This is a genomic window from Arenibacter catalasegens, assembly GCF_002909235.1.
Taxonomy (GTDB): Bacteria; Bacteroidota; Bacteroidia; order Flavobacteriales; family Flavobacteriaceae; genus Arenibacter; species Arenibacter catalasegens.
The window spans coordinates 1-57,671 of record NZ_PHQQ01000004.1 but is presented as its reverse complement, the minus strand read 5'-3'; the positions used below and the strand labels follow the sequence as shown (position 1 = coordinate 57,671).

The window sequence follows — 57,671 nt, the reverse complement described above, 5'->3', positions numbered from 1 at the left end:
AAGGAACAGGCCGTGTTTGCAGACCGTATTGTTGGTAAGCCCTATTTACTTATAGATATCGATCGTGATCAACTTGCGCGATATGGCATATCTGTAATGGACGTACAGGAAATTCTTCAGGTAGCGGTAGGAGGTATGCCCTTGACACAAACCGTTGAAGGCAGGGAACGATACGCTATAAGGGTACGTTATCCTCGGGAATTACGGGAAAATCCAACAGACCTTGAAAACATCTATGTCCCAGTTGAAAATGGTAGTCCAGTTCATTTGGGACAATTGGTAAATATTAGATACGAACAGGGGCCACAAGTCATCAAAAGTGAAGATACTTTTTTGGTAGGGTATGTATTGTTCGACAAAATTGATGGCTTCGCGGAAGTAAACGTTGTGGAAAATGCACAAGCTATTATCAAGGGAAAAATAGATAGCGGTGAACTAGTGGTTCCCAAGGGCATTAATTATCAATTTACAGGGACCTACGAAAACCAATTAAGGGCAGAAAAAACACTTTCTATTGTAGTTCCCTTGGCATTAATGATCATCTTTTTGATACTTTATTTTCAGTTTAGATCCGTGGCAACCTCCCTAATGGTATTTACTGGAATTACGGTTGCTTTTGCTGGTGGATTCATCATGATATGGCTCTATGGGCAAGACTGGTTTTTAAACTTTAGCTTTTTGGGAGAAAATCTAAGGGATCTTTTCAACATGAAAACTATCAATTTAAGTGTGGCCGTATGGGTTGGATTTATTGCGCTGTTCGGTATTGCTACAGATGATGGAGTAGTTATGGCCACTTACCTAACACAAACTTTTGACCGAGAAAATCCAACCGATATTAAGGGGATTCGAATTGCGGCTCTAGAAGCAGCGGAAAAGCGTATTAGACCCTGTTTAATGACAACTGTAACTACTATCCTTGCGCTCCTACCTGTAATGACCTCTACCGGAAAGGGTAGTGATATCATGATCCCAATGGCAATCCCCATATTCGGTGGGATGGTCATTGATGTTACCTCCTACTTTATTGTGCCGGTGCTGTATAGCTGGAAAAAAGAATTTCAATTAAAACGAGCAAGCAAATGAAAAATATAATATTCATCATCTGTCTTTTAATGGTTTCCACTTATGTGAAAGCACAGGATCTGCAAGCTTATATTCAGGAAGCGGAAACGAATAACCCACAGATACAGGCCTTTGATTTGAAATTCAACATAGCCAAAGAAAAGGTAAACGAAGTAAATACCCTCCCCAACACCTCGGTAAGTGCAGGCTATTTTCTAATTGAACCTGAAACACGTACAGGTGCGCAGCGCGCTAGGTTTTCTGTTTCACAAATGTTGCCATGGTTCGGGACCATAACGGCCCGTCAGAACTATGCTGTTTCCATGGCCAATGTGGATTATGTTGAAATAGTTATTGCCAAACGTAAATTGGCTCTTGCTGTTGCCCAATCCTATTACCAATTGTATGCCATTGGTAATAAGCAAAAGGTTTTGGACCAGAACATACAGTTACTGAAGACCTATGAGCGTCTGGCTTTGACCTCTGTGGAAGTGGGTAAGGCCTCGGCCGTTGATGTGCTGAAATTACAAATACGTCAAAATGAAATGCATCAACAAAGGGTGGTTTTGGAGCAAGATTATAATTCGGAAAAGACTAATTTCAATAATCTTTTAAATAGGAATGAGACCATATCTATTGATGTTATTACAGAATTGACCATTCCTCAGGAAGACCCAATTCATTTAGGGAATGGATTGGAACTTAACCCTGAGATTCTGAAATATAATGAAATGTATGAATCCATAGTTCAATCAGAATTGCTCAATAAAAAAGATGGTGCTCCCAACATTGGTTTTGGCCTGGATTACATTCCTATCCAGGAAAGACCGGACATGAGTTTTGATGATAATGGGAAGGATATTGTGATGCCCATGGTGAATTTCTCCATCCCTATTTTCAACAATCGGATTAAATCGATTTCCAAGCAGAACGAAATGCGTTTGAAGGAAACGGAATTGCAGAAAAACGAGCGCTTTAATCTTCTTCAAACGGCATTGGCAAAAGCAGAGTCGGGACGCAATGGGGCACGCATAAAATATGATACCCAACAGCTTAATTTAGGACAGGCCAAAAATGCTGAAGAAATCCTAATGAAAAACTATGAAACGGGTACCATTGATTTTAATGATGTGCTGGACATTCAGGAATTGCAACTAAAATTTGAAATGGCCACAATTGAATCCGTGCAAATGTATTATGTACAATCATCGGTGATCAATTATCTGATCAACTAAATATAAATAGTATCAATTTATAGAATCATTTAAGTAACCATAAACCAATAAATACAATTCCAGAAAATAACCTAGGATCGAATTGGCCACAATAGAATAATTATAGAGAAGAAAGAGTAAATGATAAGAATGGGTAATAACTATAATAAAATGAAAACATTTAAAACAAAGAATATACTAACAATGTGGATGGTCTTGCTAACGGCAATAAACCTTCAAGCTCAAACAGAACATTCCCCAAAACACAATAAGGCAAATGATCCTGTTCATGAATACACCATAACCATTCGACAGGAAATGGTAGACAAAGCAGGGAAGAGCGTTAAAGCGATGACGGTAAATGGAAGTATTCCTGGTCCAATATTGGAGTTCACAGAGGGTGAGTATGCTGTCATAAAAGTAAAAAATGAAATGTCGGTAGAGACTTCAGTCCATTGGCATGGTATTTTATTGCCCAATTTTTTCGACGGCGTACCTTATCTTACAACTCCACCTATAGAACCTGGAGAAACTTTTACCTATGAATTTCCCCTCAAGCAATCGGGCACCTATTGGTACCATTCGCATACCATGCTCCAAGAACAAAGCGGCGTATTTGGTTCGTTGGTAATTCATCCAAAGGAGAAAACATTGGATTATGACAATGAATTGGTACTAATGTTGTCTGACTGGACCAATGAAAAACCCATGAATGTTCTGCGAAATCTAAAACGTGGCAACGAATGGTATGGTATGAAAAAAGGTACTTCCACTCCCTTAAATAAGGTTATCGCCCGGAGAGCTTTAGGTGCTCAATTTAATTTCTGGAGACAGCGCATGGAAGGTGCAGATATAGCAGATGTTTACTATCCTGCTTTTTTGATTAATGGGCAACAATCTATAGAATATCCAGCGTTTAAACCAGGAGAAAAAATAAGGCTCCGTATTATTGATGGTGCTGCATCCACTTCGTTTTGGATGACTTTTGGGGGTAAAAAACCACTCCTTGTTTCAGCTGACGGGCTAGACGTTGTTCCAGTTGAAAAAAACAAAACATTTATAGGCGTGGCGGAAACCTATGACTTTATTGTAACTGTTCCTGAGAACGGGAAAATGGAATTTAGGATTACTGCTCAAGATGGATCTGGTCAAGCCTCGGCCTTTATAGGTTCTGGAAAGCCTATGCCGGCAATGAATATCCCAAAACCGGATAAAATCGAAATGATGCAAGAGATGGCAGAAATGGATATGAAAATGGGTGCTCACGCCTTAAAATTTCGACCCAATAAAGATGAACGCCATGAATTGATGAAGGAATACGGCATGCAGATGGAAGGGATGAAGATGAATGAAGAACCCATGAATATGCCAATGACTCCTGATTCCTTACATAAAAAGAAGGACCACTCTAAAATGGCAGAAGACAGTTTGGTCATGAATAAGGATTCCATTGCAAAAATGAATGAAGAAGAAATGGACCATTCCAAAATGGATCATTCCAGAATGGCTGCCGACGGTATAGCCATGAAGGAAGATTCCATATCAAAAATTGATGGGTCGGACATGAACCATTCCGCTATGGAGGGAATGGATATGCCCGGTATGAAAATGTTTTCTGAATACAATTACGATTATCTAAAATCGCCTGAAAAAACAACCTATGACTCTTCTGTACCCGTGAATGATGTTCTATTGAATCTCACAGGAAATATGAACCGTTATATATGGAGTATGAACGGAGTGCCCTTATCTGAAACGGATAAGATTAAAATTAAAAGCAACGAGGTAACTCGAATAACTTTTAACAACTTAACCATGATGCACCATCCTATGCACTTGCACGGACATTTTTTTAGAGTGCTTAATGAAAATGGTGATTACTCCCCTTTGAAGCACACGGTTAATGTACCTCCAATGCAAAAATTAACTATTGAATTTTATGGGGATGAAGTCGGTGACTGGTTTTTTCATTGTCATATTCTTTATCACATGATGGGTGGTATGGCGCGTATAATGAGCTATGATACACCAAGAAACCCAGAGATGGATGATTTTCCAGTTTCTAAACTTGTAGAAGAAACCAATATGTGGTATTCCTGGGGAATGATAGATGCAGCATCACATATGTCCGAATTCAATTTTGTCACTTCCAATATCAGGAATCAATTCAATATTATGGCCGAATATGGCTGGAATGAAAATTTAGAGGCCGAAATTACCTACGAGCGATACTTGCATGATTATCTCCGAATTTTTGGAGGGGTTAACATCGAAAATGAATTTGAGGACAGCTTGGATAAGCTAACTACCACTGCCATGGTTGGTCTTAGATATTTAACTCCCTATTTATTCAATTTAGATGTACGCATCGATAATAAATTGCGCCCCAGAATCTCATTAAGTCGTGAAATTCTTATTTTTCCTAGAACCGCTATTTTCGGCAGTTATGAATATCAGGCCGATTTTGGATGGGTATCTGATTTTCCAAATGCCATAGATTTTGAAAAGGAAATTACTTGGAATGTTGAACTGGAATACTTCCTTTCCAGAGACTTTTCACTTATGGGTAGCTATGATAATAGATTTGGTGCCGGTGGTGGGGTATCTCTTAGATTTTAAAATGAACATAATCCATAACAACAATTAAATTAATAATTAAAACAAGTAAACATGAAAAATTTAAAAGTAACAACAGGGATTCTAACAATTGCATTTGTAGCCCTATCAGCAATGTCATGTAAAGATGCTAAAAAAGAAAGCAATGAAGGCGACAGTCACCATACTGAAATGAGTGCTGATGGCGATCATTCAGAAATGAAACACAATAACGGCGATGGGCATCATGATGGTGATAAAAAAGAAATGGTGATGAGCGGAAAGCAAGATGGTAATTCAGAATTGGTGCTAAACGATTACTTTAATCTTAAAAATGCTTTAGTTGGAGATGCTAATGCAAAAGCTAAGGAATTGGGAGCATCAATGGCACAAAGGTTAAGAAATTTTAATATTTCAGCATATACTGAAGCTCAAAAATCCGAATTAAATGACATCATCGAAGATGCTGTTGAACACGCAGAACATATTTCAGAAAGTGAGATTGCTCACCAAAGAGAACATTTTAAAATTTTAAGTAAAGATGTTACTGATATGGTAGCTATTACAGGAACAAAAAATAAGCTATATGAGCAATTTTGCCCAATGTATGATGGTGGTTCTGCCTGGTTAAGTATGAGTGATGAGGTACTTAATCCTTATTATGGAAGTAAAATGTTGAACTGCGGTAAAGTACAGAAAGAAATTAACTAAGTGAAAATAATTAAAATTATAGTATTATTTGTTTTGGTAGCGTTTGTAGGCATACAGTTGGTGCCTACAACACGCAACCAGAGCGACTTTGTACCTGTAACCGACTTTATGTTGGTTACCGATGTTCCAAAAGCAATTAGTGAAAAGTTACAAATTTCATGTTATGATTGCCATAGTAATAATACCCAATACCCTTGGTACAATAAAATTCAACCCGTAGCTTGGCTTTTAGAAAATCATATTAAAGAAGGCAAGACAGAGTTAAACTTTAGTGAATGGGACTCCTTATCTAACCGAAGGAAATCAAGTAAACTTCGGTCTATTATCAAACAGATAGAAAGTGACGAAATGCCGCTTGATTCCTATACAATGATTCATAAAGACTCGAAATTATCTGAAAAAGATAAAACAGAAATCATACAGTGGATAAGGCAATTAAAGACCAGTCTATAAAATGAAGGAAACTATCTATATAAAAAACATGGTTTGTAACCGTTGCATAGCTTCGGTCTTGTCCATTTTTAATGCCGAAGATTATATTGTTGAGTCGGTGGAATTAGGAAAAGTAGTTGCTAATAAAGGACCAGAAAGTAAGGTTGAAAGTCTAAATAATGCACTTGCTAAAATAGGTTTTGAAATCATTGAAAATGAAACAGATACTTTAGTAGAACTAATAAAAGTGAAACTTATTCATAAAATTGAATTAGGTGATACAGCGGATTTGTTCAAAATTTTGGCAGTAGAATTAGGTAAAACAGAAACAGCAATAAGTAAACTATTTAGCAGACATGAGGGAGTTACCTTAGAAAAATACACCATCAACCTGAAAATCGAAAAAGTGAAAGAATTTATACAATTAGGACAATTAAATTTTTCTGAAATAGCCTATAGTCTTAATTATAAAAATAGTAGTCATTTGTCCAAACAATTTAAAAGCAGCACCGGCATGTCTATGTCTGAATATAAAAGCCTCCAAGATTGGGATAGGAAACCATTAGACGGAATTGTATAAAAATGAATCAGGATTGTAAAGAAGAAACATACAACAGCGGGTTAATTTTGATATATAAAATTAAATAATTATGAAACACAGCTATCACATACACGGAATGACTTGTAACGGATGTAGAAGTCACGTTGAAGAAACACTTTCTAAAATTGCAGGTGTTTCAAAAGTAACTGTCAATTTAGAAAAGGCAGAAGCTACAATTGAAATGGAAACACATATTCCTATTGAAACCTTTCAAGCTGCTTTAAAAAATGATGGCGGGCGATACAGCATCCATAAACTAGGAGAGCATCACCATAACGAAGAAAAAAAGGAAGAAAAACCTAAAGGAAAAGGAACGGGGACATTCTATTGTCCAATGCATTGTGAGGGTGACAAGACCTATGACCAAGCGGGCGACTGTCCTGTGTGTGGTATGGATCTCGTAGAGGAGCAGAAACTAACTACAAATTCGGGAACCCAGTTTACTTGTCCTATGCATCCTGAAATTATTAGTGATGAACCTGGGAGCTGCCCGATTTGCGGGATGGATTTGGTTCCCATGGCAGCCGACATATCCGCCGAGGAAAAGTCGTATAAAAAATTATTGAAGAAGTTCTGGATCGCAACTGTATTTACGCTTCCCATATTCTTAATTGCTATGGGAGAAATGTGGCACAATAATCCACTATACGATATTCTGGAGATGAAATATTGGAACTGGATACAGTTCGCCTTATCCTTACCGGTGGTTTTTTACGCCACTTGGATGTTTTTTGAAAGGGCATATAGAAGTATCAATACATGGAATCTAAATATGTTTACTCTCATTGGCATAGGTGCCGGCGTAGCCTGGCTGTTCAGTGTATTTGGAATGCTGGTCCCTGATTTTTTTCCAGAGCAATTTAAGACAGGGGCAGGTACGGTACATGTTTACTTTGAAGCCGCTACAGTTATCCTTACCCTAGTTTTAATGGGACAGATGTTGGAAGCCCGTGCCCATAGCAAGACAAATTCGGCCGTAAAGGAACTTTTGAAACTTGCTCCCAACAAGGCCATTAAAGTTGTTGATGGGGAAGAGCAAGAAGTTTCCATTGATAAAATACAAATAGGGGATATCCTTAGAGTGAAACCAGGGGATAAAATACCTGTTGACGGAATGATTGCTGAGGGACAAACTTCCATTGATGAATCCATGATTACCGGGGAACCAATTCCCGTCAATAAAGTGGAAGGAGATAAGATCAGTAGTGGAACCATTAACGGTAATCAATCTTTTTTAATGAAAGCCCAAAAAGTGGGTTCGGATACTTTATTATCACAAATAATACAAATGGTTAACAATGCCAGTAGAAGTCGGGCACCTATACAAAAATTGGCCGATACCGTTTCTGGGTATTTTGTACCTATAGTTGTTATAATTGCCCTTATCACTTTTGTAGCCTGGGCTATATGGGGTCCAGAACCCGCCTATGTTTATGCTTTAGTAAATGCAATTGCCGTTCTAATAATTGCATGTCCCTGTGCTTTGGGCTTGGCCACACCAATGTCCGTAATGGTAGGTGTTGGTAAAGGTGCCCAAAACGGAGTGCTCATAAAGAATGCCGAAGCCCTGGAAAAAATGGACAAGGTAGATGTTCTTATTGTAGACAAAACAGGAACCATCACAGAAGGAAAGCCTACTGTTGAAAAAGTAGGTGCCTTTGGAGATTCGCTTTCCGAGAAAGAGGTGCTTCAATACATCGTTTCACTAAATAGTCTTAGTGAACACCCACTTGCCGAAGCCACAGTAAAGTATGGTAAGGAGCAGAAAACTGAATTTCTTAAAGCAGATAGTTTCAATGCCATTACCGGCAAGGGAGTGGAAGGAAATGTAAACGGCAAAAATACGGCACTTGGTAATGAAAAAATGATGGAAAAAGCCAATGCCAAACTATCGACTGAAATGGTGAACGAAGTGCAGACCTTTCAAAAGCAGGGTAAAACAGTGTCGTATCTATCCATAGAAGGAGAAACCGTTGGTTTTGTGGTCATAAGTGATAAAATAAAAGCAACCAGTGCCAAAGCCATAAAAGAATTACAGGATAGGGGCATAGCGGTTATTATGCTTACCGGAGATAACCACGACACAGCACAAGCGGTAGCCAGTGAGCTAAAATTAACCGACTTTAAGGCCGGGATGCTTCCTGAAAATAAAATGCATGAAGTAGAGAAATTACAAAAACAAGGTAAGGTAGTGGCCATGGCGGGCGATGGTATTAATGATGCCCCTGCCTTGGCCAAAAGTGATGTAGGTATTGCCATGGGAACAGGCACGGACGTGGCCATTGAAAGTGCTGCCATTACATTGGTACAGGGAGATTTACATGGAATTGTAAAGGCCCGTAACCTAAGTGATGTCGTAATGAAGAATATTAAGCAAAACTTATTCTTTGCCCTTATTTATAACACTTTGGGAATCCCTATTGCGGCCGGCTTACTATATCCATTCTTTGGAATTCTTCTTTCTCCCATGATAGCGGCATTGGCCATGAGCTTTAGCTCAGTTTCGGTAATTGCAAATGCACTGCGGTTAAGGACTAAATCTATTTCATAAATAATATTAATTATTAGAAAAAAATTGAAAGGTGAATTTAATTATTAATCTTAAAATCTATAACAATGGAAAATAAAGACAGGAATGGTGATAACCATTACACAAAATTTGTTTTAATGTTGGCTGCATCATTTGTAGCTATGTACCTTACAATGTATTTAAACTCCTACCAAATAGATCATGTATATTTTAGTCTTACACGGTTCTATATGAGCTGTTTAGGCATTTCTGCAATGGCTATAATTATGTTTGTTGCCATGCGCAGTATGTACAGGAATAATAAGAAAAACATAGCCATTGTACTGGGGAGTATAGTGCTTTTTACCACAGCACTGACGTTGGTAAGAGCCCAAGCACCCATAATTGGAGATGTACTTTGGATGAAAGCCATGATACCCCATCATTCCATAGCCATTTTAACAAGTGAGCGGACAAATATTGAGGATCCTGAAGTCAAAAAATTGGCCGAAAACATCATCAAAGCTCAGAAAAAGGAAATTGAAGAAATGAAGACAATGATCAACAGATTGGAAAAAAATAAATAAAACCCTGAAATAAATATTATGAAAAAGAATGTTTTATACATGGGGATAGCTGTGATTGCAGGTTTACTTGCCGGGTATCTCATTTTCGGTGGATCATCAGAAAAATCCCAAACAAATACAGAGAATTCCAATATTTCAGAGGAGCACGACCATACCGGAGAATCCCTTTCACAAATGTGGACCTGCTCCATGCACCCACAGATAATGCAACCGGAACCAGGGGATTGTCCTATTTGTGGTATGGAACTGATCCCTGCCGAAACAAGCGCGGACGGTCTTGCTATGAACGAAATAAAAATGACCAAAAATGCCATGGCCTTAGCCAACGTTCAAACAGTAAAGGTTGGTAATGCTACTTCTGATAGTACAAATGATATATCCCTATCCGGAAAAATAAAAATGAACGAAGAGGCAAATGCAATTCAGGCCAGTTATTTTGATGGCAGGATAGAACGTCTCAATGTAGACTATGTTGGACAAGAAGTTAAAAAAGGTCAATTGTTGGCCACCATTTATGCCCCCAACCTAGTTGCAGCTCAGCAAGAATTGATTACAGCAGCCTCGTTGAAGGAATCACAGCCTCAATTATATAAAGCTGTGCGTAATAAAATGCAACTTTGGAAGCTTACTGAAAAACAAATTAATAGTATTGAGGATACAGGAAAAGTACTTGAAAACTTTCCGATTTATGCAACCGTTTCGGGCACGGTGTCTGAGAAACTGACTTCGGAGGGAGATTATGTTAAACAAGGACAACCTATTTTAAAGGTTAGTAACTTAAATTCTGTTTGGGCGGAATTTGACGCTTACGAGAACCAAATAGCACAATTCAAGCTAGGTCAAAATATAAAAATAATTTCCAATGCTTATCCCAATAGACTGGTTAATGCAAGAATTTCCTTTATAGATCCTGTTCTGAATACCAGAACAAGAATAGTTGCCATCCGTGCCGTATTAAAAAATAATGAAGGATTGTTTAAACCCGGAATGTTCATATCTGGAAAAATTGAAAGTTCGAAAAGCAGTCCATCTGGACAATTAACTATCCCTGCTACTGCAGTGATGTGGACTGGAGAACGTTCATTGGTTTACATTAAGACCAACCCCAATGAACCTGTATTTGAAATGCGGGAAATTATCCTAGGCAATAGAATTGGAGATGATTTTACGGTTGTTTCCGGTTTGGAGAATGGCGACGAAATTGTAACCAATGGAACATTTACCGTAGATGCAGCTGCACAATTGCAAGGTAAAAATTCCATGATGAATAAGGAAAAGGGAGCAATTGAGGCCGAAACGGCAGTAATGAAAATGACATTGCCAAAATCATTTCAGGTAAGTTTTAAAGCTGCCATTGATCATTATATTGATATGAAGGATGCCTTTGTAGCAAGTAATTCAAAGCAGGTTTCTGATTATGCAAAATCTACTTCCCAAAAACTAAGAACGATAAACTTGGATGGATTGGGCAAAATGGAAAAATCCCACCTCTCCAAAAGTATTGAAATGCTAGATGCCATAGGGAACAACCCTAATTTGGAGAACCAACGTTCACACTTTGTTATACTTAATGAAAATTTCGTTCCCCTGGCCAAAAATACAGAGGCGTTAACAGAAAAATTATACATAAAAAAGTGCCCGATGGCCAATAACAATAAAGGAGCATTTTGGCTTAGCAATCAAAAAGAAATTCGCAATCCGTACTATGGCGAGCAAATGATAAGCTGTGGAAGTATAATAGACTCGATCCCTTAAATGAAAGAAAGAAGAAAATCTATCCATAGGGTTTTATTCTCCTGGCTTAGCTCTTTAAAAGGATAGCTATTTTATATTTTGCCGTACAGTACAGAATAGCGATATATACTAATTATTTTAAATTGTGCTTTGTTAAAATTTTTGGGGCTGTGGAACATGTGATGAAACAATTGAAAAAAACTCCATTTATAAGATGGTATCATTAGATTAATTATTTTACTGTTGACTGCCCAACACCAATTAATTAATTAATTAATTAATTGGTATTAGCCATATGTTCGGCTTAGATAAGAATCAAAAAAAACAGTTGAAATAAAACTTAAACTTATGAAGAAATTTATGACAGTTAAAAGAAAAAGGATTTTAAGTCTATCCGAAAAATTGATTTTTCACTTAGCTACTTTGTTACTATTCCTGAGTAGCAGTACCTCGTTTGCACAGGTATACACCACCACGGAGGGCAATGCCAATTTCAAGGCAAAAATGCCCTTTAATTCCTATATGGGCATGTCGGACCGGTTACAAGGGACCATTAATTTTGTAACGGGAAAAGTGGCTTTTAAGGTGCCTGTAAAATCCATAAAGACAGATAAAGATAAACGTGATGAACACATGTACGAGCTGCTTGAAGCGAAAAAAAATCCCGATGTTGTTTTTGATGGGAAACTTATCGATGATTTTAACTTTGACAAAAAGGCTAATCAGACAGTACGGGTTAAGGGCGATTTTTCCTTAGCTGGAACTACTAGACAAATAACCATTCCCATAAATTTAGAACTTGTTTCAGAAGGTACAATCCAATTAAATGCTTCCTGGTCGCTGTTAATTACCGACTATGGTCTAGAGCGCCCAAGCATAGTATTTATACAAGTTAATGACAAACATGACTTGAGTGTGGATGCTGTGCTCAAAGAAAAATAAAATTCAAAAATAATATGACCCTGCAATAGACTATCAAGGCAGGGATAAATTAAATAAGCTTGTTTTGAGGGATTTTTCAATTACGGGATTAATTACCATAGAGATTGGGTTTACATTATGGAACATATCCTCGCCGACCATTCCGAAAAATTAAAGAAAAAACATAATTATTCACTGCAATATCTACTAAAGTAAAAAAATAAAAACAATTGGGATCACAACATTAAGGACAAATACAATTATGGTAATTGAGCGAAGTAAGTATTATAAATTACTAATAATCCGAAATAAAATTCGAAATGGGCTTTTCGTTTTTACTTTAAGTAATTTTTTAACCCGATTTGGTCTGGAAATCTATCCTTATTACTGGGATAAGGAAGAATTTACCCGTACCACTGAACCACAGATTAAGGATAATCCTGACGACTATAGGGTCGTGCATATTACAATAGATGAAGTAGGAATCATGAATAAAGCCATGGGAATAGCATCAGGAAAATTAGAGAATGACATTCAGGAAGGACATTTGTGTATGGGCCTAAAGCACAAGGGTGAAATTGTGGCTATGGTATTCGCTAAAAGTCAAAACTTAATCTATAAACAGCGAACCTTTAAACTAAATAAAGATCAGGCATATATTTACAATCTTTACACTTTTGAAGCACACAGGGGCAAAAATCTTGCGCCCTATCTGCGGTACCAATGTTACAAGACATTAGAAGAAATGGGAGTCAAGGAAATATATTGCATAACAGGGTATTTTAATAAACCATCTCTTAAGTCCAACAGAAAATTGTCCATATGGCATAAGACATTGTTTTTATACATTGGGCTTTTCAAAAAATATTACTGGAACTTTACATTGAAACATTATTGATCAAAATACACCAAATCTCATAATTGATACTACGAACCTGCTTAACCAACCTAATTGAAAAAGGGTTTTAGATCCAGAAAGATTGCGTTTAAAATGTTGGCGATGAATCGCGGGGATTAATCCTCCAACCTAAGACCACATCTGCAAAACTAAAAGTAGTATGGAAAAACCATTTTGATCAAACCTAGATTACCAAAACCTGCCAAAATAGATAGGGTTAAATTTTTGTTTTCATTCCAATAAAAGGATTCACTGCGTGCATCCCAGAAGGCAATCCCTGGCAAGCATGGAATACCAAAACAAGCTAGCGCTTGTTAGGTTTTTTGTTTTCCTCCGCCTCCTTGAAGTAAACTTCAGAGGCTACAAAAAACAAAAAACCCACAACTTTCGTTGTGGGTTTCCTTTTGCGGAGAAAGAGGGATTCGAACCCCCGGAGGTGTGACCCTCAACAGTTTTCAAGACTGCCGCATTCGACCACTCTGCCATTTCTCCAGTCAATGCTTTGGAGGCGTTCTTGCCGCTTCGACCTCCCGATAGCTATCGGGACTGCCATTTCTCCTTAGCGGGTGCAAATATAGAAACCTTTTTATTCTTTTTAAAAGAAAATCGAATTTTTATTTAATTATTTTAATAATGATAGATTCTATTGAAGGCCTTATTTTTTTTTAAACCACCTAAGAAACTATTTTGAAGGGTTTATAGCATCAAAATAGCATTTCTTTCAGGTGGTTTCATTTTTATTTATTGGTATATACAGTGGCTTTCTAATGTCTATAACCTTATTTTTGCATTGTTGGCACTTTCTTCCATCACCCAACGATGGGTCAAAAGATAGCTTGTAGACAAAGGAGACGGAATTGTGAGAATTCTATTGATTATAGTGGTCATTTGTATGTCCATTAAACTGTGGTATTTTAACTAAAAGAAAATTAGCTTTGGATATTATTAAGAAATTGGAATGGCGTTATGCGGTAAAGAAATTTAATCCTGATAAGCTCTTGACAAAGGAAAAGCTCGATAAATTGAAGCTGGCCTTTAATTTAACGGCCACTTCATATGGCTTACAGCCCATTAAATTATTGGTTGTAGACAACAAACAGCTACAAAAGAAATTGGTGAAGTTCTCTTTTGACCAAAACCAAGTGGCTGAAGCATCCCATGTTTTTGTTATTTGTATTGAAAAACAAATTGACAAAAAATTTATTCATGACTATTTCGCTAGGGTACAACAAATAAGAAATACTTCAGATGAGATACTTGACCCCTTCAAAGGTGCCTTGGTAGAAAGTTTTTCCAAAAAAGAAAGAGAAGAGGTCAAGGGTTGGGCTACCAATCAGGCTTATTTGGCCTTGGGCACCCTATTGACCGTTTGTGCCTTGGAAGATATTGATGCCTGTCCTATGGAAGGATTTCAGCCAAAGTTCTACGATGAGTTGTTAGGGCTGGACAAACTAAAATTAACTTCAGTCTTAGTGCTTCCGGTTGGATATAGAGCAATGGATGATATGTTTGCAACCCTTAAAAAAGTGCGAAGAGATCTAGAGGATAGCATCATCCACATACCCTAGTATAGCTATAAAATTCAATCAATCATAAATCATAAATCACAAATACATTTTAAAATATGCCAGGATTTGAGCTTTTTGGAGATAAGGAACGTGAACAGTTAAATGACGTTTTGGATTCAGGAGTATTAATGCGCTATGGTTTTGATGGCATGAGGAAAGGTCATTGGAAAGCAAAGGAATTGGAAAAGGCACTGGAAAAACGCATGCAGGTGAATCACGCACAACTGCTAAGCAGTGGTACCGCTGCCTTGACCGTAGCCTTGGCCTGTGGAAAGGTAGGGGCAGGGGACGAAGTTATTTTGCCCACCTTTACCTTTGTTGCGAGTTTTGAAGCAGTCCTTTCCGTTGGTGCTATTCCTATTTTGGTAGATGTTGACGATACCCTTACATTAGACCCCGCTGCAGTTGAAAATGCTGTTACCAGTAAAACCAAAGCCGTGATGCCTGTACATATGTGCGGGTCTATGGCAGATTTGGCAGCTTTAAAAAGCATATGTGACAAACATAATCTATTGCTCTTGGAAGACGCCTGTCAAGCCATTGGTGGCAGCTATGAAGGTAAACCCCTGGGCAGCTATGGAGATTTGGGATGTTTTTCATTCGACTATGTAAAGACCATTACCTGCGGGGAAGGTGGAGCTATTATTACCAATAACAAAGAATATTATATCAGTGCCGACCAATATTCCGATCATGGTCATGACCATATTGGAAAGGATAGGGGAGCGGAGGGCCATCCTGTCCTGGGCTATAACTATAGGATCTCAGAATTACATGCCGCCGTTGGTCTGGCGCAAATTGAACGTCTGGACGATTTTATAGCCACCCAGAAGAAAAATTATTCTGTCTTACGTTCTGCTCTGGAAAAAATCCCTGAAATTAGCTTTAGACGTGTCCCAGAAAATGGTATAGAGAATTATTCATTTCTAAGTTTTTATCTCCCAACAGAAGAAATGGCCAGAAAGACGATCAAGGCTTTTTCTGAAAATAGTGTAGATGCCTGCTTCTATTGGTTCAATAATAATTGGCATTATTATAGAAAATGGGAACACCTTAGAGACCTTAAAAGCCTGAATGGTTTCTCCAAAGAAATTACAAACGGACTTCCCAATTATAAAGATTCAGATTTCTCAAAATCGGATCATTGGGTAAGTAGAAATATATCCTGTCTAATCAAATTGGGATGGACCGATGAGGAGGTTACCAAAAGAGCCAAAAAAATGGTAAGTGCTCTCCAAAATATTGTCGTTACTAAGGCGCTATAACTCTTAAAATTTTAACATTTCAGCTTCGAAATAGGAAAAATACTTTAAGAAAAAGATCAAAACAACATTCAATTAACACCTAAAAAGGGGGCCAATGGCCCCCTTTTGTTGGTTTTGACCAATTCCTCCATGTATTTGGGAAATATGTCCATTCTTTCACATTTTGTTAACATTAGCTTAGCACTAGAAAAATAACAAACTCAAGTAAAACATGAAGAAACTTAAACTTTTGATACTAGTCTTTCTGATGGGTATCACAACTGTTTCCTGGGCTCAGACCAATGTGACGGGAACAGTATTGGATGAGCAAAATGTTCCGCTCCCAGGGGCGAACGTAGTAGTAAAAGGCACTACCAATGGAGTAGTGGCCGACTTTGATGGGAATTTTACCATTTCAGTAAAAAATACCAATGCGCGGTTGGTGGTATCCTATATAGGATATGTGGCTAAAGAAATTACCCTGGATGGTTCTTCCAGTTACACCGTGACCCTTGCCGAAGATGCCACCGGTCTTGAAGAAGTGGTGGTCATTGGATATGGTTCAGTAAAGAAAAGCGATCTAACAGGAGCGGTTGCCTCTTTAAATACCGAGGCACTGACAGAACAGAAAAAAACTGATATAGGTCAGGCAATGCAAGGTCGTGTTGCAGGTGTAGATGTTAGGGCCCTAAGCTCAAAACCTGGTGCCCCACTATCAATAAAAATTCGTGGTAATACGGTTATTACCAACAATAACGCCGGTAGAGATGGCGTAAGTGACAACCTGGAAGACGATTTATCCAAACCTTTATATGTTGTTGATGGTGTATTTTTTGAAGATATCAATATTCTTAATCCAGCGGATATAGAACAAATGGATATTTTAAAGGATGCGTCCGCAACCGCAATATATGGTTCACGTGGCGCCAATGGTGTTGTTATAATTACCACCAAAAGTGGTGTAGAAGGAAAGACCGTATTCTCCTATGAATCTACTTTTGGATTACGTTCCGCCACTAATATTCCAGATATGTATTCCGGTGATGAATATGTAGCTTTTATAGATGACCTATTAAAGGCCAGAGCATGGCGTGGACTTTTCTCCAATGGTAATTTTGGAACGGTAGATGACTATAACAATGCTGTTATTGATCGTTCTACAGAATTCCAGTCATCCAATGAAGAAGCTAATAACGTGGCTACTGGGCGGTATACCGATTGGTTGGGCGACTATAGAAAAACAGGTGTCCAAACAAGTCACACCCTTGGAATGTCCGGAGGTAGTAATGGATTAACCTATAACGGATCTCTTGGGTACCTTAGTGATGAAGGTGTAATGGGCATTGAAGGGTACGAACGCTATAATATAAGTGCCTCACTTTCAAAAAAGGTGACCGATCAACTTACAGTTGGTATAAAAACCTATTTGGCGTTTTCCGAAAGGGAGGAAGGAAGTAGGGAACTATTTAGAAGTACTTTTAGATTGGCACCTACCGTGAATTCTTTTGACCAAGAAGGGGAAGTAATCTTATTCCCCGATGATCAGGATCAACGTTTTGCCAATCCTTATTATGATGCAAACGGTGCTTGGAGGGTAAACACTAAATCCTTGGATGTAATTGCCAATGTCTTTTTAAATTACAAACCTGCAAGTTGGATCAATTTTAAAACGCAATTTGCACCCAATATTAGCACTACTAGATTTGGAGAATACAGAGGTTTATATACAAAATCCTCTAGAAATGATGCTAGCCGAATTCAATCCCACTATGATTCCCGATTTAGAACTTCCTATACTTGGGATAATATTGTAGATTTTGATTTTGATCTCTTCAATGGACACAACTTAAAAACCACCCTTATTTCTTCCTTATATTATAACCAGAATGAAGGTAGTGATACTCAAACAAGAAATTTTGATACCGATGCCTACTTGTTCTACAACACACAAGCCGGTACCGATATACGGGATTATGGTAGTTTTTACGGTAAACAATCCCTGGCTTCTTTTGCAGGGCGATTAAACTACAATATCCAAGATAAATATCTTTTTACCTTCACTGGTAGATATGATGGCTCATCAAAACTTTCAGTAGGCAACAAATGGAACTTTTTCCCATCTGCAGCATTTGCCTGGAGAGTTAGCGAAGAAAATTTCATGGAGTCCGTAGACTGGATCAACGATCTAAAATTGCGGCTTAGTTATGGTGAATCCGGTAATGACACCACGGTTCAACCTTATAGTTCACTTTCTTTCTTAAATAACACCAACTACTTGTTCGGTGATGCCCAAGGTAACGGAAAGTCAGTAGCTGGATTATCGAATAGTAATTTAACATGGGAGATTTCTAAGGAATATAACTTTGGATTGGATTTTGCCATGATCAATAACCGTGTTCGACTCGGGTTTGAATATTATAATAAAGAAACCGAAGGAAGTATTCTTGATAGACAATTGTCATCTATAACCGGATTTGGTAGTGCGGTAGGTAATTTTGGATCTGTCCGCAACAAGGGGATAGAGCTTACCTTAAATACCGTAAATGTAAGAACAGATGACTTTTCTTGGAAATCCAGTATCAACTTTTCCAAGAACACCAACGAAATCTTAAAATTGGATGGCGATTTGGATGAGATACCTTTCGGAAGTCATGGAGTCCTTAAAATTGGAGAAGCCGTTGATGCCATCTACGCATATGACAAAGTAGGCATTTGGCAATTGAACGAGGCCGCTGATGCAGCGGTTTATAATGCAGTCCCTGGGCAGTACAAGTATGTAGACCAAAACAATGACAACTTGATAAATCAAGATGATCAGGTCGTTTTAGGTTCCATTTCACCAGAATGGACCGGAGGTATGACCAATACCTTTGCCTATAAGAATTTGGACTTTAGTGTACAAATGTACACAAGACAAGGAGTACTGGGACATTCTGAATTTTATCAACATTTTGCCCCCTTTCAAGGTGACGATGGTAAATTTAATAAAGTGGATTTAGATTATTGGACTCCTAATAATCCCGATGCAAAATACCCAGCTCCTGAATACGGGCACCCTGGAGAGTGGTATTTTGAAAACTTCGATTTTGTTCGTATAAGTAACATTGGTCTGGGATATAATTTTTCGGATAGCTTAATGGACCAGTTTAATATGTCTAGCCTACGTTTGTCATTGGACGTTCAAAACCCCTTTACATTTACAGATTACAAGGGACCAGACCCAGAAACGGGCTTACAAAACTCCTATAACATGACATACTCGGTTAAAACCGTATTGTTTGGCTTAAAACTTACCTTTTAACTTATAAAATATTTAAGATGAAACTGATAAAAAACAAAATATACGTTCTGGTTTTACTGGGGGTATTCATAGGACTCGGTGCCTGTGAGAGTTATATTGAAGAAGATATTTTTTCCGATATAACCAGTGAGAACTTTATAGATGAAGATACGGCAGATCAATTGGTAGTAGGTATTTACGCCAATTTGCGCAATGTATACAAGGATTACGGTCTTCAATTTTTAGGTACCGATATTTTTACGAGTAAGGGAGAAGTATTCTCTTTTTCTTCGACCAATGATTATTTCGACCTAAACTCTGGCGTTGGAGGAAGTATGTGGTCCCGTAATTACAATGTTATTGCCAAGGCCAATACAGCTATAAATCGATATGAGAATCAAATTAACTTTAGCGATTCCAGACTGGACGATAAAGCTTATGGCATTGCTCAGGCGAAAGCATTAAGGGCCTTGTCCTTTTTTAATCTAGCTCAGCAATACGGCGGTGTTGTATTGGATTTGGAGGAGCCTAATAGTATTCGTTCCGATTATGCCAGAAGCACGGAACAGGAAACCTATGTCCAGATTATAGCTGACCTGGAAGCCGCTATTCCAAATTTAATGGATGCTCCAACAACAGGAAGATTCTCAAAAAGGGCAGCGCAACATTTATTGGCGGAAGTATATTTAACAAGAGCTTATTCTTCTTTTGCCGGTTCTTCGGATTTCACAACGGCTGCGACCTTGGCAGAACAGGCCATTGGCAGTTATGATATAAGAAGTCAGACTTTTGACCAGGTTTTTGATTATGGAAACCAAGTAAACCCAGAGGTCCTATTTGCCATACAATATGGCACGTCTGGCGATGCAGCGGACAGAAATAATAATAAGCACTCCATTTTTCTGAACAGTGTTAACGACTATCCTGGTATTGCCAGAACCAATCCTTATGGACGTAGTGATTTTGGTGCGATGCCCACCCCGTTCTTTTACTCCTTATTCGAAGATAATGATACTAGAGAGCAGGCTACCATGCATAGAGCCTTAATCGCTAATGAAAGTGTAACCTATAATTCAGATTTTGGAACCGACCCAATTATCCCAGGTGATACAGTGATCTATTATCCAAAGGTTGCCCTTGATGCGGTAGATTTGGCAGACAAATTGAACAGATATTATGTATACCAACCCGATCAATACTTATACGGTGTACCCGCAAATGTTGATGGTGCAATTTACCAATACAGTTCAAATCTAAACCGAACCAACTTCCCAATATTCAAGAAGTTTGGTGATGTTGATTTTGATGAATCGGAAGGTGGTTCGCGCGATACTTTTGTATTTAGGGTGGCAGGAACTCATTTGTTGGCCGCAGAGGCACATCTGGGAGCAGGTAATTCTACCCAAGCCCTATTCCATATCAACCGTGTTCGTGAAAGAGCTACGGGTGTTGCCAATGTGTATGCCACAGTTACCATAGACGATATTTTAAACGAACGTGCATTGGAATTGGCTGGTGAGGCAAATCGCTGGGCGGTATTAAAGCGTACTGGGAAACTTCAGGAACGCATTGGACTATACAATCCACATGTAATAGATCATGGAGCCTTTGACCCAAGCATACATTTATTGAGACCTATTCCTTCAGGGGAATTGGAACTTTCAGATGGGTCTTTGATACAGAACCCAGGTTACTAAAATTTTACACATTAGTTAGTTAGTTAGTTTTTTTGAGTTAGTTCCCCCTTCAAAAATGGGCAGGTTAATTCGCCTGTCCATTTTTTTTTAAAAAATCAAAGTACAATAAACTTAGGGATAGTATATTTAACAGCAGAATTGAAATGATCAAAACCTTCCATATAATACCAAGAAAAATTTGGGGCCTATTTTTAGGGATTCTAATGCTTGCATCTTGCTCCAGTCAACAAACGGAGTACTATTATTTGGTGATGGGAAATGAAGCAAACGAGGTAGAGATAAGTACTGCCGAAGATTTAAAGTCAGACCTATCAAAAGTACTGGGACTAGAAGGCCGTATGATTTCCGACAATGACAATATTCCAAAAGGTTCCCTGACCTTTGTTTTAGGTACTCCCAAATCCAATAACCTTATCGCCAGCATGGTTAAAAAGAAAGCCATAGTACTTTCTGGTGATAATCCAGGACCAAGGGGAGGCTTATGGCACAAAACAAAATTGGAAAATAATCAGGATGCCATTGTTCTTGCTGGATCGGATGTACAAGGTTTTCAGTACGCCGTCTATGACTATTCAAAAGAAATTTTAGGTGTTGACCCTCTTGAATATTGGACAGGGAAGAAGGCTTTAAAGAAAACGAACTTGGATTTGGTCAATTTTGAAAATCGAAGAATTGAACCACCAAAGGTACCCATTCTCTGCTATTTCGAAAACGATGTGGATGAACTTGCCAATTACAGAGGCAAATTACTGGAGTACGACTGGGAAAGCTATACCCAAATGATCAACTCCCTAGTGCGTTTGCGTTACAACGCTATTCAATTTTTTGATATGTTGGGACGTCCCGAATTTTTTAACCGTCCTGAATACAAAGCATTAAAACCAGACTATCAAATTGATACCGCTTATGTGGGAAAGATGATAGATTATGCACACGAGAAAGGAATGAAAGTCGCCATTGACTTTGCTTTAGGGTATCAAATTCACCCCATGGATGCCAGTAAAGCGGATTGTTGGAAAACTTATAGAGAAGATTGGTTACAAGCATGGCGCTATTATTTAGAAAAAACGCCTTTGGCTAAGACCGACATTTTTATTTTGCGCCCACGTCATCAAATTTGGGATTGGGAATATAAAAGTAGTTGCGGAGAAAGTAAAATAGAAGTTTTTAATGAGGTGTATGCTGCTTTTGGAAAGTTAGTGGATGAATACAAACCTGAAGCACAAAAAGTACTGGTTTGTTATTCGGATGGTATGGAAATGTGGAATGAAGGATTTAGGCCTCCAAAAGATTGGACTGTACTTTGGTCCGACCATGGTTTTGGTGATTTTGAGCATTTGCCCGATACTACCGATGGCTATAAATTTGGAACTTACATGCATGCTGGTTATTGGTCTAACCATACGGTACATAATCCATATCCTGAAAAAGTGGAAACAGTAATGAAAGAAATGTTTAAAAACTATGGAGCAGATAACTATTGTTTGGTAAATGGGCAAAATTTCAGACCCTTCCTACTTAATTTAGAAGCTTATAGTGCGGTTTGCCAAGATCCCGATAGCTTTAACAATGATGATTTCTACAAACAATGGACCTCTAGATATTTTAAGGAAAGTCAGCGCAACCCCGCTATAGCATCCATGAAACTACTACACCAAGCTCAAGAAGGAAGAATAGGGTACGTACAGCATCTATGGGAGATTCGCGAGGCTATTTCATACCTATCGGACTCACCGATACAAAGACCTGGAAAGTCTCCTGTACCACATGACTTTAAAAGGGTTGAAAATGACCTAGAACATGTGAAAATTACTCAAAACTTTATTCAACAATCTCTGGAGGAAGCCAGCAAAGGCTTTGATAAAACAGTATTGGTAACTGATTTCTATTATTCATATGTTTATCTACCTGCGCTACTTTACAACGACCTTATCTCATTCGAAGTCACATTACATAGAATTGCCCTGTTGAAAAAACAATATGAGGATTCAGGAAAGACTAGCTATATAAAACAAGCTATGGACCAGTTACCTGAAGTATACCAGAAATTAGAAATAATTTATCGAAATAGGAACGCTGGGGACAAGGATGTAAAATGGGCCAAGTGGTATTCCCCGGAAATCCGTAGACCAAATAATGGCTTTCCCACTATAGAAATGGTAAATACAATTAAAATAAATCTTGAGAATAAATTATAAAAGTGAACCTATGAAAAAATTTTATTCGGGAATTCTTATAGCCTTATTAACGGCACTAATTTGCTATGCCTGTAAAACCGAGCAATCACCCTCGCAGAATTTAAAGTCGAATACTACATCTCCCGTAGATTTAGTATACCCTCATCTCGATTCCGAAAACTCCAGATGGTTCTTTTTTTCCTCTGCCTCCAGGCCCTTTGGTATGGTGAATTTAAGTCCAGACACAGAACTTAATGGTGCATGGGGTAGTGGATATAGATACAAAACGGATACTATTAAAGGATTTAGCCATGTGCACGGTTGGCAGATTTCAGGGCTTTCAGTAATGCCAGTAGCCATTACCTCAGAAAACAAGACAACGATATACAAGGATTTTTATTCCAAATTTAATCACGATGCGGAGAAGGTTTCTCCAGGTTATCATTATGTGGAACTAGAGCGCCAAGGCATAAAAGCGGAGCTCACCAGTACCAAAAGAGTTGGGTTCCACAAATACTCTTTTCCCGAAAATGGCAGTCCGGCCATACTTTTTAACCTTAACACGCTCTTGGGACCCAATGAAAACATAAACGGGACCCTAGAAAAAATTGGAAACAATACCCTTAGCGGTGAGTTGGAAATGACTCCTACCCACAGACGACCCAAACCCTTCAAACTCTTTTTTAAAATAGAATTGGACTCGGAAATTACCGCTATTAAACAAGACCCTGATACCGGAAATTATCTAGTCTTCACGGATGAAAAAAACCGGAATGTCTTAATGAAAGCTAGTATATCCTATACTTCAGCCGTAAATGCAACCGCCAATATGGATGTGGAATTGAACCATTGGGATTTTCAAAAAGTGGTTGGCGAAGCAAAAGAGGAATGGAATGGGTTTCTGGGTAGAATTAAAATTGAAGGAGGTTCAGAAACACAACAACGCAGATTTTATACGGACCTTTGGCACGCCTTGCAAGGCAGAAGAGTAATAAGTGATATTAATGGAGCCTATCCCGATAACACTGGAGATAACTTAAGAATAGGACAGATTCCTTTGGATGCGACAGGAAAACCTAAGTTTAACCATTATAATTCCGATTCATTTTGGGGTGCGCAATGGACGATTAATACGCTTTGGGGGTTGGTATATCCAGACATCATGAAAGACTTTGTCCTTTCTCTTCTACAATATTACCAAGATGGGGGCTTAGTTCCCCGAGGTCCTTCAGGAGGTAATTATACCTATGTAATGACAGGTTCTTCCTCTACTCCTTTTATAGTTAGTGCCATTCAGAAAGGAATTATTAAAGAAGATCTTGAATCTATATATCAGGCGTTAAAGAAAAACCATATGCCTGGCGGTATAATGGAAAAGGCCGGATATGAGCACAAAACTGCTCTAGGAGGTGGATTAAAGTATTATTTAAGTAATGGCTATGTACCATATCCGATACCTGAAGGTAAATTTGGTGGACACCAGGATGGGGCAAGCCTTACCATGGAGTACGCATACCAAGATTGGACCTTGGCGCAATTGGCCAAAAAACTAGGTCATAAGGAAGACTACGCTATTTTTATACAACGTTCCCGAAATTACAAAAATGTGTTCGATGAAAGCTTAGGCTGGATGAGACCCAAGGATGTGGATGGAATTTGGTTAAAGAATTATGATCCCTACGAACACGAACATGGATTTGTAGAATCTAATGGAGCACAATCCACCTGGTTCGTACCCCATGATATTGATGGCTTGGCGACCCTTATGGGCGGTAAGGAAATGGCTGTCGATAAGTTGAACGCCCAGTTTGAAGCCGCTGAAAAATTAGGGTTCGCAGCAGGCAATTCGCATGCTCAAGAGTTACACCCCGAATACAGGCGGGTCCCCATTAATTACGGAAATCAACCTTCCATACAAACTGCTTTTATCTTTAACCAATTAGATAGGCCTGATCTTACACAATTCTGGTCCAAAAAGGTGGTAGGTAAGGTGTTTAGTGGACTTTCTCCGGCAACAGGTTATAATGGAGATGAAGACCAAGGTCTTATGGGAAGTTTGGCCGTATTGATGAAAATGGGGCTTTTTCAAATGAACGGAGGAACGGAAGAGGATCCGATTTATGAATTGGGAAGTCCCATTTTTGATAAGGTAGAGGTAAGTCTTCATCCCGATTATTATACTGGAAAGCAGCTTTCTATAAAGACTAAAAACAATGGACAGGAACAATGGTCCGTAAAAAATGTCACCCTAGACGGTAAGGTATTAAATGACTTTTCCATAAGGCACTCACAATTGGCAAAAGGAGGAGAACTGGAACTGGAGTTGGAGCTAGGGGAGGAGTAAAACCAACCTATTCCCTCCATGGCTCAGGTTTTAAAAGGCCTAAATTATATCGGGCCATGGCAAGTGCTCCATTATTGCCGTATCTTGTAACTAATAACAATTGGTTCCCAATGAAAGCCATCATTAGCCATTTAATCTTATACATGGTTTCAATTTGGGGTCTGTTTTCGCAGACCATCAAGTTTGAACACTATAATGATGCCAATGGACTTTCTCACAATTCCGTTAGACATATTGTCCAAGATAAAAATGGGTTCCTTTGGTTGGGTACTTTTTCTGGTCTCAATCGATTCGACGGATATCAGTTTAAATCCTTTATGAGTTCTTCCTCAGTTGCCAATACCATCCCAAATGATGATATCACAGCCTTGGAATTAGACGAAGAAACCAATAAATTATGGATAGGAACTCGGGGTGGATTAACATTGTTAGACATTGACACCCAAGAATTCACTACTTTTTTACCAAACCCCAATGATTCCCATAGTTTACAGGATGAAGAAATAAGGTCTGTACATATAGATCGTTTTAAGCAAATTTGGGTGGGTACCAAAAATAAGGGACTTTTTGTATACCATCAGGATCAAAATATTTTTGTAAAAATAGAATTACAAGGTTTTGAGTATATCAAAGAAATCTTTGAGGATACTAAAGGCCATCTATGGATAGGAAGTTACGGAACCGCTGGCGTAGCCAAAATCACTTTAGACAACATGGGGAACCCTGTAAAAACAGACACTTACACCCTAAACGTCCCGGATTCGAAAGAAATAAACCCTTACGTGAATTTTATCTATGAAAATGCTAATTTAGATGTTTTTGTGGGCAGTAGAAAAGGCCTTTACAAATTGAACCTGGAATCCAACCAATTTACAAATCTATATATAGAAGATGAGAAAATTAAGGGTAAACTGGGCCCATATTTTGTTTCGATCGCCCTAGCGCCGGATGGAAAATACTGGTTGGGTACCCTAGGTGGTATTCTGGTAGTGGATCAGCTTGAGGATATCACCGAACAAAAATACGAATGGTACTATTCGGAATTGTCCAACAGTGATTCCCTCATAGATGATCTTGTCTATGAACTTTATTTTGATGAATTAGGTTTATTGTGGATTGGCACCGAGAACGGATTGGACAAGTATGACCCCTTCGGCAATCAATTTCGAGTAAATAAGGACATATCCAAGTATTTGGATAATCAAGTACCCAGAATTCGAGGTTTTTCCAAAACATTTGATGATAAGGTTATTGTGGCTACAAGACACAACGGACTATTTATTGTCGAGGATGATAATTCCTGCTCGTCCTGCCAAAGGGTAATGCCTTTATACCGAAATGGCCATGATATAGCCAGTATATATTCTCAAGATGGTAAAATATTTTACTGCGGTCTTTGGAATGGGGAAATTTTAATCTACGATTATCTAGCCAAAACTTCCAAAGTCATTGAAATTGGATTTGGCCCTGCACCTATATTGGCATTTGCCAGCCTGGGAAATAACAAGTTGGCAATTGGTTCACACGGAGAAGGATCCTTAATTCTAAATACGGAACTAGGCCAACCTGAAAAATCTGAGGGCCTATTGCTCTCTTCCCGTGAAATAAATCAGATTGCTATAGACTCCCTAGGGTCTCTTTGGTATGCGACACAGACAGGAATCCTAAAGTATGACCCCCTTACTAATATTGCAAAGTCATACAATCCCAAAATAGGAGCTGAACCTGGTTTATCTCATGAAAATGTGAGTGGTATAGTAATAGACCCTGCCGGTGACATTTGGGCAGCAACTAGAAAAGGCCTTGACTATTACGATCCAAGTATTGATAATTTCGTACCCGTAATGGAACCCCTTGATTTAAATGATATTTGGATAACAAATGTAGTTACAGATAATAGCGGTAATTTATGGTTAAACATGAATAACAACCGTTTGGCCAAATACAATACAGTTTCGAAGAAACTAAATATGTATTATACGGATAGTGGAAATCGGTTGGACATATTTAGTTCGAGAGGCTTCTATTATGCCAGCGATGATCATATGTATCTGGCAGGTAAGGACGGAATCATTAGCTTTTCACCAAAAGACCTTAAGGACAATGATAAATCACCGCCTCCTATTATCACTAATATTCGTATACAGAATAATGAAATTGAGATAGGGGATGTGCTCAATGACCAACTAATTCTTAAAGAAGATATTAACAAGGGAAGGGCATTGATACTTGAAAATGATAACAAAAATTTTTCCTTAACCTTCTCAAATCCCTCTTATAGTAACGAACGTTTCAATAAATACAGTTATAGACTGGTGGGATTTCATAACCAATGGACCACTGTAGATATAAGACAACGTACCGTTCAATATACCAATCTTTTTTTTGGGGATTATATTTTTGAGGTTAAGGCTATGAACAGTCATGGAGTTTGGAGTCCCATTTCTACTTATAACATAAAAATATTACCCCCATTTTGGTTAACCTATAAAGCGTTATTACTAGCGCTAATAGTTCTTTCTGTAGTGTTCTATTTTGTTAGAAAACAAATAAAGGCAAGGATAATTCTAAAGCAAGAGCTGTTGTTGGAAAAAGTAAAAAGAGAGCGTGATGAAAAACTAAACAATGAAAAACTTAAATTTTTCACCAATATATCACATGAGTTAAGAACTCCTTTGACCCTTATCTTAGGTCCAGCAAAACAATTGATTGAGGAGGGAAAAGAATCCGGCAGTCAATTCCAACAAAGCAGGTTCAATCTAATCCACCAAAATGCCAACAGACTTTTAAACCTGGTCAATCAGGTATTGGATTTTCGTAGGGCCCAATCTGGCGAGTTAAGATTAAAAGTCACTAAAACCAATATTTTTCAACGAACAACCAATACCTTCCGATCGTTCCAAGAACTGGCAGATGATAAGAAAATAAACTTTAATATTGTTTGCGACAATCCGGATTTAGAAGGTTATTTGGACTGGGACAAATACGATAAAATACTATATAATTTACTATCCAATGCCTTGAAATTTACCCACAAATACGGTTACGTGGACCTATTTGTAAATACAAGTTTGGAGAATAACGAACAACAATTGATAGTTGAAGTCAGTGATGATGGTATCGGTATCCCTAAAGAGAGTCAAGAAAAGATCTTTTCCCGATTTTATCAAGCTTCCAATAGTAAAGAAAACAACACTGGCTCCGGTATTGGATTGTCCCTGGTCATGGCCTTGGTGGAACTGCACAAAGGAACTATAGAGGTCGAGAGTGAGTTGGAAAAAGGAAGTACTTTCACGTTAAAAATCCCAATTTCAAAAAAAGCCTATTTAGACGCTGAAATTTTTGAGGTTGTTAAGCCCGATACTGTCCGGGAATCTCCTCAACTAATAACAGCTAAAAAGGTAATTCAAAGTACCCACTTAAAAGAACGGATACTTATTATTGAAGACAATGTTGAATTGCGAAATTATTTGGTGGAATATCTTTCAGACCATTACAAAGTTTTTGAAGCGGAAAACGGAAAGGTAGGTCTTGAAAAATGTCGGAAAGTAAAACCAGTATTATGCATAGCAGATATTATGATGCCAGAAATGGATGGCCTGGAATTCTGTAAAATTCTAAAGAACGATGACAATATTAGTCACGTACCTGTTATTCTATTAACAGCTCTTTCGGATAGTGATGATAAAATTCGAGGTTATAGCAGTGGTGCCGATGGTTATTTGGTAAAACCCTTTGAACCCTCTTTACTAAAAACTAGAATTGAGAATATCATCAAATCACGTATGGAGCTGAAAAACAAATTTTCAGGGGAAGTGGAAAGTGAAGTCACTACTTTGACACACTCGCCCGCTGATGAGATTTTTATGGAAAAACTCACTAAATTGATTGAAGATGATATGGGGAACCTAGAACTAAATACCAACTTTTTGTGTCACGAATTAGGTATGAGTTCTTCCAAATTATATAGAAAAATAAAGGAGATAACAGATTTGGCCCCAAATGAATTTATAAGAACCATTCGCCTAAAAAAAGCAGCACAATTACTTAATACCAAAAAATATAATGTCAGTGAAGTAACAGGTCTGGTAGGATTTAACGACCCTTTGTATTTTAGCCGCTGTTTTAAAAAGCAATTTGGTTACCCTCCAAGCAATCTTATCAAGTAGACTTATTAACCAAGATTACTAAATAATTTCAATTAGTAACGGAAACCTATCTAAACTCTAGGAAAAGTTTAAGTAATATAACTATATTTAAAAATCAATAAAATTCACATTTAAACCCATTTATGACATGAATTCCAAGACTATTTCCCTGTGCTTATTTTCTATTGCTTTTTCCTTTCAAATAGGAGCACAAAATAAGCATATTAGTACTCCACCTGAAGTATCGCCTATGCCCATGAAGGCGGCTATGACTGAAATATGGGAGCCCGAAGTAGGCATAGTAACACCTGCTAAAATCTTGGGAGACGCCCCTTCAGATGCTATAATTTTATTTGATGGCACCAACTTGGACCAATGGGTTAAGCAAAAAGACAGTACACAACCTGCGCCTTGGAAAATTGTGGACAACAACCATATGGAAGTAGTTCCTGGTTCTGGGGGTATAAGCACAAAAATGAAATTTGGTGACTGTCAGATACACATAGAATTTAGTGCTCCGGATGAAGTGGAAGGTTCAAGCCAGGGTAGGGGCAATAGCGGATTATTTTTGCAAGACAGGTATGAACTTCAAATATTGGATTCATACGATAACCGTACCTATAGAAACGGACAGGCCGGCAGTATTTATAAAGACCATGCACCATTGGTCAATGCCATGCGCAGTCCGTTGGAATGGAACACGTATGATGTAATTTATACGGCTCCTAGATTTAAAAAAGATGGCCGTTTAGATGCCAAGGCGAAGATTACCGTGCTTCACAACGGTGTTCTAGTACAAAATAATGTTGCAATTAGTGGAAACACCTATTATATTGGTTTGCACGACTACCCATCTGCCCATGGTGACGATGTACTTTCACTACAGGACCACGGCAACAAAACACAGTTCAGGAATATCTGGGTAAGACCATTGTAATTACAAGCTACTTTGGGCTAAAATAAAATGCCGAAGAACAATGTTCTTCGGCATTTTATTTTAAGAATTAAGCGTTGTGGTTAATAGGTTACATATTCAACGATTTCGAGCCCGTACCCTACAATACCCACTCTTTTAGTTTGGGTAGAATTAGACAAAAGCCTTATTTTGGCAATATCCAAATCGTGTAAAATTTGTGCGCCTACTCCAAAATCTTTAGCATCCATATCCACTTTTGGTGCTTTGAATATGCCCTTCTTTTGCAACTCCTTCAATTCGCCCAATCTTCCCAGTAAATTCAAAGATTCGGTTTCTTGATTTATAAATACAAATGCACCTTTACCCTCCTCATTGATCGCATTGAACATATCCTCCAATTTTTTATCGGGATTGTTCGTTAACGTACCTAAAATATCATTATTTATTAAGGTTGAATTAATACGGGTAAGAACTTTTTCGTTTTTATTCCAGGTACCCTTGGTCAAAGCAATATGAACTTGATTATTCGTGGTCTGCTGATAGGCCCGCAATCTAAAATCGCCGAATCTGGTTACAATATTAAAATCTTCCTTTTTACGAATTAGACTGTCGTGCTCCATACGATAGGCAATCAAGGCTTCGATGGAAACAATTTTAAGATCAAATGTCTTGGCTACTTTTACCAATTGTGGTAATCTAGCCATAGAGCCATCTTCGTTCATAATTTCAACGATAACCCCAGCTGGTTTCAGTCCAGCTAAACGGGCAAAATCAATAGCGGCCTCTGTATGCCCCGTTCTTCTTAATACACCACCTTCCTTGGCTACCAACGGAAATATATGCCCAGGCCTTCCCAAATCATATGCCTTGATACCTTCATCGGTCAAAGCCTTAACGGTACTTGCACGATCTGCTGCAGAAATACCAGTGGTTACTCCATTGCCCCTTAAATCTACAGAAACGGTAAAAGCGGTTTCCATAGGATCCGTATTATTGTGGACCATCATGTGCAAACCAAGTTGCTTACATCTACCTTCGGTAAGTGGAGCGCAGATAAGTCCCCTGCCATGGGTGGCCATAAAATTGATCAATTCAGGAGTGGCCAATTCTGCAGCTGCCAAAAAATCCCCTTCATTTTCCCTATTCTCATCATCCACTACAATAATTACCTTGCCTTGTCTAATATCCTCAATAGCCTCTTCAATGGTATTTAACGTAATAGTCTTGCTAACTTTTGTTGTCATGTTGCAGCAATTTTATCTTTTTTCTTAAATATGCCTTTAAAATAATCCAAAATACTTCCAAAAGACATTAAACCTTTGTCCGCCGTTGCACGGTTAGTTAAAAACACACCTAAAGGTAACATTATAAACGTAGAAAGCCATGCGCCTATTATTGGATTAATATTCCCTTCCTTCGCATAATTACCGGCAAATACACCTATAAAATAGTACGTAAGAAATAAAACAATAGCGATTACCATAGGTAACCCCAAACCTCCTTTTCTGATTATGGCACCAAGTGGCGCACCAACAAAGAATAAGATAATACAGGACAGGGCCAATGCGTATTTTTTATGCAGGGATAAAATATGTAGGCGGTAAATCTTATACTTGATTTGAAGTTCATTTTTCTTTCCCTGTATACTTGTGATAATATTGGAAATGGAACTTTTAGCGGAATTTACAATTTGCGATTGGTGCCACGTAGGGAAAAGTGCTACTAAGTTATCGGTGGATAATTTGGTCCCCAACGAATCCCTTTCCTTCTTATTTTTATCAATTATAATTTGGGATAAGGAATCGGGTTTTTTAAGAGGCACGAAAGCTCCCATTCTGCCAACAATATTCTTGGAAAAGGCGGTCACCAATTTTACGTTGTCCCCCTTTAGGGAATCTATGTCCTTGGATAAGCGAGAAATATTCTTCATCTTATCCGTACTTATATCCCGCTCCTCATCCAAATCAACATCTGCCAAATCCGAAAGATCCTTGTTTATGGTATAAGTTTTAAAATTGGCTTTGGTAAAAGGATTTTTCTTCTTTTCCTTATTGTTTTTGGTAGGCATTTCAGAATAGTAATTCCCGTCTTTCAATACCAATTGTAAAATGTCCGATTTCTCACTACTTATAAGTTCTCCTGTTTTAGCTTTGATTACGGTAGTATTGACCTTTATTTTAGACTTTTCATGAATAATTACATTTTCCAAGAACCGATCGTTTTTACCATATTTACGGTCTACCTTCATATTCATCTCCGTACCTTCCAAATCACTAAAAACACCTTCCGAAATAATGGCAGCTGGTTTCACCTTGGCAATATTCCTCCTTAAGTTATATATTTTTTGTTCCGAAATTGGTATTATGTTATTGGCAAAATAGAACGTTACCCCTCCTAAAAAGGTGACAAAAACAATAAGTGGTAGCATTGCCCTTTGCAAAGAAATTCCAGAGGCCTTCATGGCCGCAAATTCATAATTTTCCGCGAAGGAACCGAAGGTAAGGATAGATGAAAGTAGTACAGTTAATGGAATTACCCGCTCCATTAGGTTGGGCATAAGGTAAAACAAGAATTTTCCGATTATAAAAATATCCAACCCCTTACCTGCAAAATCATCAATAAACAGCCAGATCGTTTGGAATACGAAGATAAACATCAGTATCACAAACGAACTGAAAAAATTAAAGAGGAACCTCGATAAAATATATCGGTCTAGAATTCTCAATGGACTAGTTTCTTATGATGTAGTACCCATCATTCTTATACTTATTTTCATCAAAAGTAAATAAGGTTTTGGACAAAGGCTGGTCTATTTTAAAAGAATTAACAGTAATGGTGGTTTTGGTACCATTCTTCCCAGTTTCAATAAGCTTATTTATGTGTTTGGTCTCTACATCTATCCCCAACAGAATGGATTTGATTTCGGAATTGGTATCTATAGGGGTCAATTTTACAAACTGGATTTTCCTTCCCTGTATATTTTGCAAAATATCCCAATCATAATTGTGACCTTGTTTATAGAAAGTTAGCATTTTAGAAGGGGTGATAGTGTTTTCATCATCCAGTTTTTCTTCAATTGTGACCTCTTCATTTTCCGGAACAACGGTATATACTTTTTTACCATCATATAATTGTTTGGAGCCTAAATAATTAAATAAATATTTTTCTCCCTGCATGGTAACATCTCCCCGTGTTTCCGTATTTATATTGGCCTCCTCATTATTGAGGCTATATTTAAAGTCTACAAAAATATTGTCATAACTTTTTACTTTGTTATAAACTTCATCCAACAACGCTTTGGCCTTCCCTGAATTTTGCGACCAAGAAATTGAAGTTGATAACACCAATAATATAATAGATAATTTAAGTTTCATTCTCTTTTTTTTAAAATTTTAAAAGTGCTACCTACTTGCTTTCATTGCTCAAGAGTTGATCTAAGGCATAAATATCCGGCACAAGAACCTGACGGGCTTTACTACCTTCAAACGGTCCAACAATACCCGCAGCTTCCAATTGGTCCACAATTCTCCCGGCCCTATTGTACCCTAATTTCAACTTTCGTTGTATTAATGAGGCCGAACCTTGTTGTGCAATAACTATTACTTCTGCCGCTTCCCTAAACATAGCATCACGGTCAGAGATATTGTAATCAATACTTGTGCCAGAATCATCGTTTCCTACATATTCTGGAAGTAAGTGCGCATCTGGATAAGCTCTCTGTGAACCAATGAATTCTGTTATCTTGGCAACTTCAGGAGTATCCACAAAGGCACATTGAATCCGAGTAACCTCATTGCCCTGGGTAAAAAGCATATCACCCCGTCCAATTAATTGATCAGCACCCTGGGCGTCTAAAATGGTCCTTGAATCTATTTTAGAAGTAACCCTAAAAGCAATCCTGGCGGGGAAATTGGCCTTAATAATCCCCGTAATTACGTTGACCGATGGCCGTTGAGTGGCAATAATCAGGTGGATACCAATAGCCCTGGCTAATTGTGCCAATCTGGCAATTGGTGTTTCTACTTCCTTCCCAGCGGTCATAATTAAATCGGCAAACTCATCAATAACCAAAACAATATATGGCAAGAACATGTGCCCATCGTTAGGGTTCAATTTTCTCGATTTAAACTTCGTATTGTACTCCTTAATATTCCTCACCATGGCCAGCTTTAACAACTCGTAACGGTTGTCCATCTCAATACAAAGAGAATTCAAAGTGTTGATTACCTTGGCATTATCGGTGATAATAGCCTCCTCCGAATCTGGCAATTTGGCCAAATAATGCCTTTCTATTTTATTGAACAGTGTAAGTTCTACTTTTTTGGGATCTATTAGTACAAACTTAACCTCTGCCGGATGCTTTTTATACAACAGGGATGTCAATACTGCATTTAATCCAACAGATTTACCCTGTCCCGTAGCACCTGCCATTAACAAGTGGGGCATTTTCGCCAAGTCTACCACAAAGGTTTCATTGCTAATAGTCTTACCAAAAGCAATGGGCAATTGCATTTCTGCTTTTTGAAATTTGCTCGAGGCTATTACGGAACGCATGGAAACAATTGTAGCGTTCTTATTCGGGACTTCGATACCAATGGTACCCTTACCAGGAATAGGAGCAATAATACGTATGCCTAAGGCCGCAAGGGACAAAGCAATATCATCCTCAAGATTTTTTATTTTTGAAATTCGCACCCCAGCATCAGGAACAATTTCATATAAGGTAACTGTGGGGCCTATAGTAGCTTTAATTTGGGCAATACCAATTTTATAATTCTTTAGGGTCTCTACAATTTTATTCTTGTTCTCTTCGAGTTCCTCCTGGTTTATAGTAATACCACCTGTGGCCCCATGCTGATCTAAAAGGTCTAATGGGGGAAATTTAAAATTACCCAATTCCAAGGTAGGATCAAATTCTCCAAAATCTTCCACAAGTTTATCCGAAATATTATCGGACTCTTCTTTTTCCTCTTTGATTTTCTCAACCTCCATGGCAATAGTCTCCTCTTCGGGACCCACCTGAACTTCAAATTCCTTCTCTTCCTCCTCTTTTGTTAGAACAGGAATATCTTTTTTATGGGTATAAGTATCTATTATAATAGGGGTTTCCACCTTTTCTTCCGTGTATAAAATATCGTTCTCCCGGTCACTGGTAACCTTAGTGGTTTTACCATTCTTGAACTCCGATGCCAAAGATTTTCCCTTGTCGTTTATATAGGCAACTGCTTTATCAGGGGAAAATTGAAACAACCTTACCAAAACAACGATCAAACCGAAAAGCAATAGTAGGAAGACACCAACTTTTCCTCCATAATCTTGAAGAAAATCGTTCATTTCATAGCCAACCATACCACCTAAAAGTGGTTTCCCTGCGGCAAAAAAGCCTAGGGCAACGGAAAACCAGATTATAAATACCAACCCCCATATCCATTTCCGGAGTAGCCCTTGTTTTTGCAAACTCAAAAACATATAAAGCCCTGTAATAAATAGAAGAAAAGTAAATATGACAGAGGATACACCAAATCCTTTATATAACACGAAATGACTTACATTGGCTCCAAATTTGTTCAATAAATTTCTTGCCTGTTCATTTCTGTTCGAAAATTCGGATAGCAAGCTCTGATCGTCCTGCCATGTAAAATAAAAGGAGACAAAAGAAAAGAATAAGGCTATACTTAAAAGCATTAACAACCCCCCAAAAATAATTTTGTTCTGTTGCGATAATTTTAAGGAAAAGCCTTTTTTATTGGGTGTTGACTTGGGTTTTCTTACCTTTTTTGCCATTAAATATTCAATTCTGGAGGCTAAATTACAAATTTACTTATGAACTCATCCGAACTTTTCCCTTTGATATCTCATTTTAAGGAAACCGCGCCTTAACCTAATATATTAAGTGCTATTACTAATATATATCAAATAAGCTTTGGAAGGTATATGATTAGGCCAATAATGGAGGCTGCAATGGACACCAACATAACCGCACCTGCTGAAATATCTTTTATGAATCCAATCTTCTGATCATATTCGGGCTGAACAAAATCGGCCATTTTCTCAATGGCAGTGTTAAGGCCTTCTATCCCTAAAACCAATCCTATTGCTAAAATTTGAAGAATCCATTCTGTGTTGGAAATTTCGAAATAAAACCCCGCTGCCGTCATCACAATAGTGATAAAAACCTGAATCTTGATACTGGACTCTGTTTTTAGTAAGAGCAATGCTCCCCTAAAAGCAAAACCAACACTTTTAATGCGATTCACCAAGAAGCTTTCCTTAGGCATCTATCAAAGCTTCTAATGCTGCCTCATAATTAGGTTCGTCAACAGTTTCCGCAACTTGTTCCGTATAAATTACTTTTCCAATTTCGTCAAGTACAACTACCGATCTGGAATGCAATGATTTAAGGGGGCCATCAATAAACTCCACACCATAAGCCTTCCCGAAGTTACCATCCCTAAAATCGGACAGCATTTCTACGTTTTCTATTCCTTCAGCACCACAAAAACGATTTTGGGCAAAAGGAAGGTCCTTGGAAACACATAAAACTTTAGTATTCTCTAATTCCGCCGCCTTCTCATTAAAATGTCTAACAGATTGTGCACATGTACCAGTATCAACACTTGGGAAAATATTCAATACTATTTTTTTTCCTTTGTACTGGGAAAAAGTACTAGTAGATAAATCTTTATTGGTCAACGAAAAGCTGGGAGCCTCAGTACCTGTGGCAGGGAGTGTTCCTATAGTGTTAATTGGGTTTCCTTTAAGTGTTACAGTAGCCATAATTATGTTTTTTAATTTTGCGTGAAAATAAAAAATATATGATTGATATGTAAGGAATAATAAATAAAAAAGTAGGATTATAAAAAGCCTAGACCTAGTAGATGAATTAATGGCAAATCCCTATACCCAATGGATTGTCCAAAGAAATAGAGGGATTTACCACTATCAGGTTGAGAGGGGGCTTTTACAACTACTTGTCAATAGCGCCAACAACCCTCTGCATAAATTCGTTTAAAGCCTCTTTTTGGGGCTTCCCTTCTTTAATGGATTTTTGAACCTCTAAGGCTCCGTACAAATTGGAAATCAATTCGCCAATTACATCCAATTCCTCATCTTTTAGTGAAGAAACTTCGGTTATGGATTCCAATGTCTCTATGGTTTCCAATACATAGTCCTCATCATTTTCAGCGATGAAGGTGGTTAGGTGTTTAATTACTGGTAATTTCACTTATCAATTCTTTTAAAACATCATATTTATTGGTCTGAACCTGATTCTTAAATTCCCCATCACTAAAAATGGCGAAAGTGGGAAGATTGTCCACATTGGCCAACTTTCTGGATTCAGGGAATTTTTCCGCATCTGCAAGAACAAAAGTAATTTTCTCATTTGAGGAGGCTTCTTTTTTAAACTTGGGCTTCATTATTCTACAATTACCGCACCACGAAGCCGAATATTGAACGACCACATTTTTATTTTGATCAATAATCTCTTGAAGATTATCATTTTCCAATTCAAGTAGCATACTTTATTATTTTAATTAGTGAAAAAGGAGTCAGTTTTATTCCAAAACTGACTCCCATATGTGTATCCTGTTCTTAATTTGCGTGTGCAGACAAATAACTGGCAACACCATTCCTGTCCGCAGTCATTGCATCTTTACCTTCTTCCCAGTTGGCAGGACAAACTTCTCCTTTTTCTTGAACATGGGTAAAGGCATCGATCAAACGTAAATACTCATTTACATTTCTACCCAGTGGCATATGATTTACTCCTTCGTGGAAAACTGTACCTTCTTCATCAATTAAATAAGTGGCACGGTAAGTTACATTGTCACCATCAACCATAACAACACCAGTTTCCTCATTATACTGTTCATTGGTAATATCCAAAATACCTAAAGTAGATGCTAGGTTCCTATTACTGTCGGCAAGAATAGGATAAGTAACTCCCTCTATACCGCCATTATCCTTAGCAGTACTTAACCATGCAAAATGAACTTCGGCTGTATCACATGAAGCACCTATAACCAAAGTGTTTCTTTTTTCAAATTCGCCCAAAGCCGCTTGAAAAGCGTGCAATTCTGTTGGACAAACAAAAGTGAAATCTTTTGGATACCAAAACAAGATCACTTTCTTGTTATTTTTTTGAGCTTCCTCCAAAACATTCAGTTTAAAAGTGTCGCCCAAATCGTTCATTGCATTAACACTAAGATTTGGGAATTTTTTACCTACTAAAGTCATATTTATAAATTTTATATTGTTTTTTCTGATGTAAAATTACAGCTAAATAAAGCGGTTTGAGTTATTCTGGATTTAAAAATCTTATTCCAATATAGCCAATGTATATACCTGTGCACTTTCTTCCATTTACTTGTTAGTTCGAAAAAAAACAGGGTCTAAAATTCCTAATTTGACAATAGAATGAGGTAAAAAATATCAAGTTTGTTTTTGGGTGATTTAAGTAACTTCAAAAAACAAATAAATGTTTGTAAATAATCTATTTTCTGGTTTGAAGAAGTTTATTTAGGATGCATCCACAAATAGCTTTAAAATCCTTTGAAAGAAAGCGTCAATTACCTCAGGGTAATTTCATTAGGTATCGAAAGGAAACTACTTATACTATTTGGACGCCCACCTGAACGGAACGGGCAGGCCTGCCCGTTCCGTTCAGGTGGGCAATGCTATGAGCATTCAAATCTCACCTAGTAAGTAAAAAAAAGCGTGAATCTAACAGAGATACTTACCCCTATGAAGATTTCCGAAAATGAATTCCAAACTACTACCTTATCAAGCAGCAACTGAAGGTGTTTTAAGCTGTCTGATCTTCAGGTGTAATGCTGCAAATAAAAGAGTCATAAAAGGACTTAGCCAATTAAAAATGGCATAAACAAAATATTCGGCCACGCCGACACCAAGCACTCCGGACTGGTAGGCCCCACAAGTATTCCACGGAATTAAAACAGAGGTTACAGTTCCCGAATCCTCTAAAGTACGACTCAAATTTTCAGGAGCCAAGCCCTTATCATGAAAGGCTTTCTTGAACATTTTACCAGGAATAACGATGGCTAGATATTGATCGCTGGCAATAGCGTTTAGCCCAACACAACTCATCACTGTACTGGCAAACAGACCAAAAACGGAACTTGCTATGGATAATAAGGATTTAGTAATTCTGGCCAATGCCCCAATTCCATCCATTATACCTCCAAATACCATGGCGCAGCATATTAGCAATATGGTCCAAAGCATACCCTGCATCCCACCGGCACTGAACAAATCGTTCAACTTTTCATTTTCAGTTACTATAGCCGTATCAGTGAAAATTGCATTAAAAATAGCGGTTACATTGGAATCGGAAAGCGTTTCCAATACTTCTGTTTGAAAAAACAAGGCAAACACCCCGGCTAGAGCTACACCTGTTCCCAAGGCAATAAGTGGCTTTGTTTTAAAAAGTATGAGTGCTATTACCACCCCTGGCACAATAAATAAATACGGGCTTATATTAAACGTGCTATTAATAGTTCCTAATAATGCACTAACATCCGCACTCCCTGAGGTTTCTATGTTAAAGCTTATTATCGTAAAAACTACCAGGGTTATTAAAATTGTAGGAACAGTTGTAATGGTCATATATTTTATATGAGTAAACAGATCTGTCCCTGCCATGGCGGGTGCCAAATTGGTGGTATCGCTTAAAGGGGACATCTTATCTCCGAAATAGGCCCCTGAAATTACGGCTCCGGCAATCATCCCGGGATTAATGCCCAATGCCGTCCCAATACCCACAAGTGCTATGCCCACAGTTGCAGAGGTTGTCCATGAACTTCCTGTAGCCACGGAGATTATCGCAGCAATAACCACGGAAGCTGGCAAAAAAATAGAGGGATTCAAAACCATAAGTCCGTAATAGACCATGGCAGGGATAACACCACTAACCAACCAAGTACCCGCCAAGGCGCCTACCAAAAACAAAATCATAATAGGGACCAGTACACTTCTTAGATTTTCCAGGACTTCAAGTCCCATTGTTTTTAGAGAAGTTTTATTAAATAACCCCACAATGGCGCTAATAGCGCCACCGATTAATAAAATAATCTGATTGGAATATTCCCCGAACCATTCCCCATCGGCATAGAAAATATTATAAGCCAACATCATCATCAAAATAACTACTGGGATTAGAGCTTCCCAGATGTTCAATTCCTTATTTTCTACAATATGTTCATTTTCAGGTCCAGCGGGATTAGTGCTAAAGTTTTGCATCTATTGGCTATTAGTTTCTTCGTAATATTACGATTTTGAAATCTGTTCTGCAAACTCAACCTTACTCCTCTTTCTTTATCTGTTTTAAGATTTCCAATTGAATCAAGCAGTCTTTCATGGCCATATATGTCCTATGAATATGATCGTCCAATCCAATTGAAAACCGAATTAAACCATTGGACAAGCCCATTTCCAATTGCTCTTCCATTGGGATTTCTGAAGAGGTAGATGTTCCGGGGGCACTAAACAGGGTTTTATAAAAGCCTAAACTAACGGCCAAATATCCCAAATGTTTCTTTTGCATTAATTCCATTAAGGCATTGGCATTTTCCAAGGACCCAACATCCAAGGTCATTAAGCCGCCAAAGCCATATTCCGCATTAAATTGTTTTTTCATAAGCCCGTGTCCAGCATGGGATTCTAACCCTGGATACACCACACGCAATCCGTCTTTTTCAAAATTTTGCGCCAAATAAAGGGCATTTTCGCTATGTTTTTTTATCCTAATGTGCAGTGTTCGCATATTCTTTAAAATGGAGGAAGCCCTTAAACTATCCAGAGTACTGCCCAACAACATACCAGCGCCACTATTCACATCCTTTAGGTCCAAACAAAAATCTTTGGTACCACAAACTACTCCAGCCACACAATCGCTGGTACCATTTATAAACTTAGTTAAACTGTGAATAACAATATCGGCTCCCAATTGTATAGGAGATATGGATAAGGGAGAAAAAGTATTATCCACCACTAATGGAATATTATGCTTTTTGGCTAGTTTGGAAAGCGCCACAATATCTGCCACTTCCAATAAGGGGTTACTTACAGACTCACAATAGATCAATTTTGTTTTTGGAGTAATGGCCTTGGCCACTTCCTCCAATTTTGTAGTATCTACAAAGGAAGTTGCTATATTGAATTTCTTTAAAAAATTCTTCATTAAGGCATAAGTACCTCCATAGATGGTCCTACTGCTTACAATATGGTCTCCTGCATTGCATAACTGCATAATTACAGCACTTATGGCTCCCATACCACTGGCAGTTACATTGGCCGTTTCTGTACCTTCCAAAGCGGCCAATGCCTCACCCAAATAGAGGTTGGAAGGGGAGGAGTGCCTGCTATACAGATAACAGCCTTCCGTATTCCCCTCAAAAGTATCGAACATGGTTTTTGCCGATATAAAAGTATAGGTAGAGGAATCGGAAATAGAAGGATTTACCCCACCATATTCCCCAAAATACTGTAAGTCCTGTAAATCATCAGATGCCTTGAAATTCATAGTTGAATATTTAATTTACTATAAAATTAAATATTTTGTAGTTATTAGTCAACCAAATACATATAATGTAGATTATAAATCTACTAATTGTAACATATTTAGTTTATATTTAATACATACTGTAAAATACAGACCTGCCAGAGAAAATATATCACTATGAAGTTTGATGAAATCGACATTAAATTATTGGGTTTGCTTCAAAATGATAGCAAAAGGACCACAAAAGAATACGCCTTACTATTAAATTTATCAGTAACTGCCATATACGAACGTATTAAAAGATTAGAGAAATTAGGGGTAATTACCAAATATGTGGCTTTGGTTGACAAAAGGAAAGTAGATAAGGCCTTTACCGTACTTTGTCATATTAACCTGGTCCAGCATAAAAAAGAATATGTGCTCCTATTTGAACGGGAAGTACATAAATTAAATGAGGTAGCCGAATGTTATCACACCAGCGGGGATTACGACTATATTTTAAAAATATATGTGGCCAGCATGGAAGAGTACCGAGAGTTTATGATAACCAAACTCACTGCCATAAATCATATTGGAAGTACCCAAAGTTCATTTGTAATCAATGAGGTAAAAAGTACTACAGAAGTATTTCTTTAACATTTAATATCCATATAACGTTAATATCCCATTGAATATGTATGTTGCCCAACAATAAAACATTCGTATTTTTGTGCTCACAATGAATAAACTAATCTTTTCAATACAATTATAATATGACCCAATACGATGTAGCCATAATAGGCTCAGGTCCTGGTGGATATGTTGCAGCAATCCGTTGTGCCCAGTTAGGAATGAAAACTGCAATAATTGAAAAATATTCAACTTTGGGAGGTACATGCCTTAATGTAGGATGTATTCCTTCTAAAGCCCTATTGGACTCTTCCCATCATTATGAAGATGCGGTGAAACATTTTGAAGAGCATGGAATTGAAATTCCAGGGGAAATCAAGATAAACCTTGAAAAAATGATTGCTAGGAAACAAGCCGTGGTGGATCAAACCAGTTCTGGTGTAAAGTTTCTTATGGATAAAAATAAAATAGAAGTTTACGAGGGCTTGGGAAGCTTTAAAGATGCTACCCATGTCAACATAGTAAAGAACGACGGTAAAACAGAAACTATCGAGGCTAAAAATATAATTATTGCCACGGGGTCTAAGCCTTCTACTTTGCCTTTTATAAAATTAGATAAAAATAGGGTCATTACTTCAACGGAAGCTTTAAAACTTAAAGAAATACCCAAACATTTAATAGTTATTGGCGGCGGAGTTATTGGCCTGGAATTGGGACAGGTTTATAAACGCTTAGGTGCGGAAGTAACGGTTATTGAATTCATGGACCGTATTATTCCTGGGATGGATGGAGCACTTTCAAAAGAACTTTTGAAAGTAATGAAGAAGCAAAAGGTAAAATTTAATTTATCGCATAAGGTAAAATCTGTCGAGGCCAAAGGCAAAGAGGTAATTGTTAAAGCTGAGGACAAGAAAGGTGAAGAGATCACCTTTACGGGGGACTATTGTTTGGTTTCAGTAGGAAGGAGACCTTTTACGGACGGTTTAAATTTAGAGGCTACCGGTGTAAAATTGGAAAAAAATAACACTATAGCGGTCAATGACCATTTACAGACCAATGTGTCCAATATTTATGCTATTGGAGATGTAGTAAGAGGTCCCATGTTGGCGCACAAGGCTGAAGAAGAGGGCGCTTTCGTTGCCGAGGTATTGGCAGGACAAAAGCCCCATATAGATTACAACTTAATTCCCGGAGTAGTTTACACTTGGCCAGAAGTAGCAGCAGTAGGTAAAACGGAAGAACAATTAAAAGAAGCCGGAGTTGAATATAAGGTAGGTCAGTTTCCAATGCGTGCTTTGGGACGGGCAAGGGCCAGTATGGACTTGGATGGCTTTGTCAAAATTTTGGCCGATAAAAAGACAGATGAAGTTTTGGGAGTACATATGATTGGAGCCCGTATGGCCGATGTTATTGCCGAGGCAGTTACGGCCATGGAATTCAGAGCTTCGGCCGAAGATATTTCTAGAATGAGCCATGCTCACCCAACCTTTGCGGAAGCTGTAAAAGAAGCGGCTTTAGCTGCTACTGACAATAGAGCTTTGCATGTTTAATTAATGTTTATTGCAAAACAAAAGCCCCATTGGAATAAATCTAATGGGGCTTTTACTTTGTAATAATCTCTATCTATTTCTTGTGGGGATACAAATTGTATTTACAACTTATGTGTACCATCACAAAAGGGTGGATTCTTGGTCAGTTTACAAGTGCACAAATGGGCCCTTTTATCCTCTTCCGCAATAAAGACCAAAGGGGGTGTAGCGTTTTCCGCCTTATGGGAACCATCGCAAAAAGGTTGAACACTACTATGACTACAAGTACACCACTTATATTTTTTATCCTTCTCTAATTCCACCGCTATTGGTGAAAATTTTTTATTCGTCTCGCTCATCTATATTTTTTGTGCGAAAATAAGGGAAAGGTAATTAGGAAAAAGAAAGTACTCCTAATTTTTTACCAATCTAAATAAGCGCATCAACGTCAACTTGGATTTTAGGACAAAGGCCTTTAATAAGGATTGCCCTTCTTCATTCAACCAGGACTCGCCTTTTAGTTGAACAGTCCTAACAGCGTTGGACACTTGCAGTTTTATATAAACTTTGTTCCTTTCGTATTGCAGGGCCAAGACCGTAGTTGTTAGCATAAAAACAAAGGCACCAATAATAACAACAGTAGGGGAGAGACTGTGGTTCAAGAAATAGTAAAGTCCCAAACCGGTAAAACTTCCGTACAATATAATGTAATGGATCACATAAATGGAGAGGGTGCTTTGCCCGATCTTCAGTACCGTACTATTGCTCATAAATCTTCTAAACAACATAAATACGGCAAATACCAAGGATACATCCCCTAATCTTATAAACAAATAGTTGTTGAAGTAAACCTTAGAAAAAATAAGCAATCCCGTCCAGTTATATAGCTTTAAAAAGAACCCTGAGGAATAAAACATAAGGCCAAGACCAACAATGGTAAAACTGGTAATGGCTGCCGGATATAGATATTTGAAATTCTTAAACCTGGTAAACAAGACCGACATAAACGCACCAATGGTTGCATACCCAAACCATGGCATAATGGTAAACACGGACCCATTAGCCTTTGTAAGGTAGTTAGCCAATAATTCTGGCAGGTAAAAATGCGCGTATTGTTTATAATTGGGTTCCAATACAAATAAAATTAGGGTTGTTGCCAATAAAATTCCTGGGAACAGAAATTTGTTTTTTGCAATAGTCAGAAGATAAATTCCGATAATACCCAAAATAGAAAGACCAATACAATGTAAGACATCAACTAGATAAAATGAACCGTAAATCTGGCCTTTCAATAATCCAAAAAAGTTTAGTCTAAGCAGGTAGCCAATCGCCAATAATTGCAAGCCACGTTTAACTCCTTTTTTGACCCTTGGGTTGTTGAATCCAATTTCATTTCCTTTTATTAAGAGGTAGGTAAATATAAAACCGGATACCGTAAAAAACACGGGTGCCGTAACACCCCTAAAATATTTCCATACAGAAAAGACGCTATTGGTATTATCCCTAAATGCATTGTCCAACAAGCCATCCACAAAATGTCCCTGCAACATCATAAGGATAGCCCATGCCCTCATTGCATCAATAAAATAAAGTCTTAGGTTATTATTGCCCATATTTGCTTTGGTATACATCCTATATACTTGTATAACAGTGGTTTTGGATGTTTGCGGGTGCAAAATTATACAAATTCCTCGCAATTCAATCTATTTTGCGGTATTTTCGTTGTTCAATTTTTAAATAATTTCGGATGTCTCGTATTTTGGCCTTTGCAGGGAGTAACTCCAGCACCTCCATTAATTATAAATTGGTAAAATATACCACCTCACTCATAAAGGATCAAAACATTAGTCTAATAAACATGGTGGATTACAATTTCCCCGTCTTTAGTGAGGATTTGGAAAGAAATGAAGGGTATTCCGAAATGTTAACGGGCCTAAAGGACAAGATTGTCAATGCCGATGGCTTGATTATTTCCGTAAACGAACACAATAGCAATCCGTCTGCATATTTCAAGAATGTATTGGATTGGTTATCACGAGTGGACAGGAATTACCTAGCCGATACCAAGATTTTACTTATGTCCTGTTCCGGTGGTAGAAGGGGAGGGATGGGTTCCTTGGAGGTTACCAAAGGAATTTTACCCCGATTTGGTGGAGAAATTGTAGCTACCTTTTCTTTGCCATCCTTTAATCATACCTTTGATGAGACCAAGGGTATAACCGACCTTGAACTCGCCAAGGCCCATAAAAATGCATTGGAAATGTTCTTGTCACAAATTTAAAAGTCTTTGCGAAATAAAGCATCTTTTACCGTCTCGGACATAACAAGTTTTAAGCAATCCTTATTACTTTGGTCCCAACAATATTATGAAATTGTTTGGCTGGACAGCAATGCACATAAAACAAAGTACAGCTCCTTTGATGGCATGCTTGCGGTGGATGCACTAACATCGATTGTAACGGATACTCAAAATGCATTTGAAGATCTCAAAACCTACCAATCCAACACCAAGGATTGGATTTTTGGCTATTTATCCTATGATCTAAAAAATGATACGGAACGGCTCACCTCGGCCAATGTTGATGGATTGAATTTCCCTGACCTATATTTTTTTCAGCCTAAGAAGTTGATAAGAATAGAGGGGGCGGTAGTCACCTTTCTATATCTTAATATGGTGGCAGATGAAATTGAAGCGGATTTTGAGTCGATCAATAAGACAAAGCATGCCCTAATTTCGGATTTGGAAGTTGAATCCAACATTCGCATTAAACTTAGAATTTTTAAGGACGACTATTTTAGTCGGGTAAGGAAAATGTTGCAGCATATCCATAGAGGAGATATTTATGAGGCTAACTTTTGTCAGGAATTTTATGCCGAAAACACAAAAATTGATCCATTAAGAACCTATCAAAAGCTAAATTCCATAACCCGGGCACCTTTTTCAGCTTTTTTAAAAATAAACGATAAATACTTATTGTCTTCCTCTCCAGAACGATATATAAAAAAGATGGGAGATAGGATAATATCGCAGCCCATTAAGGGTACAGCAAAGCGCTCCTTAAATATAAAGGAGGATAAAATATTGGTAAAGACCTTGGAGAACGACGAAAAGGAAAGGGCTGAAAATATTATGATCGTAGATTTGGTCAGGAACGATCTTTCCAAAAGTGCCCTAAAAGGGACTGTTAAAGTTGAAGAACTTTGCCAGGTTTACACCTTTGATCAAGTGCATCAAATGATCTCCACTATATCAGCAGTGGTTCCCAGTACCAAAAACCCTGTGGATATAATTAAGGAAACCTTTCCCATGGGCAGTATGACCGGAGCCCCAAAAGTATCCGCTATGCGGATCATAGAAGTACTGGAAGCTTCAAAAAGAGGACTCTATTCCGGTACCGTTGGCTATTTTACTCCAGAAAACGATTTCGATTTTAATGTCGTTATTCGAAGTATTCTTTATAATAAAACGGCCAAATATGTTTCTTTTTCCGTGGGGAGTGCCATTACTGCAAAGGCAATACCGGAAAAGGAATATGAAGAATGCCTACTTAAGGCAAAGGCCATGAGGCAGGTCCTAGAAAATTAATGTCCCGCTGTTGGTAATCACCAATTTTCAATTTAACTTAACCTTTTAAAAGATTAGGAATAAGTACTATTCTATACTTTAATAACTATGGATATAATTCTGCTTGATATACAATATAAGGACATCCCTATTTATGCATGGTACACCAGACCAGAAATAGTGAAAGGAGCGGTTGTCCTTGTCCATGGCTTTGGGGAACATTCCGGCCGATACTTGGATGACGTAGTCCCTAAACTATTGGAAGAAAATTTGGCCGTATTTTCCTATGACAATATAGGTCATGGAAAATCTGGCAAAAAACGCGGTCATTGTCCCAATTACAGTTCATTGTTAGAACTATTGGACAACCTCATTGCAAAGGTTAGATTATTCAATCCCAATAAACCTATCTTTCTATACGGTCATAGTATGGGTGGGAATTTGGTTTTGAACCATGCCTTGAGTATAAAATCCAATTTAGCAGGTATTGTAGCCACAAGCCCTTATCTTAAATTAGCCTTTCAACCTCCAAAATGGAAAATGGCCTTAGGGAAGGCCATGTTGAAATTATTTCCTTCCATTACCATGTCCTCTGGATTAAACCCCCAGCATATCTCTAGGATTACCAGGGAAGTGGAAAAATACAAAGCAGACCCATTGGTTCATGATAAAGTAAGCCCTATGTATTCCTTCCCTATTATGGAAGCGGGGGAGTGGGCCATAAATAATGCCTATAAGCTAAAGACCCAAACCCTGCTACTTCATGGAACAGGGGATGAAATTATAGACTACAGGGCCACACAAAATTTTCACGAAAATTCAAGTGTTACTGAGCTTCATTTAATTGATGGCGCCTATCACGAATTGCATAAAGATGTTGGTAGTAAAGTTACTTTGGATATAATCGCCTTGTGGTTAAGGAATAAGATGGACGACTTCTATGACCAGGTATAGCTGCAATCATTTTTGTTACGTAAATTAGCATTGTGCTAGAGAATTTCAGTAATCACATAGACCAGAACTTCCCCCATCTAAGAGACGGTAAATTTATATTGGCCTGCAGTGGCGGAATCGATAGTGTGGTTCTCGCCCATTTGTGTTTTTCCTCTAAAATGGATTTCACAATAGCCCATTGCAACTTTAAATTACGTGGTCTGGAAAGTGATAAGGACGAGGAACATGTTAGAGTTATGGCCGCGGCATTCGCCAAGGATATTTTCGTAACCAGTTTTGATACACTTGGCTACATTGCCAAACATAAAACCAACTTGCAAATTGCGGCAAGGGACCTCCGTTATAAATGGTTTTCGGAAATAATGAAGGGGAACAATATTAAAACCCTTGTTACAGCACACCACGCAGATGACAGTTTGGAAACCTTTCTAATTAACTTATCCAGAGGAACGGGTATTGAAGGCCTAACGGGTATACCATCACTCACAGCTAACATCTCCAGGCCCTTATTAAGGTTTTCTCGATCTGAAATTGTGGCCTATGCCGAAGACCAGGATTTAAAGTGGAGAGAGGACGCCAGTAATGAAAATACAAAATATTTAAGGAATAATATTCGCCATAATATAATTCCAAAACTAAAGGAACTAAATCCCAATTTTTTAAGTAACTTTTTAAAGACACAGGAGTATCTTGGACAGACCCAAGAAATATCAGCCACCCATATCAGGCATTTAAGAGGGGAACTATTTAGTAAAGTAGGCGAAGTGGAAAAGGTAAAAGTAGCCTCATTGTTGGCTCTGAATCCTACCAGAGCTTATCTATTTCATTTCTTTAGGGATTTCGGCTTTACGCAATGGGAAGACATTTTTGGTTTGTTAAGTGCCAATAGCGGAAAGGAAGTTCATTCCAATACGCATAGGCTACTGAAAGATCGGGACTTTTTGTTATTGAAACCAAAAGAACAAGAGGACACTAAGGTTTTTAATATTGAAGAAAGACAAGACGTTCTAACGGAACCTATTTCTTTAAAATTCAGTAAGGTAAAATCTATAGGGGAGAGTTTTCCAAAAGCGATTTACGTAGATAAAGAAAAGTTAAAGTACCCCCTAACTGTCCGTAAATGCGAAAAAGGAGACTATTTTTACCCCCTTGGAATGTTGGGAAAGAAAAAGGTATCAAAATACTTCAAGGATGAGAAGATGGATATCTTTGCCAAAGAAAATCAATGGTTGTTGTGTTCCGGACACGATATTGTTTGGATCATAGGAAAACGCGCCGATGACCGTTTCAAAATAACAGAAAAGACTAAAGAAATTTTAAAGATTATTTTCGAATAATGAAGTATATACTAGGATTAATTTTATTGGTGTTCGGTTTTTTTCTTGGATTTTCCCAAACGGATGAGAATCCCGCAATATGGACTTATGAGGCGGAGAAAATATCGGATACCGAGTATAACCTGATCATTAAGGCCGATATTTATGAAGGCTGGCACATATATTCACAATTTACGGATGAAAATGGTTCTTTGCCAAGTGAGTTGGCTTTTGAAAAAGTAGGTGAAGACTATGAATTGGTGGGAAGCACAACAGAAAGTGAAACCCTAACCGAATACTCCGATATTTTTGAGGTAGATGAAACTTTCTTTAAGGAAAAAGCGGTATTCACCCAGAAAATAAAATTACTAAACCCAGAGATCACTCAGGTAGAAGTTGGTCTGTTCTATCAAATTTGTAAAGAAGTTTGTATCCCTAAAGATGAAATATTCCATATTTCTTTAACCGGAGAGGAAGTAGTGGTCGCAGAGCAAATCGTAGACCAACGTAGTCTGGACATGAGCAATGCACTAAAGCTTGATCTAAAGAACAAGGATTTGCTAGTTAACGGAGATGACAATGCCGTAAATGAAAAATCGGGACTGTGGACCATTTTTGTTTTGGGATTTTTGGGCGGATTAATTGCGCTTTTAACACCCTGCGTTTTTCCGATGATACCATTAACAGTTTCATTCTTTACCAAACAGGGAGGAAATAGATCTAAGGGGATTGCAAATGCCTTGTTGTACGGCTTTTTCATAGTTCTAATATACTTTTTATTGAGTTTACCCTTTCATCTGTTTGATTCGGTTGATTCGCAAATACTGAATACTATAGCTACCAATGTCTGGCTAAACCTATTTTTCTTTCTCATATTTATATTTTTTGCCTTTTCATTTTTTGGATATTATGAATTAACGCTACCAAGTTCCTGGGCTAATAAAATGGACTCGGCCTCCACCAAAGTAGGAGGCGCATTCGGCATCTTTTTTATGGCTGTTACTTTGGCCATAGTTTCCTTCTCATGTACCGGTCCTATTTTAGGTGGATTATTGGGAAGTACTGCTTTGGCAGACGGAGATGTGGCTACCAACCTTTCCATGGGGATGGTCGGCTTTGGAGTCGCATTAGCGTTGCCTTTTGGCCTTTTTGCCTTGTTCCCTGCTTGGCTTAATTCCCTACCAAAATCCGGGGGATGGATGACAACGGTAAAGGTTACCCTTGGTTTCTTGGAATTGGTATTGGCATTTAAATTTTTGTCCAATGCCGATTTAGTAGGCAATTGGGGGATTTTTAAACGGGAAATTTTCCTAGGAATTTGGATATTATTATTTGTATTGCTTTCCCTTTACCTATTTGGAATATTTAGATTTCCACATGACGGCCCCAAACAACGTTTATCAGTCGGGAGAAAGCTTACGGCCATCCTCAGTACCGCATTTGCCGTCTATTTGATACTAGGCTTATCTAAGGTTACCGACCTAAAATTATTGAGCGGTTTTCCGCCACCTCATTTTTACAGTATTTTTGAAACAGAGAGTGATTGTCCCTTGGGAATAGACTGTTTTAAGGACTTTGACAAAGGTCTTGCGTATGCCAAAAAGGTGAACAAACCAGTACTATTGGATTTTACGGGTTGGGCCTGTGTGAATTGTAGAAAAATGGAGGAAACAGTTTGGAGCGAACCGGATATTTACCCAATCCTAAAAGACGAATATGTCTTGATATCGCTTTACATAGATGACCGAAAGGAATTGCCTGTAGAAGAACAATTCGATTTTAAATATGAGTCTGGACGCGTTAAGAAAATAAATACCATTGGCGAAAAATGGGGTACTTTTCAAACTTTGAATTTCAATGCTGCTTCACAACCATATTACGTACTCCTTTCCCCGGATTTGGAAATTTTGAACAGTGCTGTCCAATATACGGATAGGGATACCTACAAAGAATGGTTAAAAACAGGGGTAAGTAATTTTAAGGAATTGGGGCTGCTTAAATAAAATGCCATTAAATCCTTGTCCTGAACAGGTGTGGAAGCCCTAAGATTTGTAAAAAATTCTCCTAATCAACAAAAATAAATTCAACCTTTATGAAGAAGATTATTTTTATTTTATCAGCTATTGTTCTGGTATCCTGTGGAAGAATGGGGGTTCAAACTTCCAATAAAACCAATACAGAAAATGTTGACACCTACAACCCTAGTGATTTTTATAATAAACAAGAGGTAACTATATCCATGCGGGACGGGATAAAATTGCATACTACCATTTATTCCCCAAAGGACACTTCCAAAAAGTATCCCATTATTATGTCTAGGACGCCATACAGCTGTAGGCCCTACGGATCTAGTGAATTCAAAGCACTAATATCACCCAATAGAAAAATGATGAATGAGGGGAATATTGTGGTCTATCAGGATGTACGCGGCAGATGGAACAGTGAAGGTTTGTATGACAATATGAGAGCCTATATACCAAACAAAAAAGAAGGGGAAGTGGATGAGGCATCGGATACCTATGATACCATAGAATGGTTGATTAATAATGTGCAGAACCACAATGGCAATGTAGGTGTTTGGGGAATTTCCTATCCCGGATTTTATTCCACCTATTCTTTGTTGGATGCCCACCCGGCATTAAAAGCGGTTTCACCTCAGGCGCCAATTGGAGATTTCTTTTTTGACGATTTTCATCATAACGGCGCATATTTACTAAGCTATTGGAGGGCTACGGCAGTATTTGGTTATATGAAAAACCAACCTACTACCGAAGAATGGTATACTTTTCCAGATCTGGGTACGGAAGATCAATATCAATTTTTCCTGGACGCCGGCCCCTTATCCAATTTGGACAAATATTATAAGGAGGACAATGTTTTTTGGCAACAACTTAAAGAGCACCCAAATTATGATGATTTTTGGCAGAAGCGAGGAATCATCCAACATTTGGAAAATATTAAACCTGCAGTGATGACCGTAGGAGGGTGGTTTGATGCCGAAGACCTTTACGGTCCATTAAATACTTATGTTCACATAGAAAAAAATAGTTCTAATTATAACACCATAGTAATGGGACCCTGGAGTCATGGAGACTGGTCTAAGGAAACAAAACGCCAGGCTATTGGTAATGTTTATTTTGGGGATGATATCTCCAAATTCTATCAAGAGAATATTGAAACCAAATTTTTTAATCACTTTCTAAAAGGGGAGGGTGGAACCTCTGGTTTGCCCGAAGCCTATGTTTTTGATACCGGTACTAAAGAATGGAATACTTTTGACAGTTGGCCGCCTAAAAATACCACTAAGGAAACTTATTCCCTTCAGAGAAATCAGAGACTAGGCCAAATTGCCACAAGGGAATATTCATTTCAGGAATTTGTTAGCGACCCAAAAAAACCGGTACCTTATACCGAGGACATAAAAATGGTGTTTACGCCACGTAAGTTCATGACAGATGATCAGCGTTTTGCCGCCCGTAGACCAGATGTTTTGGTTTTTGAGACAGAACCTTTGGAAGAACCCCTTACCCTTGCCGGTGATATTATGGCAAAACTTAGTATTTCCACCACAGGTACCGATGCGGATTGGATCGTAAAGGTAATAGACGTTTATCCTCCAGGTCATGAGGACTACGAGGAAACCCAATCGTATTTAAAAATGGGTAATTATCACCAAATGGTACGTAGCGAAACCATGCGGGGCAGATTCAGGAACGATTTTTCGAAACCAGAACCTTTTGTACCAGAAGAGGTTACACAGGTAGATATTCAGCTTCAGGATGTTTTTCATACTTTTAAAAAGGGTCATAAACTGCAGGTGCAGGTTCAAAGTACAATGTTTCCGTATATAGATATTAATCCACAGACCTATGTGGACAATATTTTTGAAGCAAAACCTGACGATTTTCAAAAACAAACACATCGTGTATACAACACATCCTTAATAGAATTTACCCTATTAAAGCCCTGAAATCCTGAAAGAATATTCCCATTAAAATAAAAAAAGGTGCCTCTTGAGGTACTTTTTTTATACCCCAAATTAATATACCTTTAATTAGGTAAAAAACATATTCATGTGAAAATAATTAGAAAGTTATTCTGGCTAATATTAGGAATTATGATTGCCCTGGCTATTGGCACTGCAGTATATATTTATACCCACAATCCAGAATATGCCGGCACCAAGGAGTTGGAAAAGCTAAACAACAAGGTGGAGGTTTATTTTGACACCTATGGCATACCTCATATATATGCAAATTCGGAAGAAGATGCTCTAAGAAGTCTCGGGTATGTACATGCGCAGGACAGATTATGGCAAATGGAATTGTTGCGAAGGATCGGCAAGGGTGGGCTTTCAGAAATTTTTGGGGAGGACATGCTTAAGACAGATAAATTCTTTTTGTCCTTGGGTATAGATGATGCCTCTTCTAAAACTGTGGAAAAGATTTCTAAAAATAGCCTCACGGTCCAACTATCACAGGCGTATTTGGATGGTATAAATCAATATATCAAAGAAGGGCCCACGCCCATAGAATTTCATCTTACCGGATTAAAAAAGACGCCATTTACGCTCAAGGATATCTATAATACCGTTGGTTACATGGCCTTTAGTTTTGCAATGGCCCATAAAACCGACCCCCTGCTTACTAACATCAAGAACAAATTAGGGCCTGATTATTTAACTGATTTGGGTGTGGACACAGATCCCAATTCTACATTAATAAAGACTTATAGACCTACCCTTCGCGATTCTATTAAAAATGAGGTGGCCGGCCTCGTTTCAGAGGTATTAAAGAATTTTCCGGTACCGCAATTTGAAGGTAGCAATTCTTGGGTCATAGCCCCCAATAAGACTAAAAATGGCAAGGTAATATTCGCTAATGATCCCCATATAGGTTTTGCTCAACCCTCTGTTTGGTATGAGGCACATCTAAATGCCCCGAACTACGAAAAGTATGGCTATCATTTGGCTGGCATACCCTTTCCGATATTTGGCCACGACAGAAAGTTGGCATATGGGATTACTATGTTTGAAAACGATGATATAGACTTCTATTATGAGGAGGAAAATGAGAATAACGCCAACTCCTATAAAACACCCTCTGGATGGAAAAAATATAAAGTTATTTCCAAAACTATAAAAGTAAAAGGAAAGAAAGACGTTATTTTCACTTATAAAAAATCTGATCACGGTCCCATTCTGAACGGTATTGCCGAGCAAGTGTCAGATCCACGCCCAATAGCCATGTCCTGGATTTATACAAAAGTGGAAAATAAGGTCATGGATGGCCTTTACGGCATGTCTCACGCCCAAAATCTATCTGAATTCCGAGAATCACTACCCAATATACACGCACCTGGTTTAAACATTATGTATGGCGATGCCATGGGGAATGTGGCATGGTTTGCAACGGCAAAATTATATGAAATGCCAGATAGCACTAATACCAAGTTTATTTTAGAAGGAAGTTTGGGAAAAGACGAGCCCATACGTTATTTGGATTTTTCTGAAAATCCAATGGCCATTAACCCCCCATGGAACTATGTGTATTCTGCCAACAATCAGCCCGATTCCATAAATGGCAGGTTTTACCCCGGTTATTACTTACCTGAAAATAGGGCGAAACGCATTGTATCTCTTTTAGCGCCCAAAGACGACTGGGACAAGGAGGCCGTACAGGAGATGTTGTTGGATGTTACCTCTGGTGTAAATACCGAAGTGGTTACCAATTTATCCAAAAGCATGGAGGTTAAGGAGATGAATGAGAAACAGATCGCGATCTTGGACAAATTGAACCTATGGGATGGCGGTAGTCAATTGCACCAAATAGAACCAAGTATATACCATCGTTGGATCTATTTTATACTTAAAAATACTTTCGAAGATGAATTGGGTACTGAGCTGTTTGATCAAATGTTGGACACGCACTTCCATAAACGCCTTATAGCCCAAATGGCAGCAAAAGAAACCTCAGTTTGGTGGGACGATATAAACACCAAAGACAGTGTAGAAACAAAAAGAGAAAGGGTAAACCTCTCCTTTAGACAGGCCTACAAGTCTTTGGAAGAGGAATTTGGCAAAAACCCTAATAAATGGACATGGAATAAGCTGCACACCCTGGAACACGGACATCCTATAGGACAGATCAAGGCTTTAAGGTCACTTTTTAATGTTGGTCCTTTTCCTGTTTCCGGAACAAGGGAGGTCATCAATAATATGTATTTTAAATATGATGACACAGGGTATTACCCTGTTACCTCAGGTCCGTCTACCAGAAGGGTTATCGACTTTTCGGATATTGAAAACAGCACTAGTATTCTTCCCACAGGGCAATCGGGAAATCCTTTCAGCAAACATTATGACGATCAGGCCGAAATGTACAATCAGGGGAAATTTCGAAAAATGATGATGAACAAAGAGGAGATTATTAATACCCAGAAATCATTACTGATTTTTGAACCGACTAAAAAATAATTAACCCAGAATTGTCATTGAGCATTAACTAATAGTTGGTACTTGACATAGGAAATCGATCTTGACTAGTAATCTGTACAGTGATTAATTGAAAGTTCCGTCACATCGAGTGATCAGACAAAGGAGGATTGTATCGAGAAGTAGACGCGGAACAATAACCAGTTAACAATTAGCAATTAACAATGGTTAGTGAACAGTTGCAGTTTTTAGTCACAAGTAATATACTTCTAACACTTGTCTATTGGATAAACGTCTGTCCGTTCGAGTGCATCCCGATAACTTTTGGGAGAGAACTAGTTGCCTTCATAAAATCGAAAGTCCAATGTCGAAGTTTAAATATTTAGGCCCATCTCGAGTTTCAGTTACATTAAGCCCATAATTACTTAAAATTTAGCACAATAGCTACACCAAAAAATTTATTTTATTTACTTACATTTAAATAAATAATAGGTAAATGCTTACAAAAGTTTATGGTAGTGCTGTTTTTGGGGTAGAAGCAACGACGATCACCGTTGTAGTAGTATACTAATATGACAAAATAGTGATAAGTCTTGAAACACCAATAAAATGAACACCTCAACACGTAAACCACTAAAAAAATATCCAAGTAAAGTAATTTAAACTTTAACATTTGGATTTACCTATACAAGTAAATAACCACGGGAAATGTAGCCCAGACCTCCCCCTAAATATTTTTTTTAAAAATAAGTTGTAAATAGGCTTGACTTCGGGGTGAATATTTAGTATATTTTGGTATAGAATGTTGGTAATGATGCTAGTCAGCTAACAGGCTATTTTTATTTAATATGAAATTACCTACTACAAGCCTATGGCAAATAAACGACCATAGCGAAAAAATGTCCTTGCAAGAGCGCAAAGACGGACATTTGTTAATCGTCTTTTTAAACACTTATAACGATATCGAAACCGCCCTGAAATACACTACTCCCCATCTGTAAGACAGCTTAAAGGTATTCCTTAGTTTATCATGATGCCATTTTTTTAGCATTATAAATTTGATCGGGCGGCACTTTTCCTATTTCGGTATGCCTTCTTTTGGT

43 protein-coding genes and 1 tRNA gene (1 of these 44 running past the window's edge) are annotated in these 57,671 nt (G+C 38.1%); 29 read left to right on the top strand and 15 right to left on the bottom strand.

The genetic code is table 11. The annotated features are described in order from the left end of the window. The 11 genes from CWD90_RS05095 to CWD90_RS05045 form a co-directional block, all read left to right on the top strand. A protein-coding gene (locus tag CWD90_RS05095; RefSeq protein ID WP_103474857.1) for an efflux RND transporter permease subunit crosses the window boundary here: on the top strand, window positions 1-1,086 show its 3' end. The gene continues 2,667 nt to the left of window position 1, outside the view; only the last 1,086 of its 3,753 coding nucleotides appear in the window; the start codon falls outside the window, past its left edge; it ends in the stop codon at window positions 1,084-1,086. After that, window positions 1,083-2,300 (top strand): TolC family protein, encoded by a 1,218-nt coding sequence (locus CWD90_RS05090; RefSeq protein ID WP_103474856.1) that lies wholly within the window; start codon window positions 1,083-1,085, stop codon window positions 2,298-2,300. Before CWD90_RS05095 ends, CWD90_RS05090 begins: the two co-directional genes overlap by 4 nt. 150 nt (window positions 2,301-2,450) lie before the next feature. Further along, window positions 2,451-4,898 (top strand): multicopper oxidase domain-containing protein, encoded by a 2,448-nt coding sequence (locus CWD90_RS05085; protein ID WP_103474947.1) that lies wholly within the window; start codon window positions 2,451-2,453, stop codon window positions 4,896-4,898. Window positions 4,899-4,949: 51 nt separating this feature from the next. Continuing rightward, window positions 4,950-5,585 carry a DUF3347 domain-containing protein gene (locus tag CWD90_RS05080; protein WP_103474855.1) on the top strand — a complete coding sequence of 212 codons (636 nt, stop codon included), beginning with the start codon at window positions 4,950-4,952 and terminating at the stop codon, window positions 5,583-5,585. Next, complete coding sequence (locus tag CWD90_RS05075; RefSeq protein WP_103474854.1) at window positions 5,586-6,038, top strand: heme-binding domain-containing protein; 453 nt, start codon at window positions 5,586-5,588, stop codon at window positions 6,036-6,038. Between the two features lies 1 nt (window position 6,039). After that, complete coding sequence (locus CWD90_RS05070) at window positions 6,040-6,597, top strand: helix-turn-helix domain-containing protein (RefSeq protein WP_103474853.1); 558 nt, start codon at window positions 6,040-6,042, stop codon at window positions 6,595-6,597. A gap of 70 nt (window positions 6,598-6,667) precedes the next feature. Next, on the top strand, window positions 6,668-9,169 hold the full coding sequence (locus CWD90_RS05065; RefSeq protein WP_103474852.1) for a heavy metal translocating P-type ATPase: 2,502 nt from the start codon (window positions 6,668-6,670) through the stop codon (window positions 9,167-9,169). A 65-nt stretch (window positions 9,170-9,234) separates the two neighbouring features. Continuing rightward, window positions 9,235-9,714: a DUF305 domain-containing protein gene (locus tag CWD90_RS05060; protein ID WP_103474851.1), complete on the top strand. Its 480-nt coding sequence runs from the start codon at window positions 9,235-9,237 to the stop codon at window positions 9,712-9,714. Between the two features lie 18 nt (window positions 9,715-9,732). Beyond that, window positions 9,733-11,469, top strand: coding sequence for an efflux RND transporter periplasmic adaptor subunit (locus tag CWD90_RS05055; protein WP_103474850.1), 1,737 nt, complete (start codon window positions 9,733-9,735; stop codon window positions 11,467-11,469). A 327-nt stretch (window positions 11,470-11,796) separates the two neighbouring features. Then, window positions 11,797-12,390, top strand: coding sequence for a YceI family protein (locus tag CWD90_RS05050; RefSeq protein ID WP_239986467.1), 594 nt, complete (start codon window positions 11,797-11,799; stop codon window positions 12,388-12,390). Window positions 12,391-12,631: 241 nt separating this feature from the next. Continuing rightward, window positions 12,632-13,267, top strand: coding sequence for a GNAT family N-acetyltransferase (locus CWD90_RS05045; RefSeq protein WP_103474849.1), 636 nt, complete (start codon window positions 12,632-12,634; stop codon window positions 13,265-13,267). A gap of 407 nt (window positions 13,268-13,674) precedes the next feature. On the opposite strand, the gene CWD90_RS05040 is transcribed toward CWD90_RS05045, so the two are convergent. Further along, window positions 13,675-13,759, bottom strand: a tRNA-Ser gene (locus CWD90_RS05040). A 443-nt stretch (window positions 13,760-14,202) separates the two neighbouring features. On the opposite strand from CWD90_RS05040, the gene CWD90_RS05035 reads away from it, so the two are divergent. The 6 genes from CWD90_RS05035 to CWD90_RS05010 all read left to right on the top strand — a co-directional run bounded on the left by CWD90_RS05035 (window position 14,203) and on the right by CWD90_RS05010 (window position 25,577). After that, complete coding sequence (locus CWD90_RS05035; protein ID WP_103474848.1) at window positions 14,203-14,835, top strand: nitroreductase family protein; 633 nt, start codon at window positions 14,203-14,205, stop codon at window positions 14,833-14,835. Window positions 14,836-14,891: 56 nt separating this feature from the next. After that, entirely contained in the window at window positions 14,892-16,100 is a 1,209-nt protein-coding gene (locus CWD90_RS05030) for a DegT/DnrJ/EryC1/StrS family aminotransferase (RefSeq protein ID WP_103474847.1), read from the top strand. 211 nt (window positions 16,101-16,311) lie between these two features. After that, a complete protein-coding gene (locus CWD90_RS05025) occupies window positions 16,312-19,380 on the top strand; it encodes a SusC/RagA family TonB-linked outer membrane protein (protein ID WP_103474846.1) in 3,069 nt (1,022 codons plus the stop codon). Window positions 19,381-19,397: 17 nt separating this feature from the next. After that, complete coding sequence (locus CWD90_RS05020; protein WP_103474845.1) at window positions 19,398-21,056, top strand: RagB/SusD family nutrient uptake outer membrane protein; 1,659 nt, start codon at window positions 19,398-19,400, stop codon at window positions 21,054-21,056. A 143-nt stretch (window positions 21,057-21,199) separates the two neighbouring features. Beyond that, the gene (locus tag CWD90_RS05015; RefSeq protein ID WP_103474844.1) at window positions 21,200-23,254 is read left to right on the top strand and encodes a glycosyl hydrolase 115 family protein; all 2,055 of its coding nucleotides are present in this window, start codon (window positions 21,200-21,202) and stop codon (window positions 23,252-23,254) included. Window positions 23,255-23,264: 10 nt separating this feature from the next. After that, complete coding sequence (locus CWD90_RS05010; RefSeq protein ID WP_103474945.1) at window positions 23,265-25,577, top strand: GH92 family glycosyl hydrolase; 2,313 nt, start codon at window positions 23,265-23,267, stop codon at window positions 25,575-25,577. A gap of 7 nt (window positions 25,578-25,584) precedes the next feature. Here CWD90_RS05010 and CWD90_RS23175 read toward each other — a convergent pair whose 3' ends face one another. Next, a complete protein-coding gene (locus CWD90_RS23175; RefSeq protein WP_192877992.1) occupies window positions 25,585-25,722 on the bottom strand; it encodes a hypothetical protein in 138 nt (45 codons plus the stop codon). Between CWD90_RS23175 and CWD90_RS05005 the strand changes: the two genes are divergently transcribed. Together CWD90_RS05005 and CWD90_RS05000 are read left to right on the top strand one after the other, a co-directional pair. Continuing rightward, a complete protein-coding gene (locus CWD90_RS05005) occupies window positions 25,721-29,746 on the top strand; it encodes a hybrid sensor histidine kinase/response regulator transcription factor (RefSeq protein WP_239986466.1) in 4,026 nt (1,341 codons plus the stop codon). The genes CWD90_RS23175 and CWD90_RS05005 overlap by 2 nt on opposite strands. A gap of 127 nt (window positions 29,747-29,873) precedes the next feature. After that, complete coding sequence (locus CWD90_RS05000; protein ID WP_103474842.1) at window positions 29,874-30,662, top strand: 3-keto-disaccharide hydrolase; 789 nt, start codon at window positions 29,874-29,876, stop codon at window positions 30,660-30,662. A gap of 80 nt (window positions 30,663-30,742) precedes the next feature. On the opposite strand, the gene ribB is transcribed toward CWD90_RS05000, so the two are convergent. The 11 genes from ribB to CWD90_RS04945 form a co-directional block, all read right to left on the bottom strand. Further along, window positions 30,743-31,885: a 3,4-dihydroxy-2-butanone-4-phosphate synthase gene (gene ribB / locus CWD90_RS04995; RefSeq protein WP_103474841.1), complete on the bottom strand. Its 1,143-nt coding sequence runs from the start codon at window positions 31,883-31,885 to the stop codon at window positions 30,743-30,745. Next, window positions 31,882-33,297: an LptF/LptG family permease gene (locus tag CWD90_RS04990; protein WP_239986465.1), complete on the bottom strand. Its 1,416-nt coding sequence runs from the start codon at window positions 33,295-33,297 to the stop codon at window positions 31,882-31,884. Before CWD90_RS04990 ends, ribB begins: the two co-directional genes overlap by 4 nt. Window positions 33,298-33,370: 73 nt before the next feature. Further along, the gene (locus CWD90_RS04985; protein WP_103474839.1) at window positions 33,371-34,015 is read right to left on the bottom strand and encodes a LolA family protein; all 645 of its coding nucleotides are present in this window, start codon (window positions 34,013-34,015) and stop codon (window positions 33,371-33,373) included. A 31-nt stretch (window positions 34,016-34,046) separates the two neighbouring features. Beyond that, complete coding sequence (locus CWD90_RS04980) at window positions 34,047-36,425, bottom strand: FtsK/SpoIIIE family DNA translocase (RefSeq protein WP_103474838.1); 2,379 nt, start codon at window positions 36,423-36,425, stop codon at window positions 34,047-34,049. A 128-nt stretch (window positions 36,426-36,553) separates the two neighbouring features. After that, the gene (locus tag CWD90_RS04975) at window positions 36,554-36,919 is read right to left on the bottom strand and encodes a diacylglycerol kinase family protein (protein WP_103474837.1); all 366 of its coding nucleotides are present in this window, start codon (window positions 36,917-36,919) and stop codon (window positions 36,554-36,556) included. After that, entirely contained in the window at window positions 36,912-37,418 is a 507-nt protein-coding gene (gene tpx, locus CWD90_RS04970; RefSeq protein WP_103474836.1) for a thiol peroxidase, read from the bottom strand. Before tpx ends, CWD90_RS04975 begins: the two co-directional genes overlap by 8 nt. Before the next feature lie 190 nt (window positions 37,419-37,608). Beyond that, window positions 37,609-37,866, bottom strand: a complete 258-nt coding sequence (locus CWD90_RS04965) for a DUF6952 family protein (RefSeq protein WP_103474835.1) — start codon at window positions 37,864-37,866, stop codon at window positions 37,609-37,611. Then, window positions 37,847-38,161 (bottom strand): thioredoxin family protein, encoded by a 315-nt coding sequence (locus CWD90_RS04960; protein ID WP_103474834.1) that lies wholly within the window; start codon window positions 38,159-38,161, stop codon window positions 37,847-37,849. Before CWD90_RS04960 ends, CWD90_RS04965 begins: the two co-directional genes overlap by 20 nt. 73 nt (window positions 38,162-38,234) lie before the next feature. Continuing rightward, window positions 38,235-38,879: a peroxiredoxin gene (locus CWD90_RS04955; protein ID WP_103474833.1), complete on the bottom strand. Its 645-nt coding sequence runs from the start codon at window positions 38,877-38,879 to the stop codon at window positions 38,235-38,237. Between the two features lie 546 nt (window positions 38,880-39,425). Then, window positions 39,426-40,901 carry a Na+/H+ antiporter NhaC family protein gene (locus tag CWD90_RS04950; protein WP_103474832.1) on the bottom strand — a complete coding sequence of 492 codons (1,476 nt, stop codon included), beginning with the start codon at window positions 40,899-40,901 and terminating at the stop codon, window positions 39,426-39,428. A gap of 61 nt (window positions 40,902-40,962) precedes the next feature. After that, the gene (locus tag CWD90_RS04945) at window positions 40,963-42,183 is read right to left on the bottom strand and encodes an aminotransferase class I/II-fold pyridoxal phosphate-dependent enzyme (protein ID WP_103474831.1); all 1,221 of its coding nucleotides are present in this window, start codon (window positions 42,181-42,183) and stop codon (window positions 40,963-40,965) included. A 156-nt stretch (window positions 42,184-42,339) separates the two neighbouring features. Between CWD90_RS04945 and CWD90_RS04940 the strand changes: the two genes are divergently transcribed. Both CWD90_RS04940 and lpdA read left to right on the top strand, forming a co-directional pair. Continuing rightward, window positions 42,340-42,798 (top strand): Lrp/AsnC family transcriptional regulator, encoded by a 459-nt coding sequence (locus CWD90_RS04940; RefSeq protein ID WP_103474830.1) that lies wholly within the window; start codon window positions 42,340-42,342, stop codon window positions 42,796-42,798. Window positions 42,799-42,914: 116 nt separating this feature from the next. Beyond that, window positions 42,915-44,321 carry a dihydrolipoyl dehydrogenase gene (gene lpdA / locus CWD90_RS04935; protein ID WP_103474829.1) on the top strand — a complete coding sequence of 469 codons (1,407 nt, stop codon included), beginning with the start codon at window positions 42,915-42,917 and terminating at the stop codon, window positions 44,319-44,321. Window positions 44,322-44,422: 101 nt separating this feature from the next. Here lpdA and CWD90_RS04930 read toward each other — a convergent pair whose 3' ends face one another. Together CWD90_RS04930 and CWD90_RS04925 are read right to left on the bottom strand one after the other, a co-directional pair. After that, a complete protein-coding gene (locus CWD90_RS04930; RefSeq protein WP_103474828.1) occupies window positions 44,423-44,659 on the bottom strand; it encodes a CDGSH iron-sulfur domain-containing protein in 237 nt (78 codons plus the stop codon). Window positions 44,660-44,713: 54 nt separating this feature from the next. After that, window positions 44,714-45,931, bottom strand: a complete 1,218-nt coding sequence (locus tag CWD90_RS04925) for a heparan-alpha-glucosaminide N-acetyltransferase domain-containing protein (RefSeq protein ID WP_239986464.1) — start codon at window positions 45,929-45,931, stop codon at window positions 44,714-44,716. Between the two features lie 116 nt (window positions 45,932-46,047). Between CWD90_RS04925 and CWD90_RS04920 the strand changes: the two genes are divergently transcribed. From CWD90_RS04920 to CWD90_RS22980, 8 genes are all read left to right on the top strand, one after another. Further along, on the top strand, window positions 46,048-46,581 hold the full coding sequence (locus CWD90_RS04920; RefSeq protein ID WP_103474827.1) for an NADPH-dependent FMN reductase: 534 nt from the start codon (window positions 46,048-46,050) through the stop codon (window positions 46,579-46,581). 6 nt (window positions 46,582-46,587) lie between these two features. Continuing rightward, on the top strand, window positions 46,588-47,886 hold the full coding sequence (locus CWD90_RS04915) for an anthranilate synthase component I family protein (protein ID WP_103474826.1): 1,299 nt from the start codon (window positions 46,588-46,590) through the stop codon (window positions 47,884-47,886). A gap of 87 nt (window positions 47,887-47,973) precedes the next feature. Further along, complete coding sequence (locus tag CWD90_RS04910; RefSeq protein ID WP_103474825.1) at window positions 47,974-48,819, top strand: alpha/beta hydrolase; 846 nt, start codon at window positions 47,974-47,976, stop codon at window positions 48,817-48,819. 32 nt (window positions 48,820-48,851) lie between these two features. After that, on the top strand, window positions 48,852-50,156 hold the full coding sequence (gene tilS, locus CWD90_RS04905; RefSeq protein WP_103474824.1) for a tRNA lysidine(34) synthetase TilS: 1,305 nt from the start codon (window positions 48,852-48,854) through the stop codon (window positions 50,154-50,156). Beyond that, window positions 50,156-52,138 (top strand): protein-disulfide reductase DsbD family protein, encoded by a 1,983-nt coding sequence (locus CWD90_RS04900; RefSeq protein ID WP_103474823.1) that lies wholly within the window; start codon window positions 50,156-50,158, stop codon window positions 52,136-52,138. Before tilS ends, CWD90_RS04900 begins: the two co-directional genes overlap by 1 nt. A gap of 89 nt (window positions 52,139-52,227) precedes the next feature. After that, window positions 52,228-54,105: a CocE/NonD family hydrolase gene (locus CWD90_RS04895; protein ID WP_103474822.1), complete on the top strand. Its 1,878-nt coding sequence runs from the start codon at window positions 52,228-52,230 to the stop codon at window positions 54,103-54,105. A 105-nt stretch (window positions 54,106-54,210) separates the two neighbouring features. Further along, window positions 54,211-56,610 (top strand): penicillin acylase family protein, encoded by a 2,400-nt coding sequence (locus tag CWD90_RS04890; protein WP_103474821.1) that lies wholly within the window; start codon window positions 54,211-54,213, stop codon window positions 56,608-56,610. Window positions 56,611-57,416: 806 nt separating this feature from the next. Further along, window positions 57,417-57,569, top strand: a complete 153-nt coding sequence (locus CWD90_RS22980; protein WP_157941159.1) for a hypothetical protein — start codon at window positions 57,417-57,419, stop codon at window positions 57,567-57,569. The last annotated feature ends 102 nt before the right edge of the window (window positions 57,570-57,671 follow it).

Excerpts from the sequence above, each read along its gene's own strand:
- CWD90_RS05090 (WP_103474856.1), top strand. The coding sequence starts at position 1,083 with ATGAAAAATATAATATTCATCATCTGTCTTTTAATGGTTTCCACTTAT.
- CWD90_RS05085 (WP_103474947.1), top strand. The coding sequence starts at position 2,451 with ATGAAAACATTTAAAACAAAGAATATACTAACAATGTGGATGGTCTTG.
- CWD90_RS05080 (WP_103474855.1), top strand. The coding sequence starts at position 4,950 with ATGAAAAATTTAAAAGTAACAACAGGGATTCTAACAATTGCATTTGTA.
- CWD90_RS05070 (WP_103474853.1), top strand. The coding sequence starts at position 6,040 with ATGAAGGAAACTATCTATATAAAAAACATGGTTTGTAACCGTTGCATA.
- CWD90_RS05065 (WP_103474852.1), top strand. The coding sequence starts at position 6,668 with ATGAAACACAGCTATCACATACACGGAATGACTTGTAACGGATGTAGA.
- CWD90_RS05060 (WP_103474851.1), top strand. The coding sequence starts at position 9,235 with ATGGAAAATAAAGACAGGAATGGTGATAACCATTACACAAAATTTGTT.
- CWD90_RS05055 (WP_103474850.1), top strand. The coding sequence starts at position 9,733 with ATGAAAAAGAATGTTTTATACATGGGGATAGCTGTGATTGCAGGTTTA.
- CWD90_RS05050 (WP_239986467.1), top strand. The coding sequence starts at position 11,797 with ATGAAGAAATTTATGACAGTTAAAAGAAAAAGGATTTTAAGTCTATCC.
- CWD90_RS05045 (WP_103474849.1), top strand. The coding sequence starts at position 12,632 with ATGGTAATTGAGCGAAGTAAGTATTATAAATTACTAATAATCCGAAAT.
- CWD90_RS05030 (WP_103474847.1), top strand. The coding sequence starts at position 14,892 with ATGCCAGGATTTGAGCTTTTTGGAGATAAGGAACGTGAACAGTTAAAT.
- CWD90_RS05025 (WP_103474846.1), top strand. The coding sequence starts at position 16,312 with ATGAAGAAACTTAAACTTTTGATACTAGTCTTTCTGATGGGTATCACA.
- CWD90_RS05020 (WP_103474845.1), top strand. The coding sequence starts at position 19,398 with ATGAAACTGATAAAAAACAAAATATACGTTCTGGTTTTACTGGGGGTA.
- CWD90_RS05015 (WP_103474844.1), top strand. The coding sequence starts at position 21,200 with ATGATCAAAACCTTCCATATAATACCAAGAAAAATTTGGGGCCTATTT.
- CWD90_RS05010 (WP_103474945.1), top strand. The coding sequence starts at position 23,265 with ATGAAAAAATTTTATTCGGGAATTCTTATAGCCTTATTAACGGCACTA.
- CWD90_RS05005 (WP_239986466.1), top strand. The coding sequence starts at position 25,721 with ATGGTTTCAATTTGGGGTCTGTTTTCGCAGACCATCAAGTTTGAACAC.
- CWD90_RS23175 (WP_192877992.1), bottom strand. The coding sequence starts at position 25,722 with ATGTATAAGATTAAATGGCTAATGATGGCTTTCATTGGGAACCAATTG.
- CWD90_RS05000 (WP_103474842.1), top strand. The coding sequence starts at position 29,874 with ATGAATTCCAAGACTATTTCCCTGTGCTTATTTTCTATTGCTTTTTCC.
- ribB (WP_103474841.1), bottom strand. The coding sequence starts at position 31,885 with ATGACAACAAAAGTTAGCAAGACTATTACGTTAAATACCATTGAAGAG.
- CWD90_RS04990 (WP_239986465.1), bottom strand. The coding sequence starts at position 33,297 with ATGTTTATCTTCGTATTCCAAACGATCTGGCTGTTTATTGATGATTTT.
- CWD90_RS04985 (WP_103474839.1), bottom strand. The coding sequence starts at position 34,015 with ATGAAACTTAAATTATCTATTATATTATTGGTGTTATCAACTTCAATT.
- CWD90_RS04980 (WP_103474838.1), bottom strand. The coding sequence starts at position 36,425 with ATGGCAAAAAAGGTAAGAAAACCCAAGTCAACACCCAATAAAAAAGGC.
- CWD90_RS04975 (WP_103474837.1), bottom strand. The coding sequence starts at position 36,919 with ATGCCTAAGGAAAGCTTCTTGGTGAATCGCATTAAAAGTGTTGGTTTT.
- tpx (WP_103474836.1), bottom strand. The coding sequence starts at position 37,418 with ATGGCTACTGTAACACTTAAAGGAAACCCAATTAACACTATAGGAACA.
- CWD90_RS04960 (WP_103474834.1), bottom strand. The coding sequence starts at position 38,161 with ATGCTACTTGAATTGGAAAATGATAATCTTCAAGAGATTATTGATCAA.
- CWD90_RS04955 (WP_103474833.1), bottom strand. The coding sequence starts at position 38,879 with ATGACTTTAGTAGGTAAAAAATTCCCAAATCTTAGTGTTAATGCAATG.
- CWD90_RS04950 (WP_103474832.1), bottom strand. The coding sequence starts at position 40,901 with ATGCAAAACTTTAGCACTAATCCCGCTGGACCTGAAAATGAACATATT.
- CWD90_RS04945 (WP_103474831.1), bottom strand. The coding sequence starts at position 42,183 with ATGAATTTCAAGGCATCTGATGATTTACAGGACTTACAGTATTTTGGG.
- CWD90_RS04940 (WP_103474830.1), top strand. The coding sequence starts at position 42,340 with ATGAAGTTTGATGAAATCGACATTAAATTATTGGGTTTGCTTCAAAAT.
- lpdA (WP_103474829.1), top strand. The coding sequence starts at position 42,915 with ATGACCCAATACGATGTAGCCATAATAGGCTCAGGTCCTGGTGGATAT.
- CWD90_RS04930 (WP_103474828.1), bottom strand. The coding sequence starts at position 44,659 with ATGAGCGAGACGAATAAAAAATTTTCACCAATAGCGGTGGAATTAGAG.
- CWD90_RS04925 (WP_239986464.1), bottom strand. The coding sequence starts at position 45,931 with ATGTATACCAAAGCAAATATGGGCAATAATAACCTAAGACTTTATTTT.
- CWD90_RS04920 (WP_103474827.1), top strand. The coding sequence starts at position 46,048 with ATGTCTCGTATTTTGGCCTTTGCAGGGAGTAACTCCAGCACCTCCATT.
- CWD90_RS04910 (WP_103474825.1), top strand. The coding sequence starts at position 47,974 with ATGGATATAATTCTGCTTGATATACAATATAAGGACATCCCTATTTAT.
- CWD90_RS04900 (WP_103474823.1), top strand. The coding sequence starts at position 50,156 with ATGAAGTATATACTAGGATTAATTTTATTGGTGTTCGGTTTTTTTCTT.
- CWD90_RS04895 (WP_103474822.1), top strand. The coding sequence starts at position 52,228 with ATGAAGAAGATTATTTTTATTTTATCAGCTATTGTTCTGGTATCCTGT.
- CWD90_RS22980 (WP_157941159.1), top strand. The coding sequence starts at position 57,417 with ATGAAATTACCTACTACAAGCCTATGGCAAATAAACGACCATAGCGAA.